Below are 57671 nucleotides of genomic sequence, written 5' to 3'. Positions count from 1 at the left end.
GGGGATCGCGATCCCCCTGTTGGCCAGCTCGTCAGTCTGGACCACTCCGCCACCCCAAGCGGCGGTAGCTGATCCGCTTGAAAGCCCGGGCAGGGTATCCAACAGCAGGGGGCAGGATGAGGGAGACATCAGCAACGGCGGCCAGAAACCTTCCAACGGCGGCAGGGGTGCCGCTGGATGACGACCGGCTCCGACTGCAGTACATCCCCTGGGGGGATCCAACCGAAGCAACGGCGTTGGAATCGCTGAGCGAAGCGCAGCATTTCTTCTACGACAGCCCGGAGCACTCCGAACGGATCCCGGTACCGGCGGCACGACAGCACCCCGTGCCGCAAGCACTTGGCGGCGACATCCGGAGCAGGCTGCCCCGCGGCATCTACCTCTTTGAGTCGCGAGCCGGCCGGGTTCTCGTCGGATTCGCATTGGGCAACGGTGGAGATGCCGTTGCTCCCCAGCGGAAGCGTCTCCGTGACATAGACGACGGTCACATGCTTCACCGGGCCCTTCTACAGTACCGGGAATGGTGCGCCGCTGTCGCCGACGAGGCCACACCCGCTTTCGCCCGCGGCGACCTCGTCCGTCTTGCGGGGAGGCGAGAGACCTTCACCGTGCTCAAGGCGACACCGACGCGGGACGGAAGCGTCCAGTACAGGTTGCAGGACGCGACCGGCGCTCGGCGTATGGCGTTCGAAGAGGATCTCAAGGCGCTGCCGCCCAGCGCGGATGAGCCCGAGGACTGGATTTTCCGTCCGCCCGCTCCCGCTGACCGCACCGCACTGGCTCTCACTCTCGCCAAATTGAGCACGCCACTCACGGACGTCGTGTATTCGTACCAGTCGAGCCGCACGGTGTTCCGGCCCTATCAGTTCCGGCCCGTGCTCAAGCTGATGAGTTCGGACCGCCAGCGTTTGCTGATCGCGGACGAAGTCGGTCTCGGCAAGACCATCGAAGCCGGCTTGATCTGGAACGAATTGGAGCAGCGTACCCACCTGCGGCGGACCTCAGGACGACGTGGTGGCACGCACTTCCGGGGGCTCGTCGTGTGTCCCGCCGCACTCGTCACCAAGTGGCAGAACGAGATGCGCGACCGCTTCGACCGGCACCTGCGCGTCCTCGACAAGGAGGGCATGGTGGAGTTGGTGGAGCTGTTCCGCAGCGGGGACACCAGTGAGCCGTTCGCCGGAGTGGTGTCCCTGGAGCGGCTCCGGCGGGCCGGGCAGCTCGATGAACTCGCCGACCTCCAGCCCCGATTCGACCTCGTGATCGTGGACGAGGCGCACTACCTGCGCAACGCGAGCAGCCGGAGCCACGCCGCGGCAGCCCTGCTCGCCGACTGGGCGGATGCCCTGATCTTCCTCTCCGCGACTCCGCTCAATCTCGGCAACCAGGACCTCTACAACCTCGTTCACCTTCTCGACGAGGCCTCCTTCCCGGATCCCAAGGTCTTCGAGAACCAGCTCGAGCCCAACCGCCATCTGAACGCGGTGGCCGTCGGTCTCGCCGAGGGCGGCGCGGACACTCCAGATGGCGCTCGGGCCCTGCACTCCCGGCTCATGCGGGTACAGACCTCCGCGTACGGCAGGATCACCGCTCGACGACCGGAGTTCCGGCGTCTGCGGGAGCTCTTGAGCACCGGCGCGCCGCTTTCCCCTCAACAACGCGCCGAGGCACGGCGGTGCGTCGCTGAACTCAACGCCCTGGCGGGTGTAATCAACCGTACGCGCAAGGCGGACACACCCGACCGCAAGGCCCTGCGTGAAGCCGAGGACGTAGCGGTCACCTGGACGTCGCAGGAGCGCGCCTTCTACGACACCCTGCACAGATGGTGCCTGGAGCGCGCCGCCCCCAGCGGCACGGCCGCCGGCTTTGCCGCGCAGATGTGGCTCCGGCAGGCGGCCAGTTGCATCCCGGCCATGCAGCAGCGACTGAGGGAGCGTTTCTCACCCCGACCAGCCGAAGAAGAGGCCGTCGAGGAACTCCTCTATGAGTCGGGGGTCGTCGACGACGCTGAGGACGCCCCGAACGGCAACGCCGGTAAATCGGCCGCCTCCCCCGAGAAGCTCGTCCGTGAACTTGCGGAGCAGGCCGACGATCTCTCGGCGCTGAGCTCCCTGCTGCGGAAGCTCCCCGTGGACAGCAAGTTCGAGCGGTTCACGGAGATGCTGCGGAGCGCCCGTGCGAAGGGCATTCGGCAGGCGATGGTCTTCTCCTTCTTCACCCGCACCCTGGAGTACCTGGAAGAAAGGCTGACGCCTGAGTTCAAGGTGCGGGTGATGCACGGGAAGACCCCGCCGGTCGAGCGGGAACGCATCATGAAGGACTTCCGTGCCGGCGCGTTTGATCTGCTTCTGGTGAGCGAGGTGGGCAGTGAGGGCCTGGACTTCGAGTTCTGCAACGTCCTGGTCAACTACGACCTGCCCTGGAACCCCATGCGGGTCGAACAGCGCATCGGACGCCTCGACCGGTTCGGCCAGCAGCACGAGAAGATCTTCATCTTCAACATGCAGGTGCCCGGCACCATCGAGACCGACATCTTCCAGCGCCTCTACATGCGCATCGGGGTCTTCCAGGACTCCATCGGGGAACTCGAACCGATCCTGCGCGGGCGCCTCAAGGAGTTGCACCGCATCGTCTTGGACCCTCAACTCACGCCGGAGCAGCGGCGCCGCCAGGTCGACCGTATCGCGGTCGCGCGGGTGGACCGGGAGAAGGACCTGGAGACACTGAACGACGCGCAGGCACTGCTCACCGGCCTGGACGGCCTGCTCATCGAGGGGTTCGACGAGACCAGCCCGGGCAAGGGTCGCTACCTAGGCCCCAAGGAGATCCGCGGACTCGTCGAGTCCTTCCTCATGGACAGCGGGTACGGCCTCATGCGCGAGGTCTCCTACGAGGACGACCTGGTGGACATCACCGGCAGCAGTGACCTGCTCAAGGCGATGTACGAAGCGATGGACGCGGGCGCTTTTCCCCACCCCCGTGGGGATCTGCTGGCTAGACTCAAGAGCGGCTTACCGATGCGCGCCTGCTTCACCGCGAGCACCTCGTCGGCGAGCGGGGTTCCGTTGCTCAGCGTTCGCCATCCGCTGGTGCGCACCGCCCAGTGGTGGTACGACCAGCGCCCCGAGCATCTGCTGCGCTACGGACGTGTACGGCTGCCGGGCATGCCACCCGGCTCCCGCTATCTGGTGGAGGTCCGGCTGGCGCGTACGGACGGCACACGTTCACGCCGCGAGTTGTGGACCACCGCGGTCGACATCCTGACGATGCAGGAGGTACCCGAGGTGGGCACCGCGTTGCTGACCTCTCTCGCCCGCGGTGAACTCACCCGTGCCGACGAGCCGCTGCCCGCGGGTATCGACGAGTTGCTCGCCGAGACTCTGGAAGAGGTACAGGCCCTCGCGGCCGTGCAGGAGCGCACGACCAAGCGGCTCTACGAGGCCGAAAACACTCGTCTCGCCGAAGGTCGGCGCGCCACAGTGCGGGACACCTTCCACCTGAAGATCGCGCGGGCCCGTCGTCTCGCCCACGAGGTGGACCACCCCTCGATCCGTCGCCTCCATGAAAGCCGGGTGACTCACCTGGAGACACGGCGGGACGCCCTCCTGGCACAGATGGAGCGGGACGCTCGCTTCAGTCTGTCTACCGAGACGGTCGCCCTCGTTCTGGTCGAAGGGGACTGACCGGACGCCGAACGCCGGCAGTGGCCAGGGGCAAACCTCGGGCCACCGCCGGGTGCCTCACTGCCACGGATGGGAATACAGGTCGGTGAAGGACGGCCGCTGGTGTTCCTGGGCGCCCCTTCGCAGACGCGTCAGACGGATGGCACCCTGCTCTCCCGCCCGGAGCACGGGCCACCTCTCCACCCTGAACGTCATGGGCCAGGCAGTGGAATCATGCACGACCATCTCGCCGTTGAGCCGCAATGCGAGGGAGAACGCCGTCCTCGGGTGGAGTACGACGGGCAGATATGGATGTGTGCTGCCCTCCACCGAGAAGTCCATCGGCTCCCCGTCCACCACCATCGCCCGGATCCTGGCCTTGGTGACCCGTCCGACGTCCGGTGTCCCCCTCCAGTGATGGGCCAGTTCCTCGCGGCGCATCACCTGGTGCGGGGTGTAGAGGGGCTCAAAGGCGGGATAAAGCAGTTCGCTGCGTCGGCCTCCGTCGGAGTCGTCCCACTCCAGCACCAAATCGAAGCCGGGCCGGGGGAGGTTGAGCCGGTGGTAGTTGTGCACCACCAGCCCGGTCACGACCGACTGCTCCGGTGATTCCAACGCTCTGTCGAACCCCACCTCGGCATGGGGGAACTTCTCCTCGAAGACCTGACGCACCAGAGGCACCTGGGACATGCCTCCGGCGAGTAGCACGTGCTGCACGTCGGTCGCCAGTTCCGACAGCGGCATACGGGCCAGACGCGCGATGTCGGGCGTCGTTCGCCTGCGCAGCCGCGCCTCGCATAGGGCGGCCCTGACGTGTTCCAGGGCTTCGTCCATCTGAGGGCGGAAGGCCTCCTCCAGCCGTCGGCGCGTGTAGGTCAGCAGCGGCAGGTCGGTGTATCCGCCGCCGACCGGAACCGCCTGTTCGTCGTACCGCGTGTCGGACAACAGCACCTTGAGCCGTCGGGCCGCCGCCACGAGCAGGGCTCTGAGGGGGGAGGGATCAGGCATCCCGTCCACTGATATGCCCGTGGCCTCCAGGTCCTGTTCCAGATCCCGGGCGATCCGGAGGTCCAGCGCGTCACCGGCCCTGGCCACACCGCGTGCCGAGAGCACGGTAAGCTCGGGGGCGCTGTCCTGGAGTGATTCGGTGACCTCGACCACGGCGATGTCCAGGGTGCCTCCGCCGAAGTCGAAAACCAGCGTGGTTCCGTCGGGCCGGTCCTCGCCGAGTTCCCAGTAAAGCCCCTCCGACCAGGCAAGTCCGGCAGCCACGGGCTCGTCGACGATGTCCCCGACAGCCACCGGAATACCCGCGGCCCTGGCGAGAGTGGCGAGACGCCTCCGCTGCGGTCCGTCCCAGATGGCGGGGCAGGCAAGGCGGAAGTGGGCGTCCTCCGTGTCCGCTCCGGCGGCCCTGGCGCGCAGCAGCACATGCTCCAGCAGTTGCTTGATCAGGGTGTCCGCCGACTTGCGGACCGTGCCGCCCCTCTCCTGGCCAGGCAGCGCATCAGGCGTCAGGCCGAGGGTGATGCACTGCTTCACCGACCGCAGCGCCGAGGCCCCGGCCGCCGCCTCGGCACCTTCGCCGAACAGGAGCTCACCAGAGCGGGAAACGGAGATCACGCTCGGCATCCAGGCCGTGCCGTGACCGATCGGCACGTTCTCCGGTGCACCACCGGGGAGCCGCTGGCTCACCAAGGTGGTCGCGGTACCGAAGTCGATACCGATCAAGGGCTTGTCATGCTGCACCGATGTCCTCCATGGACCCTGGCTGCCGAGGTTCGGTCCCGGCAGCGGAAATCAACTGTCCTGCCTACTGGTCGGTCCTGCGGACGATCGCCTGTTCCAGCACGACGAGTTCAGGTTCACGCGAGCTCTGCCACACGAAGCCGGGCCGCTCCACCACCACCCGCGCCCCCGGTCCACCGGGAGCCCGGTGAACCACCGGGTCGTAGTCCGTCTCCTCGCCGAGTACGCCCATGTCCAACACCCCGGCCGCGGCCGCGCGTGCCAGTACCCTCCGGTACAGAGCGTTCGCCGGCCCTGTCTCCTCTGCCTCGTGGACCGCCTGGTCAGCGACTTCGGCAAGCACCGCGGCGAGCACGCGCAGCGTGTCGATCCTGGCCTGCCGCAACTGCGCCTGGGACGCCCCGCGCGCTGTCTGCCGGGACTGCCGCAACTCGTCGTCCCGACGCCGAAGTTGACGTGTCATCGCCTCGGCGCGCTGAGCAGCCTCTTCAAGGTCCCTCCGGGCCGATTCCCACTTGGCCTCAGCAGCGTGGGCACGTGACTGGGCCTCGGCGCGCTGCTTCTCCTCCTCCTCGAGACGAAGCCGCAACCGGTTCCCCGCTGCTTCCGCTTCGGCCAGCGCGGCCGAAGCGGCCCGGCGCTCCCGCTCGTGCTCGGCCCGAACCGTGTCGGCGTTGCTTCGTTCCTTCTCCAGCAGGCGGGTCAGGGCCGCGATCTCGGCCTGCGGATCCCGCTCGGGATCCTGCGCCGCCTCCGGTGTCTCGCCCGAGACGTCGTGGGGAGGACCGCCGACCTCGGTCGCGGCGTCCGAAGGTTCGACGGTGTCGGCTTCTTCACCCACCTCGATGTCGGCATCGCTTCCCTCTTCGAAGCCCGTGGACCCGGCCTTCCCCGCGAGCACCGTGGTCGTTTCTGGTGCGGTCCCGGCATCCCAGCCGTCCTTCGTCTTCTCGCCGCCGCCGGTGCTATCTGCCTTGCCCGCATCGGCGGCTTCGGCCGCCGCGGTGGACTGGGTGGTTCTGGCTGCCTCTCGAAGTTCGGCGGGAATGGCCGGATGCTCGGCCACGTGCTGGGCCCATTCCCGCACGAGGCCGTTCGGCTGCTCCCAGGTCCGGGGATCCGCCAGCAACGCGTAGGCCCGGGCGGTCATTTCCTCGGCGAAGTCTCGCGACGGAGTGGCATCTTCCTTGACCTGCTTGGCCAAGGTCCTCCTCAACAGTGCCTTGGCCCTGACCAAGAAGGAGGTCAGCCATGCCTTTTGATCTGGTGCATCCTCCGACTCGGTGTCTGCGGACAGCGCTTGTTCGAAGCAGTCCATGACGGCACGCACGCCGTTCCGCGCGTGCTCGCCACTCATCAGGCTGACTGCCTTGTCCGCCGCAGGACTCGGAACGGGCATCGCAACCAAGGGAACCAACAACGACAGGAGATTGAGGGACGGCGGAATCTCCGCTGCCTTTCTCGAGGCCCGGCTGGGTTCGGTGCCGGGGAACGTGATCCGGCCCCTCGCACGCGACACATCGCCGATGTGCGCAACAGCGACCAGACGCACGCCTTCGGGCACACGCTCGGGATGAGGGGCCACCCACTGCTGCGGCCACTCGGCCACGGGCACATCGAGGGCATGCGCCGCCAGCCGCTCGTACGGCGACAGCTCATGGAGTCTGGCGGACACAACATCGAACAGTGACTGACGGGTTGTCTCCCGCATCCTGCGCGACTTGTCCGCCAACTCCTGAAGCGCCGCGGACGCTGACAGCTCGCGACGGGGCCTGCCAGGATTGCCCCCGCCCCCACCCCACCGCAGGCCTTGCTTCGCGTCCTGTCGGATATGAGGGCTGGAAACGAGCGACTGACGCAGGTCGCTCCACTTGTCGGCGAACCTCTGCGTGTTGATCCCCAGGCCCTCGACCTGTTTCCGGAGTGCGGTGATGGTGGTCCGCTTCCCCGTTTCACGGACCAGTTCCGCCAGCACCTTCACAGGGTCGCTCTCGAACTCACCCTGGAGTGCGATGAGATTGGTGGCGGCCTTGTATCGGATCGTTCCCGGCACGAGAGTCCTCACCGACTCCGGTACGGGAACGGGCAAATGCTCACTCTCACCCCCCTCCCACTCGACGACGACTTCCGTCTCGCCCAGCGCGCGAACGGTACCTACACGACGTACGGCACTGCCGTCACATTGCTCAACCAAAGATCCGATTTCCACAGCGCGAAACCCTATCGGCCGTCTCCGCAGTTGCGGCGGGCCAAAGCCCGTTTGCTACCGATCCTTACGCGTGCTCGCCGTCGTACGACGCCACCGTCACCTCAGCCTGTGAACGCTGTGTGCCCCTCTGCTGAGGGACGTTCAGGTCCGTCGCCGGCACGGCGAACTCCGTGATGAGCGTCTCGACGGCCGTCTGCCAGGCGCGTACCTGGGCGTGGCTCGGTCCGATCTCGTCGTGGTGGTACTTGCAGCCCGTGCTGAGCCCGCTCCACAGGGCGTTGGCGCGACGGGCCAGGTCGGCGCCGGCGTAGTGGCGCAGGCAGAGCAGCTTCGCGCGCATGGTGACCCGGCGGAGTCCGGCTTCCTCGGCCGTGAGGACCGCGTCGACGGCCGCTTCCACGGCGATCCGCAGGGCGTAGGCCGCGCCACGGGCCCGGCCGGCCGGGGTCAGCGGGCCGCCCAGGCCTGCGGTGAGGAGGCTGTCGGCGGTCGCGAGGAGTCCGGCGACGGTGCCGGCGCTCGTGCGTGTGGCGGGCATCAGGCGTTCACCTCCGGCTTGCGGATCCGGTTGGCGAGGGCCTCGACCTTCCTGATGAAGGCGACCGGGTCGGGAGGGAGGAAACCGTCGGGGTGGGCGCCGCGCTGGCACTGGCTGATCAGGATCGTGCTCTCCCCTCCGTACAGGGCGCGCAGACGACTCCTGACGGCGTCGTCGGGGTGGATGAGACCGTCGTCGAAGAGGGCGAAGGAGGCGAGCGGGATGAGCCGTTCGGTCTCGTCGATGGCGGCCTGCAGATGGTCGGCGGGCTGTCCGGTGCGGCTCCGGCGGATCCAGGCCGCTTCGATGATCGCCTTGGTCAGGGCCTCGCGGCACAGGGACGGCAGAACGTTGCGCAGTGCCGTGTCGGGGCAGTCGGCGGTCTTGGCGAGAGCCATGGCGTCGTCGATGGCCTCCTTGACCGGGTCGGTCTCGGAGGTGACGTTCACCTTGGACTTCTCGCCGCGCTCCACCCTCAGCACGGTCACGGGCAGGCCCTGGCTGCGGAAGGCGTGCGGGAGTCGGGTGTCGTGGGTGAAGACGACGACCTGCCGGTCGCGGCCGAGTTCGTCGAGCACCTGGGCCAGACCGTCGACCTTTGCCGGGTCCATGGACTGCACGGGGTCGTCGATGACGACGAAGCCGAAGGGGCTGTCGGCCGTGGTCGCGCGGGGCAGGAACAGGGAGAGGGCGAGCGAGTGCAGTTCGCCCTGGCTCATGACGCTGAGAGCCGGGGCCTCGGTGTCGTCGACGGTGACGTCCATGATCAGCTTGCGCACGTTGGCCCGCTCGCTGCCGTGCAGGCTGACGTTCTTCAGGTCGACGCTGCTCTGGCGGCGGAGCTGCTCCCAGATCCGCTGCGTGTGGTCGGCGAAGACGTCGACACGGAGGTCGCGGATCTCGGTCGTCACCTTCTTGATCCAGGTGAGGGCGGCGCCGATCTCCGTTCTGCGCGGCTTGGCGGCCTCGGCCTGCCGGGAGAGCTTCGTCCACTCCGCCAGCAGTTCGACGACCGCACGCCAGCGTTCGTCCTTGGCCGCCAGTTCCTCACGCGCCTTCCCGGCCACGGCCTCGCACGCGTCCGCCAGGGTCACCGCGGTCTTGAGCGCGCGCTCGGCGAGCTCGGCGGGATCGGTGATCCGCCGGCAGTCGTTCCAGGTCTTCCACGGGTCGGTGAGCACGGCCGGGGTCTCCCGCGGCGGGAGGATCAGGTCGTGCAGGGTTCGCGTCGCGGCCCGCAGACCGGCCTCGGCCTCGCGCACCGCTTCTGCCTCGCGCAGGAGTGCGGCGATCTGCGCCTCGGCGCGCGAGGCCCACTCGCGGTCCAGGACCTGTTCCGTGCCGCAGACCGGGCAGGCCGTGTCGTCGGCGTGGCGGTCGCTGTGCGCCAGGGCCGCCTGGAGGAGCTGGGCCCTGCTGTGGGCGTCGGCGGCCGCGGTCCCCTTCAGGTCGTCGACGTCGGCGAGGGCGTGCCGCAGTGCGTCGACGGCGGCGCCGACCCGGTCGAGGTCGGGGCCCTCCGCGGCGGCCTCCATCCGTGCCTCCCGCAGCCGGCCCTCGTCGGCCGTGGGCACACCGGCGATCAGGGCGTCGAGCACGGCGTGGTCGGGACCGCCCTTCTCCTCCATCGCCAGGAGGGCCTTGAGCGCCCGGTCGTCGTGCCCCACGTTCTCCAGGGCCGCGTGGAGAAGCGGCTTCCTCTCCTTCTCGGCGTTCACGACGGCGTCGAGTTCCTTCTTCGCGGCCACCAGCCGTCGCGCGGCGGCATTGAGGTGGTCGAGTCCGAGGATCGCCGCGATGTTGTCGTACATCTCGGACGGCTTGCCGTTGATCAGGTTGCCGAGGTCGACGTACGACAGGAACGGCCGGTAGGCACGCGTCGCCTGCTCCCAGCCGACCTGCTCCAGCGGGACGGTGCCGTGTCCCGGTCGCCTGAGCACGGCCTGGGAGTCGGTGAAGGCCTCGCCGGCCCACGTGCGGGTGAGGATGCTCGGCGACGGGTCGCCCTCGATAGTCAGCTTGGCCTCGACGGCGGTCTGTTCGCCCTGGTGCAGGTTGCGCCAGCGGACGGTGCGGTTCGGGTGCTGCCCGGCGCAGTGGGCGTTGGTGCCGGTGAACAGGGTCTCGATGGCCTCGGCGATGCTCGACTTGCCGGAGCCGTTGCGTCCGACAACGAGAGTGACTCCCGGCTTCGGCCGCAGATTCAGCCGCGTCTCCGAACCGACGCCGCGGAAGCCCCTGACCGTGACCTTCCCCAGGTAGACGGGGCCGGCGAGGGTGTGGGACTCGCGTACGCCCTCGGAGTCGCCGAGCGCCTCGCGGATGCGGCTCTTCACCCCGTCGGTGAGCTTCGGATCCCCGGCCAACCGGGCCTCGACGAGCTGGTGCAACGGCAGCGCGTTGCTGTGGTGCGTCGCGTCCATGTGGTGTCTCCCGTGCTTCCCGCACTGATGTGGATAGGGCGAGCACCGACAGGCGAGGGCGGCGGGGCCGCTGGGCGCCTGTCGACGGAACGGAACCGTAGGAGCGGGGCGCGCTGAAGTAGGCACATCGATCCGATAACCCTGGTTATCAAGGTAGTCGGCCGACAGGGAACGTCACTGGGGAGTCGCGTACTCCGCCCAGGCAGTCTTGCCCGGGCCGTCCGGGCGCGGGTGCCAGTCCCAGCGGTCGCGAGGTGCGAGGCGAGGACCAGTCCGCGGCCGGCCTCCTCCTCACCGGCAGCACTGGCCGGGACGGCGGGGCCGTGGAGTGGTGGGGACGGCGGACGGCAGGAGTGGCGTTCTGTGCGGGTGTCGGTGACCTCGACGCGCACGGTGTGGCCGCCCGGTTCGCCGTGGAGGCGGAGGTGGAAGTCCCGACCGGGGACGTGACCGTGCTGCACGGCGTTCGTGGTGAGCTCGGCGACGATCAGCACGAGCGCGTCGTGGGAGTCGGTGCCGTACGGGATGCCCCACGCGTCTAGGCGGACGGCCGCGAGGCGGCGGGCGAGGCGGGCTCCGCGGGGTGTGGAGGTGAAACGCATCTCGAAGGCGCGGTCCGGAGCTGCGGCCACCTTCAAGGGAGCGCCGGGGACGGTGGGTTGGGCGGTGCCGGTGGGGTTTGTGGGTTTGGTCCGGCGACGGTGGCGGCCCTGTCGAAGACCGAGCAGGGAAACATGGGGATACCGACGACCAGCCGCGGCTGCCACGCGCTCACCCGCATCTTTCCTGTCGCCGTGGTCGGCGCTCCACACGGCTCGGAGCAGTCAGTCCAGTTGGCCCGGGAGATCGCCGCTTTCACCCACGGCGATCCGGCCGCGCAGTCCGCCGCAGCCCATGCGGCGGTGCTGGCCGGCCATTGCCTGACCAGCACCCCCGAGACGCAGGACTCTCTGTTCGCCCACCAGTCGCAGGTGCAGCAAGCCCTGATGGACTGCATTCATGCTCTTCGCGCGGTCGACTCCGACCTGACCGCAGCCGAGCACAAGCGGCTCATCGGGGCGCTACGGCAGGCCGACGACCACCCTCGCAGACGCGGGACGCCTCGCAGAGCTCGCACCGGACGCCACCGCGCCCTCGGCACTGCTCGGCGGCCTGTATGTCGCCACCTCCTTCCCCAACCGGGACCAAGTGAACGCCGCGCTGCGCTTCGCCGCCGGGGCGCCGGACAGCGACTCGGTCGCCTGCGTGACCGGTGCGCTACTCGGAGCGGCACACGGCGCCGAGGCACTGCCCATCGATCTGATCAGCCGCCACGAACTGGCCTGGGTCCTCGACACCCTGGCCCGCGACCTCGTCACCGAACTCATCGACTCCGCCAGCAGCGACGGGTTCGACGGCTAGGACGACCATTGGTGGGACGGCTACCCCGGCTGGTGACCCGCCGGCATCCTCCCGGCTCTGGCCCCGGGCTCAGGCAGCGGCCGAGAGCGGGCGATGCCTGGAGCCTAGTGCGCGCAGAATCCGCGCTTCCTCCTTGCGGGCCGCGGAGGGAGAGATACGGCCAGCGGCGCGGCGGAAGGCGAGGCCGGCGAGGGCGTCGGCGGTTTCGTTGAGGTCATGTCCGATGTGCCCCTTGAGCCAGCGGACCTGGACGCGGTGGCGGTGGCGCAGCAGGCGGTCCATGAGGTGCCTGCCCTCCGGGAAGAGGAGGGTGCGATGGGCCACCGCCGGGTCTGCGCTGTCCAGGGCTGCATTCGCTGCCTCGACTGCCTCGGTACTGTCGCACAGGAGGACTATGGGCGCTTCCTCGTGGCGGTCGAGGAGGCTGAGAGCGGCCGCGCAGATGCCGATCACTTCGGCTTCTCCGCTGCTTGAGGCCATGGAGTCGCCGCAGCCGGTCGTCCCGTCTTCGGCAGCCCAGCCGTAGCCGCACAGCGTGGACTCGTCGCCGACCGCGGCGTCGGCGACGGCCACGACGGCGGTGCCGGGAAGATCGGCGAGCACGGCGTAACGGTCTATGTCAGCCAGGGCCGTTGCCGTCGAACGCTCACTGCCGTTGTCCTCGCCCGTGTCGGCGGGGGAGTCGTCAGTGAGGACGGTGGCGAGAGTGCGGTGGCACTGCGGGCAGCCGTCGATCCGTTCGGCGCAGTCTGCCCGGTGCCTGGCGGTCAGCTCACGCACTCTGTGCCACGACTGGGGCTCGTCGGCGGGGAAACGTTCGAGAGCTGCGGCGCGACACCGTGCGATGAGCTCCGCGAAAGGCCCCGTGGCCACGCATGCCTGCATCCGGTCACGTAGACCCGCGACCCGGAGTTTGGCCTCGCGGGCACGGGCAGCGAGAACAGCGGCGTCCTGGTAGGCGTCCTCCAGGGCGTCGAGCCGCGGGCCCCGGGCGAAGAGAGGGCAGGCGAGTACGTCCCGTTCGGCCTGGCCGATGGCGTAGCGGCCCCAGGCCAGCGCGGAACGGACATGTCGGCCCCACCGTTCGACCAGCGCGTCGTGCAGGAGGTACGGGTTCTCCTCCTCCCGCGCGTCGCGAAGGAGGGCCTGGACGAAGGCGTCGTCGTGGCAGTCCTCCAGTTCGCGCACCGGTGCCGGCAGTTCGCCGCCTACCGATCTCTGGTCCCACGCCCACCGGGCGAGATCGCTCTCCGGCGCCTGCGGCGTGCCCTCCGGCAGCCCCCTGTCGCGGAGTTCCTCGCGCAGGGCCGAGGCGTAGGCATCGGGGTACGCGGAACGCGCCACCCGCAGCTCCAACATGTCCACCGGCCGGGAGAGACCAGCGAGGCGGCGAGCGCGCTGCTCCTTGCACACGGCGTCCGCGCGCGAGCGGGCCCGGCGCACCTTGCGCGCGTGCTCTCGCAGCCGTCGCAGCTGCTCGGGCGGCTGGGCTGAGAGCTCCGCGCGCCGGACGTCCCCCAGAGCGAGGACGTCAGCGTGCGCTAGAGCGATGGCGATGGGGCCGGCGAGTGAAGCGTGTTCCAAGGCTGCGGCCGTCTCAGCAGCGCAGATCCCGTTCATGTGCGCGAGGACGGCTTCCTGTAGGGCGGTGAAGTCCTCGGAGAAGCGACGGACCAACTCCGTGTGCCCGGTGATCGTCACAATGGCCTTCCAGGTCGCGAGTGGTGTCGAGTGGGACCGTGCACGTTGTGTGACCGGCGTGTGCGGGCAACCCGTGGGCGCAGGCTCGGGTGCACCCGATGCGGCGAAGGCGTGAGGCCCCAAACCGCGTGCGGATGCTGAGGGCGCCCAGAAGGGCCCCACCGGCGGCCTGGGCTACTGCACCTGGCCGGTGAAGACGGCCGTGCGGTACCAGCCCGAGCCGGAGGTGTCGGCCGGCGTGATCTCGATCTGGGCGCTCTTGGCGGTCTTGGCGAACACGCACGCCTCTTTCCAGGTCTGCGACTTGCCCGGCAGCAGGTGGGTGTCCGGCGTGCCGTTGAGGCCCGCCTCCGTGTCGGAGATCTCGTCGGCGCCGTTGGGGCAGGACACGCTGACCATGCTCAGGTCGATAGGGGACTTGGAGCCGTTCTGCATGGTGACGGAGAAAGCCAGGTACGCCTTGCCGGACGGGAAGGCGTACTCGCCGGAGGTGCCCCGGCTGAAGTCGCTCAGGTGCGCCTGGACGCCGTTGGTCCACGTGGCGGTCTTGTCCAGCGCGACGGTGATGGTGTCGCTGTCGGAGTCGTCCTGGGTGTCCTGGGCGCTCTGGGTGTCCTGCGAGGCGCTGACGGTGGCCGTCGGCGTCGCGGTGTCGGTCTGGGTGCCACCGATGGTGGAGCAGGCGCTCAGGGAGCAGCCCACGGCCACCGCGGCCACGGCGAGGACGGCTTTGCGCGTGTGGGTCGTGGGCTCTGCGATCAGCGAGACGAGCGCCGAAGCTCCGTGGGTGAGCCGCGCTCCGCGTCGCGACGGTTTCTTCCCGGCCTGCGGCTGAGCGTAGGCAGGAGGCGTCTGCGGCGGCACGGCACCCCAGCCGGATCCGTCGGGCTGCTGGGGAGTGGACGGCGTCGAAGGCGTACTGGTCATGGCAAGGAACCTCCAGGTCTTCGTGCACCGGGCACGCCGGTGTGTGGCAACGCCGGCAAAGGTGCCCTGCATCGCCCGCGGAGGTCGCGACGGAGTCTGATAACCGGGGTTATCAGGACACCGGCACACTGGTTCGCTCAATGGTTGTAAAGTGCTGGAACCTGCCGTCGAGCCGGGCGTTCCGCCGCGGACTCAGCGGGACAACAGGTTGAGGTAAGGGGGGCGGGGCTCGATGACCACTGCGCATGAAGCCGTATCGCCCATCGTGCCCGAGATGCCGGCCTGGCGGATCACTTACGCCGAAATCGCCTCCCTCGCTCAGGTGCAGCGGCCTGTGCCCACCACGTGGAGCCGCAGGCACCCGGACTTTCCGGCGCCCGTCGCCCACGAGGACGGGCGGCCCTTGTTCGACGCACGCGCGGTCGTGGACTGGCTGACGACTACGGGCCGCGGCAACGCGGACCCCCGCCATCTGCGGGCCGAACTGGCACTGCACACCTTGGCCGCCTTGCGGACGCCCGCTCTGCCCGCCGCCGTCCTCGTGGGGGCGCTGACGGCGTTGATCTGCCTGCGCCACCAGCTCGACGCCAATGTCTCGGGCCGGAGCTGGGACGCGGTCCTCGCCCAGGCAGCCGATCTGGATCCCGAGGACGCGTTCTTGTCGACTGAGCTGCGTGCAGTGCCGGACCCGGACCGCACGGGACCGGGGCTCGCCGTCCTCGCCGACGAGCTGACGGAGGCTGCCTACACACCTGCCGAGGCTTTCGACTGGGTCCTCGAGGGCCGCCGCCGCCTCGGCTTCCACGACCTTGCTGCCGACGAGCCCACTCCGGCGGTGGTACGCGCCCTCGCCGCCGTGTCCGGCGTCGACACCCTCGACGAGGGCTCCGTCATCGCCACCCCGCACGCCCGCTCCGGCGATCTCCTCGCTGCCCTGCACGCCCAGGCCGCCGAGGACTCTGGCCACACCTACCTCGCCTGCGACCCCGACCCGGCGCGGGTCCGCCTGGTACGCCGGCGGATGCTCGTCCGTGGAGTGAACGAGTTCGACCTCGGCATCACCGAGGGAGAGGACCTGCCCGTCGACGACTGGGGCTACCCCCATCTGCTGGTCTGCGTCCTCCCTTATGAAGCGGCGGAGACCCGCAGCCCGCAGGCCGTGCTTGAGCGGGTGCAGGCGCTCACCGACTACCTCGGTGACGGCTCGACGGCCGTGATCCTCGGCCCCGCCGACGTGCTGGTCCGCCCGCTGCCCCGGCACGGCGAGGCCGACCGCCTGCGCCGCTCCTTCCTCCGGGACGGCCTGCTCAAGGCAGCCGTCAGCCTCCCCGACGGTGCTTTCCCCTACCGCCCGGGCTACCGCACCGCCGTGTGGGTGCTGGCTCGCACACCGGCGGAAAATCGTACGGGCCTGGTGTTCCTCTCCGACTACTCCGCGCAGCCGCTCACCGACCCGGTCCTCGACGCGCTCGCCGAGGACATCACCATCTGGCGCGGCTCCGGCTGGCGCGGCGACCGTCGGCACGAATCCCGCAATGCGGTGATCGTCCCAGCCAAGGACCTCGACGACCGGCCGGGTGCCGCCTTCACGACCCAGCACCGCCCGACCACGGCGCGCTACACCCGCGGTGTCATCGAGCGTCCGGCCCGCATCAGCGACCTGGAACAGCGCCTGGCGGAGCTCTACGAGCAGGCCCGGCAGCGCGCCGACCTGCGTGAGACGCTGGGCGCTCGGGCCGTGCTGCGTTCCGAGGACCAGCCGGTACGGCGCACCACCGTGCGTCGGCTCCTCGCAGAGCGCCGCCTGCGCCGGCGCCCCGGCCACCGCATCGCCGACGAACACCTCTCGGCCGAGGGCCACTACACGGTGCTCACCCCCGACGAGGTCCTCGGTACCGCCCGCCCGGGCAGCCGCTGCATCGACCGCGGAGTGTTCCTCACCGGCTACGAACACGCCCAGTTCACCGAGCCGGGCGACATCGTCGTCACCACGAGCCCCCGCTTCGGCGCGTACGTCGACGAAGCCGGCCTGTCACTCGTGGCCGCCCCAGCCCGTATCCTGCGGGTCCGTCCCGACGCCGACCCGCCGGTCCTGCCTCGGGTCCTCGCGGCGCTGCTGCGGGCGGCGGCCACCGAGTACGGGCGCACCAGCGGCGCGGTGCGGGCCTCGCGGGGTATCGAGGACCTCCTCATTCCGGACCTGAGTCGGGACGAGGCCGAACGCTTTGACGCCGTGCTCGCCGAGCTCGAGAGCCGAGCGACCCTCCTGCGGGAACAGTCCGCCGCCCTCGACGACCTGGCCCGTACCACTGCCGCCGGCATCGCTGACGGCACGCTCACCCTCCAGAACTTCCCCGGCACCGACGACTGAAGGAGACGCTTCACCCCATGATTCCCGGCCAGAAGAAGCCCACTGATCAGGCGGAGCTGTTCAGCGCCTCCACCGCCAAGGAGATCCAGGACATCCTGTGGAAGGCCGCGGACAAGCTCCGCGGTTCCATCGATGCCGCGCAGTACAAGGAGTTCGTGCTAGGCCTGATCTTCCTCAAGTACGTCTCCGACGCCTTCGAGGAGCGCCGCACCGAGCTGGCCAAGGAGCTGACCGAGGACGGCATCGACGAGGAGCGCCTGGAGGAGTTCCTGGAGGACCGCGACGAGTACACCGGTGCGCACGTCTTCTGGGTGCCGGAGGCCGCCCGCTGGTCGTGGATCGCCGCCCACGCCAAGAGCCAGGGCGTCGGCAAGCTCCTGGACGACGCGATGGACGCCATCATGCGGGAGAACGCGGCGCTGACCGGCGTCCTCCCGAAGATCTTCAACCGGGACAACGTCGACCAGAAGCGGCTGGGCGAGCTCGTCGACCTCATCAGCGACGCCCGCTTCGGCGGCAACGAGGACAAGCCCGCGCAGGACGTACTTGGTGAGGTGTACGAGTACTTCCTCGGCAACTTTGCGCGTGCGGAGGGCAAGCGGGGCGGCGAGTTCTACACGCCCCGGTCCGTCGTCCAGCTGATCGTGGAGATCCTGGAACCTTACGAGGGGCGGGTGTACGACCCGGCGTGCGGCTCGGGCGGCATGTTCGTCCAGGCAGCCAAGTTCATCGAGGCCCACCGGGGCCGCGGCCACAAGGCCGACATCTCCGTCTACGGCCAGGAACTCAACGAGCGCACCTGGCGCCTGGGCAAGATGAACCTCGCCATCCATGGCATCGACGGCAACCTCGCCCCCCGCTGGGGCGACACCTTCGCCGACGACAAGCACCCCGATCTCAAGGCCGACTTCGTCATGGCCAACCCCCCGTTCAACATCAAGGACTGGGCGCGGGACGAGAGCGACCCCAGGTGGAAGTACGGCGTCCCGCCGAAGAACAATGCCAACTACGCGTGGCTTCAGCACATGATCTCCAAGCTGGGAGAGAAGGGTATGGCCGGCATCGTCCTGGCCAACGGGTCGATGAGCTCACAGTCGAGCGGTGAGGGCGAGATCCGCCGGGCGCTTGTCGAGGCGGACTTGGTGGCCTGCATGGTCGCCCTGCCGCCCCAGCTTTTCCGGACAACGACTATTTCCGCGTGTCTATGGTTTCTGGCGAAGGATAAGACCCCTCAAGGGGCACAGAGGTTGGACGACAGGCGAGGTGAGATCCTCTTCATCGATGCGCAGGAGATGGGTGAGCTCAAGGGTACGGAGCGGCGTCTAACAGAAGCCGACGTAGAGAAGATTTCCAGTACATATCACGCGTGGCGAGGCACAGCGTCGGCGCGTGAGGGCGGACGTACATACGCGGATGAACCTGGATTCTGCTGTTCGGCGGCTCTAGAAACTGTGCGAGGGCACGGGTATGTGCTGACGCCAGGGCGATACGTAGGTGCCGCTTATTCCGGTATGGATGACGACGAGGTGGTCGCGCAAAGAATTGAAGAGGGCACCACTGAACTCCTTCAGCTATTCCAGGAGTCAGATCGCCAGCAGAGGATCGTGATGGAACTCCTTAAGGGGCTTGAAGTTGCCGACTCGTGAAATTGCGTTCTCTGAGCTGCTGAGTGCGGTAGTGGACAATAGAGGGCGAACCTGCCCTACTGAGGATAGCGGCATCAAGCTGATTGCTACTAACTGTATCAGTAATGAATCGCTCTATCCGCGCTACGAGAGACTGCGTTATGTATCGCAGGAAACTTACGAAAATTGGTTTCGCGGGCATCCTGAGCCCGGCGATCTAATTTTCGTATGCAAGGGGACTCCCGGGCGGGTAGCGATGACGCCCAATCGTGTCGATTTCTGTATCGCTCAAGATATGGTGGCGGTGCGCGCCGACCGTTCCAAGGTTCACCCCCTGTATCTATTCGCCGCCTTGAGGTCGCAGCAAGTGCAGGATAGGATCCGGAATCTCCATGTGGGGACGATGATTCCGCACTTCAAGAAAGGGGACTTCGGCAAGCTCTACATCCCTGTGCCCGATCCCGAAACGCAAGCGGGGATCGGAACCCTGTACTTCGAAATGTCGCGGAAGATCGAAATAAATGAACGCATCGCGGCAAGTGTCGATAAGCTCGCGTCGGCCCTGTACAGATCGTTGAAGAGGAAGGGGGCGGGGTTTGAAGAAGTCACACTCGGTGACGTGGCTTCAGTAAACTCGGGTTCGGTCAAGCCTCTTGAGAACGGCTGCCTGCGTTACATTGATATTTCTAGCGTTGGCGTCGGGTCTTACGAGTGGCCTGATGAAATCGGTTGGAGCGAAGCTCCGGGGCGAGCTCGCAGGAAGGCTGCTCCCGGCTCCACGATCTGGTCTACCGTAAGACCGAACCGGCGGTCTCATGCTCTACTGCTGGACGACGACCCTCATCTCGTTTTCTCCACCGGATTGGCTATCCTCACACCCAAGTCCGTTGGTCCAGCCCTTCTGTATGAAGCTACCCGTACGCCAGAATTTCAGGCCTACTTGGAGAGTGTTGCTGAAGGTAGTACTTACCCGGCAGTGCGAGCCGAGCGCTTCAAAGAAGCTCCAATCCTGCTACCGAAATCCGAAGAGAGGGAAGAATTCGAGAGCACTGTCATGCCTATGCGGCGTCGCTCTCATCAAGCGGTGCGAGAATCACGGGCACTCGCCAACCTCCGTGACACTCTCCTTCCCCAGCTCATGTCCGGCCGACTCCATGTCAGGGACGCCGAGAAGATTGTCGAGGACGCAACGTGACGCACGATGATGAGGGTAGAAGCGACGAGCGCCACCGCCCCCTGGAGGCCGACTGGGAACAGTTCGCGCTCAAGGAGCTGCGTGGCCTGGCCTGGCTGCACACCTCCGGCAACGAGTTCGCCCCCGGATCCGGTCACCGTAAGTCATGGGATGACCTGATTCTCTATCCTGACCTCCGCGAAGCGATCGAGCGGCTCAACCCCGAGCTGCCCCCGGACGCCATCCGTGACGCCATCGCAGTAGCAGCGAGCCCGACTTCGCAGGACACGTACGAGGAAAACCGCACCGCGCACACGTATCTGACAGCCGGCATCCGCTCCGTCACGTACACCGACTCCTTCGGCGCCGAGCACAACCCGACCATCCGACTTGTCGACCTGGCCGATCCGGACGCGAATACCTACCGCGCTCTGAACCAGGTCACCGTCATCGATGGCGAAAAGAACCGCCGCTTCGACATCGTCCTGTACGTCAACGGCCTCCCACTCGCCGTACTGGAGCTGAAGCGCGCGGGCGACGAGGACGCCACGCTTCAGACCGCGCACTCCCAGATAACCCGATACGTGCAGGAGTTCCCCACCGCTTTCCGCTACAACGCGGTGGTCCTGCTCTCCGACGGCATTACGGCGAAGTACGGCACGCCCTTCACCCCGTGCGAGCATTTCGCGCCGTGGAACACGGACGAGTCCGGTGCCCGTGTCGACCCGTTCGACGCGGAAGGGTTGGCCGACTCGGGCCAGAACCTGGCACTGCACGGCCTGTTCACGCAGCCGCGCTTCCTCTCCCTCCTCCAGTCCTTCATCAACTTCGTCCCGTCGAAGCGGATGAAGCGCATCGCGAAGCCGCACCAGTTCCACGCGGTGACCCGCGCCGCGGAGGCCGTCCGGGAGGCCGCCGCCACCGATGGGAAGGCCGGCGTCGTCTGGCACACGCAGGGCTCGGGCAAGTCCGAGGAGATGGTGCTCACCACGACGATGGTGATGCGCGACCCGGCGCTGCTGAACCCGACCGTCGTAGTCATCACCGACCGCAACGACCTCGATGACCAGCTGTACTCCACCTTTCTGGAGAGCGAGATCCTCCCGGAGACTCCGAAGCAGATCCTCACCCGGGCTGAGCTGCGGGAGGAGCTGGCCGCCAAGCGGACAGGCGGCGTTCTCTTCACCACCCTCCAGAAGTTCGGCAGGACCAAGGAAGAGAAGGAGTCGGGGGCCGATCACCCTCTCCTCTCCGACCGCCGCAACATCGTGGTCGTCGTCGACGAAGCCCACCGCAGCCACTACGACAACCTCGACGGCTACGCCCGCCACCTGCGCGACGCCCTCCCGCACGCCACGCTCCTGGCCTTCACCGGCACCCCAATCTCCGAGGCCGACCGAAACACCCGCGAGGTCTTCGGCGACTACATCGATGTCTACGACCTCAAGCGGGCCGCCGACGACGGCGCGACCGTCAAGGTCTTCCACGAGGGACGCGTCATCCAACTTATCCTGGACGAGGACGCCGACCCGACGAAGATCGACGAGGAGGCCGACCGCATCACCGACGGTCTCGACGACACCGAGCGCCGCCGGGTCGAGCAGGCCGTCGCCACGATGAACGCCATGTACGGCGCGCCCGCTCGCATCAGGGACCTCGCCCAGGACCTGGTGACGCACTGGGAGGCGCGGCGCGAGCGGATGCAGCCCTTCGTCGGTGTCTCCGAGGAGGGTGGGGCGACCGGCAAGGCGATGGTCGTTTGCGCGACCCGCGAGATCTGCGTCCGGGTCTACGACGCCCTGCGTGAGCTGCGGCCGGAGTGGCACAGCGACGAGGTCGACAAGGGTGCCATGAAGATCGTCTTCTCCTCGGACTCCCGGAAGGACCCCGACCACCTGCGCGCCCACACCCTGCGCGACAGCCAGCGCAAGGCGGTCATCAACCGGGCCAAGGACCCCGACGACGAGCTGGAGCTGCTCATCGTCAACAACATGCTCCTGACCGGCTTCGACGCACCGCCGGTCCACACGATGTACCTGGACCGACCGCTCAAGGGCGCCAACCTGATGCAGGCCCTGGCCCGGGTCAACCGCCGCTTCCGCGGCAAGGAGGACGGCCTCCTCGTCGGCTACGCGCCGCTCACCGAGAACCTGCAGAAGGCGATCGCCGAATACACTGACGCCGACCGGCAGGACCGCACCCTGGGCCAGGACCTCGACCGCGCCCTGGACGAGCTGCGCAACGAGTACGACATCCTCACCGACATCCTGCGTGGCTTCGACTGGCGGTCGCGCCTGACCCAGCCGACCAAGACGGCCTTCATAGACGCCGCCCTGAAGACGGCCAACTACCTGCGGGACCCGCGAACCCCGGGCAACGACCCGGAAAAGCTCGACGACCCCCGCCAGACCCTCGGCCGGCGCTTCCGTGAGCACGCCCACCGCCTGGAACGTTTCTACGCGTTGTCCGGCAGCGCCACGAACATCGGCGAGCGCTTCCCGGACCACCCGTCCTGGCGCCGGGACATCCAGTTCTTCGTCGAGGTGCGCGCCTACATGGCCAAGCTCGACGCGATGGACCGCGAGGCTCGCGGCCTGCCCGTCGCCCGCGACGTCGAGCTGTACCTCCAGCAGCTGACCTCGTCGGTCGTCGAGACCGGCGGGATAACGGACCTGTTCGCCGAGGCCGGCCTGGAGATCGCCGACCTGACGCACCTCAACGACGCCCTTGTCGCCAAGCTGCAGAACAGCGAGACCCCGCATCTGGCGGCGGAGGCGCTGCGGCGGCTCGTCGAGAAGAAGATGCGCGAGGTGACGCGACACAACATCGTCCGCCGCACGACGTTCTCCGAGCAGCTCCAGGACCTCATGCTCCGGTACATGCGTCAGCAGTACACGAGCGCTGAGCTCATCGCCAAGCTGGTCGAGATGGCCAAGGAGGTCGTCGAAGACGCCAGGCGTGGCGAGAAGTTCGACCCGCCCCTGAACTGGCGCGAGCTCGCCTTCTACGACGCGGTGGCCGACCACGGCACGGCGCGGGAGCTCATGGGCGACGAGGTCCTGGCCGGCATCGCCCGCGAGCTCGTCGCGGAGGTCCGGAAGAAGCTCAAGCCGGACTGGATCGCTCGCGACGCGGTTCGCGCCGGTCTCCGCAGTGCCATCAAGCGCCTGCTGGCCCGCCACAACTACCCGCCGGACCGGCGTCCGGAGGCCGTCAACCTGGTACTGAAGCAGATGGAGTACTTCGCCAACGAGTGGTCCACAAACGGCGTCCCGGACAGCTGAGCTGTACTCCATAGATGCAATTTCCAGGATCGCGCAGAGGTGAGCTCGCCAGGGTCCGCGATCTTCCGCAGCAGCACGACGCCGCGTGCCCGACGAGGTTCTCCTCGTCGGCCCGCGTCACGAGCTGCCGGTCCCAACCGCTAGCCCTCACCTTCTGGGGCCCCTCGCCGCGCGACGTTCCTGATCTGAACGATCCAGATCACCACAGGCGAGGGGCACCCCCTGCACCGTTGCCGGATCGTCAGTTCACCGGCGGACAGTGCCCGTAGTTGAATGCACAAGGGTTCACGCTGTTCTTGTCGAACGTCAGCCACAGGCTGTCGCTGGAAAACGAGGGGGAGACGATGACCGACGACCGCCAGGCGATCGTTCCGGTGTGGACGCTGGCGACCGGTGACGTCCGGGTGCCCGCATTGGCCGGAGACGGGCCGATGACGGCTGATCGCTTGGCCGAACTGCGCGGTGTGCTGGCCGCCCTCGCCGACGAGCCGATCGCCACACTCGAGGTACACCCGCTGTCCGCCAAGCTCGACCGCGGCCGAGGCATCCCGCTCGACGCCGCAAGTCCCCTGGCGCAGCACCTGTCGCAGCTCATCACGCAATCGGCGAAGAATTCCTCTGTGGCGGCCAAGGCGACCGCCACCGGCGAAAACCTGTATCGCATGGTGGTTCCCGCGAAGACCGCCGCCCAGCTCGGGCAGGGGCTCGTCCGCCCGATGGCGGCGAAAGGGGTGGCCAATGGCATCCGCGGCGCATTCGTGAACTCGAAGGGCACGATCGTCGACGCGGCGTCGTTCGTGCCCGTCGGTAAAGCGGCAGCGGCGGGCGCAGCCGGTGGAGCCAGTGCGACAGCCGGCGTCGCGGTCGCCGGCAGCGCGGCGCTGACCGTGGCCGCGCCGCTCGTGCTCATGGCCGTAGCGGTGGGGGTGAGCGCGCATGCCGACCACCAGCGCCAGCAGGCCATCGCACGCATCACGGAACTGCTGGAGCAACTGCACGACCAGAAGCTCGATGACGAGCGCAGCGAACTCGACGGCTGCCGCGATGCCATCGACAAGGCCACCGCCATCCTCCTCGACCAGGGCAAACTCGGTGTCTCGCTGGGACTGGACTCGGCCGTGCATGCCATCGGCAAGGCGCTGGCCGCCGCTGACCGGCGCCTCACCAAGTGGAAGAACGCACTTGACGAGCTGCCCGAAGGCAAGGCTGTCGAGATCGACACGCTGACCAAGTCGTTCCCCGGCATCGACGACGACGGCGGCACATTCCGCACCCACCTGGAACTCGCCGCCCTGGCCATTGCGCTGAAGCGTCGGGTCATCGTTCTGCAGGCCGTCGATCACGCCCAGAGCGACCCCGGCAACCCGTTCGAGAATTTCGCCCGCGCACTCAAGGCCGACCAGCAGCGCCTCGAGGACCTGGAGTCGAGCATCGCCGGTGTGCTGGAACGCCTGTCGGCGCTGGAGTTGACACGCACGAGCGGATTCCTACCCGTACTCACGACCGGTGAAGTAGATCATCTGATGCGCGCGGCAAGCCGGATTCGCAAGCTGGGCGACGGCATCATGGTCAACAGCCGCGCGACCGACGTGGCGATCGAGATCTCCCGCAACAAGGACGGCTCGGTGGTCGTGTTCCCCGCACAGCCCGCGTAGACGCAGGCGCGATCGCCTCGCCCTGGTCCGACCACAGCCGGATCAGGGCGAGACTCGTCGGCGTCCTCTGCCTTTCCGCGGGTGGCATGTGCGGTGCTCGCCGCCCGCGACGTCAGGGCATCGGGCGCCCTGATCGGTTCGGACAGGTCATGAGGTCGGTTCCAACATGAGGCTCACGCCGGACAGGCTGCCGACGTCAGGCACGGCGTCCTCATCGAAGTAGGGAACCAGGCGGCCGGTCTCCCAGGCAGCCAGCGTTTCAGGCGAGATCAGTATGAGCCTTGGTCCTCGACGAATCCGTCCAAGGGTTCCGGCAGGGTCACACTCGTGACCAGAACCCGCAGCATGGAAAGGGAGACCTCGCCCTTCATGGTCTCCACGAGCGCGAGCGCCTGCAGCAGCCGATGTGTCAACGTCGCCTGGTCGCCCGGTCGGATCTCATCGGTGTCCAGGCAGGCGAAGGACATGACCTTGGGCCCGCGGTCCGGGAGTTGCAGATCGGGATGGAGTGCCATGCGCATGGTCAATCCGTCTTCAGTCTGCAGGCTCTGCAGGATCTCGTATCCGTCCTTCGCCAGCAGCCTCAGGCACCGGGCGTCGACCGCCTCCTGCGATTCAGCGCGCACAGTGAGGGGCTCCGCGGCTTCCGCGGCCTCGGCCGACGCTGGTCGACTTACGGGATCGCCAACTACCGTGAGGCCGTTCACGGTCGGGGCAAGTCGTGCTGAGTCGAGCAGCTTGTCGACGTCAGCTTCGAGAGTGGTGCGGATGTCGGCACCGAGTCGACCCCATCCGAAGAAGCGAGCGGTCTCACGGAGCAGTTCTTCCCGGCTGATACCGGGTGACTCCGTCACCAGGCCGATCAGTGCTACCTGCCGTTCCGAGGGCGGGACGTGTTCCGCCTTACGAGGCTTGCTGCTCCCGGGAAAGCGAGCGAGAAGCGTCCTGGGCGGCGCGAGGTCGACAACATCGTTGTCGTGGGTGACATGCTTCCGCCGCGCGAGGGTGCGTACGGCATCCCGGATGCTCTCCTGCCGTGGCCCGCTTGAGGACCTCCACGTCCTCCCGCAGCCGGCGGTTCTCCCGCCGTAGCGCGGCCAGTTCCTCGCGTTCGCTGCTGGTCAGGCCGTCGCGCTCGCCGGCATCGACCTCGGCCTGCTTGACCCAGTCGCGCACCGCGGTCTCGGTCAGGTCGAAGCCCTTGGCGACCTGGCCGACCGAGCGGTCGCCGCGTCGGCAGAGCTCGACGATCTCGGCCTTGAACTCCGGCGTGAACGAGCGGCGAGGACGCGGCTTCTCCTTCCCCAGGCTCTCCATGATGGACATCATCCTTCCGAGGCCGAAGGCCCTGATCTCCGATGTCCGTCAAAGCGGATCAAGCCCAGTCCTGGCCTGCACGATCCAAACGAACGCAGCAGGGCCTGGGGCCGTCCTTCGGCCAGGCCACCGAACCGGCCTCCACCCGGTTCCCCGACCGGCACAAGACGACAAATTTGCTCTGCAACATCCCTATAGGGGTTGTGTCAGCACCGACGCTCCTCTGGCCCCGGCGCCCAACGACGCATGTCTCAGCTCCCATCCCAGCCGCACTCGAGTCCGGACAACTCACAGAAGATCCAGGTGGTTCTTCCTGACGAGCCTCTCGACGTGACCGAGTCCGTCGCTGCCGCTCTCCTGCACCTTCTCCAAACCCTGATTACCGAGCCAAGGCAGCCAAGTACCGAGTCCCGCGACGCCTAATCGGGAGCCCCGCTGGCTCTTCTCGCCCATTCGAGGTAAGACAGAACGCCACATAACACCCGCAACACGCTCCATCCCTACACGCTGGGAGTCCCACCGCCCGTGATCCGTTTCGCCTTCGCCGGACGCTGTTCCACCGAGGATCTCCAGGACCCGGAGGCCTCCAGGAACTGGCAGCTCACCCGCGCACGCCGGCGCGTCGTCCGGGTCTTCGAACTCGTCGTAGTCGTCGTACGGCTCGGCGTGGTTCACGGTCGCGCTCCTATCGGTATCGGTGGTCAACGGCCCCAGCAGTTCGTCAGGACCGCGGCGAGCAAGAACAGGAAGAACAGGAACGATCCCGACGGCAGGCAGCCGTCGCCGCGCGCTTCCGCGTGCACGGCCCGGATCCCGTCCCCGGCGGCCGGCACCAACCCACCGTGCACGGTGGCCCGGTGCCCGTCGCGCTCGTCCTCGGCATCGGCATCGGCATCGGCATCGGCGCGGTTGTCGTGCCGCTGGGGGGATCTGGCGCCGCACTGGCGGCGCTCGTAGGGCGGCGTGCTGGTATTCACGTTGATCGTTGCGGCTGTGCATGCCGTGATCCTGGACACCGACTGGAAGGCGGGTCGGTAGTGCTGGGGCTTGCGATCTCTCTCGTGCGGCTGACACTGCGACTCAGCTTCGGAATGATCGACATGATGTTCCGGGCGTACACCTTGGGCAAAGTGGATCCGAGGACGCGCCGGTTCGTGTAGGCGCGGTATCTCTCGCGAGGCGCGGGCCGGCTGTACGGTCGCTGTACCCGTAAAGAGGTGCCCTTCGAGGCGGCGGCCCCTCGTATTCCACCAACGACGGGCCGCTCCGTGTCCGCAACGCACGAGCGCGAGCCCCGGTAGTGGGGTGGGCGCGCGAGGAATGCCAGCCGTCTCGACGGCAAGACGCCCGTTAGGGGATACTCGCCAAGCTGGCTTGCGCGCCGCCGCAACCACCACACCCTACGACCACGGAGGCAGCCGTGCCCAACACCACGGAACGAGACCTCAGTAAACGAGCCAGCGCGATGCTCGACCAAGCGATGAGGCTCCCCGGGGTCGCCGCGACGCTCAAGATCTACGAGGCTGCGGCCCACCGAGCACACACCCCGCCGCCGACCCCGCCAATGGTCCGCTTCTCGGCCGGAGGGAACGCGTAATCACCTGTGCCCGGATGGTCTGAAATCCTCCTCGAAGTCCAGCAAACCCTCCTCCCCAACGGAGCCCCGGACTTCGACCAGCTCCGCCGGAAGTACCTTGCCGAGCTCGCCGCGTACACCGAGCGGCCTACGGTGCTCTACTCGTCCAGCTGGCTGACCGCCGGCGGTGTGGACACTTCAATAACCCTTCAAGATGTGCAGGGGTTCATGGAAGTCTTCCACGGACTGCGAGGCGCACACCTCGATCTCATCCTGCACAGCCCTGGCGGCAGCCCGGAAGCAGCGGATCGCATCGTCCGCTACATCCGGTCCCGGTTCAACGAGGTGCGCGTCATCGTGCCCTTCGCTGCCATGTCGGCTGCGACCATGATGTCGCTTGCCGCCGACGAGATCGTCATGGGCGACCACTCCCAGTTGGGGCCCATTGATCCGCAGATCCCCATGGGCAACACCATGGTGCCTGCCCACGCTCTGCTGCGGCAGTTCAGGCGGGCATCCGACGAGTGCGCGGAGGACCCCCGAAAGCTCAGCGCATGGATGCCCACTCTGCAGCAGTACCAGCCTGGGCTTCTGGAGATTTGCTCCGACTACGAGGAGCTCGGCCGTGAACTCGTCGAGCAGTGGCTCAGCCGCTACATGTTGAAGGATCGCGTGGACCGTGATGCTCTGGCGAAGGCATCAGCGGGGTTCTTTGCCAATGGGGTTGAGCATCACACTCACAGTCGAGCAATCGACCGTGAGCAAGTCCGCCGGCTGGGCTTGACGGTTGTCGATCTTGAGGCTGACGATCAACTGCAGGATCTCGTGCTGAGTGTGCACCACGCCACCACACTGATGTTCCAGGCAACCTCCTGCGTGAAGATCATCGAGAACAACGTGGGCCGCGCATTCGTCACGCAGCGCCAAGTCATCGCCATGCCGCCCCAGATGTCTGTACAACTGGGCTGAGACGCTCCCTCGGCGACCAGTCGTGACGCCGCAGCGCCAAGCGACAGCGAGCGCCCGCCCCGGGACGGTGGTGCGGGCGTTCGGACGGGGGCGGTCGCGCCTCAACGGCCATCCCCGCTGGGCGCCATGATGAAGGCGCGCCAGGAGCCGTCTTCAGGTCGGCTAGTGGGACCAGCCGCAGTTGAAGCGGCGTGGGCGGAGTGATCGGCTCGAGCTAGGCAACCTGCGGTCCCGCCGGTGGCCGGCACCGCTAGGTGTGGCTCATGTCAGCGACGCGTCATCCGACTGGGCCTCGCGAGTGGCCTGCCACTCACGCCGCTTTGCGCGGGTGCCGTTGCCGGGCTTGTCCTGTGCCTCCCAGTCCGGTTCAGGCCCGGAGTCCTTCGCGGGGACCTTCGTCACTTCCAGGCCGGCTGCTCGGCCTCGAGTGTGTTGCCCGGTGTCGCACGTCAACAGCCGCACCTTACGGGCGGCGAGAGACTGGATGGCAACCGCCCGGTCGATGATCTCGTCGTCAGCGATGGGCAGGCGCACGTGGCTGGGCGGGTCCAGGACGATCTCCAGGTTCACCTCGCCGCGGACCGCGCCTTCCTGTGAGATGAGCTCCTGGCGGTGGAGGATCCCGAAGGTGGAGCCGCCGAGGGCTTTGTCCAGGAGGCCGAGCGTGTGGGACGCGCGCCAGCGGGCTCGGTGCTTGCTGGCCTCCTTGAGGTTGTCGAGTTCGTCGATGACGGCCATCGGGAAGAGCAGCCGGATGTGTTCGCCCAGCGGCAGCCTGAGGACTTCGTGCAGGTTGGTTTCGGCGAGTGGGGCGGGGTTGTGGATGTAGAAGCTGGAGTCGGCGACCACAAACCACTCCAGGCCGTTCCATCGACCTATCTGCGCCTCAAGAGCCGCTTCGGCTTCCTCGAAGGCCTGGACGCGCTCTGAGACCTCCAGGTCCACCAGGCCAATGACGAAGTCTCGTTGATGCCTCCCGGCGAGCGTGCCGCAGCTGGCAAGGAGTGCCTGGTAGCGGCGGGTGAATACCAGGTGGTCGACGTCCTTGTCGCTGATCTGTGGGCGCAGAACGCCTGCCGCTTCGGTGGCCCATTCCAGATATGCCAGAAGGTACTCGATGGCGCTTCCGAACGGCCTGCGGAGGTTCTCGGCTTCGCGGCGAACCTCCTGGAGGACGTGGCGGATGTTTCTCCGGTCGGCTCCCGGGCGGGGTGTGATGAGCATGCGCTGATCCTGCCAGGAGCGGCAACCTGCCCAGGCAGGCTATGGCCGAAGCGACGGGGCGATCGGCCGGACGTGTGGGAGCACCGACCAGGCCGTGACGGTTCCTCCTGGTGCCCGTTGGTGCGTTCGTGACATCGATTCAGGAAGCGCTCGAGGAGGCGCGCCACATGACGTCCTGAATCGACACCTTGGCGAACACGGCCTGGGTCGGCAGGAAGTCGGCGGGGGTGGGGATGTAGCGGGCGAACGTGGTCAGGTCCACCGTGGTGCCGTCCTTGATCAGGTCCTGAACAGTCATCGACAGGCCTCCCTTACACGAACCGGATCTGGCAGATGGAGGACGGGGCGACCGGCGGGACTGCGATCGGCAGCTTCGCCGTCTTCACCGAGCCGTGCCACAGCAGCGCGGCCGGGACCTTCGTCTGCGCGGGCGCGAACAGCACCTCCGCGAAGACGAATCCGGCCAGGGTCTGCCGGCCGTCGGCGGCGCCCGTGGAGTAAAGCCCGTACAGGCCAGATGCGGTGATCTTGCCGACGGGGATGCCGGACAGGAACCGCGAGTAGGGGATGTTCGTGTCGGTGGACGGGACGTAGTGGGTGCCCGACGTGAAGGTGGACATGTCGAGCGTGATGGTGTCGACCGAGTTGGTGCCGTGCAGGCTGGCAAGCCAGGACCGGTCGGCCGTCAGGTTCTGGGTGGTGGTGACCGGCTGAACGGTCATGAGTCCTCCCGTGGACGCGACGAAACGGGTGATCGTCCGCTCACCGGGCGGTGGCGTCGTCCACGAGAGGGGGCGTGGTCCCCACGATTCCGGCCTTAACCCGCCGGTGGGAGGTTCAGGCGCCCGTCAGGAAGCCGCGCTGGCGGGCCATGTCGGCGCCGTGCGAGCCGGGCTTGGGCACGTTCGAGCCGCGCGGCGGAGGCCCGCCCGCGGGGGAGCCGCCGGGCGCAGCCGGGGGTACTGCGGCGGCGGCCTGCGCGAACAGCTCGGGCCTGCGCGCCTTCAGGGCCTCAGCGGCCTCGGTGACGGCCTGCTCGTCGGCGTCGTCCTCGACGACCAGGAGCCGTTCGGCGTCCCTCAGGTCCTCACCCCTAGCACCGAGCGCCACCAGAGCGGCACGGCGTACGGCGGCACGCTCGCGGGCGATGGCCTGCGCTTCACGCGCTTGTGCGGCGGCGGTCGCCTCGGCTGCGGCCTGCTCGCGGCGCTCGATCTCGGAGAGCTGCGCGGCCTGCGCCTCACGCTGCTGCTGCACGAACGTCGTCAGGTCGTCGGTCTTGGTGAAGCCCAGCTGCTCGACGAGCTTGCGGATCGCGGCGCGTTCGCCTTGCTGCTTCTCGCGGGCCAGTAGCCGGTTCAGCGCCTCTTGGTCGGGCAGCTGCGCCAGCGTTGCGGCCGGGTCCGTGCCCGGGGCGGGCGGCAGCTGCTGGTTGGACGGGTCGGTGGGGTCGGCGCCCAGGATGGGGAAGATGGGGCGGCCGTCACGCCGGTAGCCGACCGGCGTACGGGGGTCGGGCAGCAACCTGTCCATGGGGATCCAGTTCTCCAGCAGCAGCGCCCCCGCGCCGTCGATCAGTCTAGCCACACCCCTCTGCGTGGTCGTGCCGCGCGGACGACACGGAGCAATGACTCACGCTCCAGCTCGAATCTCTCAACATTCGCTCTGGTGATCCCACGCCACCCTTCTTCGACCGTAGTTGCGACCAGTAGGCGTTGTGCCGCGTCCACCACGTCCGGGTTGGCGTGAGAAAGCAGCGGAAGTGCGGCGTTTTCGACTTGTGCACGGAGAGCATCCCTCTCGGCGCGCGCGCGCCTCCACTCGGCCAGATCAGCGGTGATGAATCGGGAAGACTCTGCACCTACGGCCACTGCTCACCGCCGCCATCCTGGGTAATCACGGTACTTCTCCTTGGCTTGCAACCACGCCGCTGCGGTCGAGACCCAGTCCATCCATGAGGCGAATCGACCCGAATACAGCTCGTATACGCTTTCGGCCTTCGCGCGGTACGTGTTGGCCGCGCGCACCAGCTCGTATGCATTCATAAGCAAGGCGCCAAAGGCCTCACGCTCCTCGGTCTGAGCGATGGTCCTCTTGGTCATCCACGAGGTAAGAGGCACAGCAATCAGGGTGGTGGCGCCGCCCCGCAGATTGGTCCAGTTAAAGGCCATAAGTCATAGATTGCCCGACCATGACCCCGGGTTTGAGGATTGACCTAGGCGTCCAGATGGAGCTCCGGTGCGGTGTTCGCGGCTGCCGAGCTGTTTCTGCACGAGCCGTCAGTGGGCCGGGACCGGCCTCGCCGATGATGCCGTCTGGCCGGGCGGCTGCAGCGGTGTCGGCGGCAGCGGCTTGGCTTCGGGCGGGCTGGTGGGCGGGCCGGACTGCGGCACCTGGCCCTGGCCCGGGTCGACGAGCGGCACGCGCGGCGTCGGGTCCGCTGGGGGCAGTCCCAGGTACTCGCGCACCGCGCCGTTGTCGCCGGTTGTGTCGGCGAGGCGGGCGGCCTGGTCGAAGGCCCGCTTCTGGATGCGTTCGATCTCCTCGGCGATGTCCTCGACGGGGTATCCGGCTTCCTGCAGCATGCGGACCGCGGTCTCCAGGGAGAACACCCTCGTACCCCTGCACGACGTCGTTGAGGACGGTGGTGCGGTCGGTGGGGGTGTGCGCGCCCCACACCAGGCGTGCGGACAGCGACTCGCCGGCGGGCCACTCCTGGCCGGCCTGGTGCAGGCGCTGCACCATGCACAGCAGCAGCTGGTACTTGTGGTCGCGGGCCAGGCGCATCCCGCCGACGAGGGAGTCGAGCGGGCCGAGGGCAATCTGCAGCGAGTACCCGTTCGGCAGCTTGGCCGGGTCGAGGCTGCCGAGCCCGGCCGCGGTCAGCCGCGTGTTGGCGGCGAGCCGGTCGAGTAGGTGGTCGATGCGCTGACGTAGTTCGGCGAGCTGCGCGGAGGTGTCGAGGGTGTCCATGCGGCCGTTGTCGTTCAGCTGCCACACGCTGCCGGCCTCCACCCGTGCGGGCAGCGGCTGGCCAGTGGTTCGGTCGATGGGCAGCCGCGCCCCGGCGAGGGCCACGATGGGTGTGCCGGTGGTCGACGAGGCGGAGGCGCTGTCGGTGTCGGTGGCGGCCAGCTCGTCCAGCAGCTGCAGCACGGTCGCCAGTGTGGACTTGCCCCAGTGCTCGCCGACGTCGGGGATCGTGTTCGGGACGTGCACGACCGGAATGAAGTCCACCATGAGGTCGAGCCGGTCGAGGACCTGGCCGTCGGAGCGCACCCGGTAGGCGGCCTTGTCGGCGGGCAGCGAGTACACGTCGTGGGCGCGGCCCAGGTCCTCCAGCAGCCATTCGGCGTCGGTCAGGTAGCAGGTGGTCGACGAGGGCTTGCCCGGCGCCCACGGGTAGGTGCGGGTGACCGTGCCGGTGACCGGGTCGAAGGTGTCGCCGACGGTGAGCACCGGGTCGCCCTCGGCGCCGACGACCACCTCGCGGATGGCGCGTCCGTCGTCGGTGCGGCCGGGCTGGGTCGCCACACCGATCGGGCCGAGTTCGTAGGTGATGCGGCGCACGCGGGCTTTCAGGCCGCGTACCGGGTCGGCGGGCAGCTCCCACGCGAAGTGCACACGCGAGGGGTACTCGGCGGAGTCCTGCTCGCCCTCGTCCCACTCGGGGAAGTAGAACCCGGGGTCGTAGGTGCGCAGCAGCGCCCGCTTCTTCGACGGCTCCCACGCCAGGGTGTAGACGCCGTCACCGCAGCGTACCGCGCACCGTTCCGCCTGCTGGATGCGCAGCGGCAGCAGCTCCTTGTCGGCCCAGTCCCGGAGCTTCTCCTGCAGTTCGGCCGCCGCCGCATTCTCGGGGGTCGCCTTTTCCTGGTCGGCGTGTTCGGCGCCGGGCACCACGATGGTCTGCTCCGGGCCCAGCAGGTAGCTCAACGTGGTGTCGATCAGCTTGGACGGGTCGCCCAGCTCGCGCCGCTCCACGCCGTGGTGGTCGTCGCCGGTGATCGAGGCGAGCTGCCCGGCCTGGTTGGAGTCGTACGCGGCGAGGAACTTGTACGCGGCCAGGCGGCGCAGATCCTCGGCGGGTACCCAGGAGGTGTTCAGCTCGGGGAACGCGTGGTGGCCTGGCCGGTTGGGGTGGGCCATAGCCTGCTTGTAGTTGAGCCACGACCAGGCGTCGATCAGCAGTTCACGCAGGTGCCTCACGGCTGCCCCTCCAGGCATGCAGGGCCCCGCGCCCGAAGCCAGCTTAGAGGCAGCGCGTGATCACTGCGCCGACTCGGCCTCAGCATCGGCGGCCTTCTCTCGTTCCGCCTCCTCGATGTCGAGGCGCCGCATGAGGAAGCTGGCGAACGCCAACATCTCGTCGGCCTCGTCGCGGTCGTCCGCCTCGTCCGGACCATGAGCCCGAGGGTTGCGCAGCGCGCCCACCGCGCCCATGAACAGGAAGTGCATGCCCTTCCGCTCGCTGTCCAGCGAGCCTGGGCTTGTAGACCGGGTCACCTTGATCTTCGGTGAATCGCCCGCCAGGGCATCGCTCATCAGCCTCTCGCCGACCGCACGGCTGCCGAGCAACGTCTGTACGCGGTACTCCACTGCCCTGTATGCACTCATCACTGCGTCGTTGTACGAGCCTTGGGCGTACCGCTCGGCAGCGACCTTCGCGATCAGGGGGTGCAGGACGCACTCGACCGTCAGCGTCTTCGGTGACTCCTCGGCGGGGGCCGGGATTGCTGGCGTTCCTGGCGGCCAAGCCGCCAGGTTGTGCGGCGCGGGCTGAATCGAGAAGGGCCGATTGTCGGCCTCGGACCGCTCAGGTCCCAGCACCCGCTCGCCGATGCGCCAGTAATCCTCTAGCGTCTGCACGTCAGCGAACGGGCGAATGCCACGGTCGAAGTTGAGGGACCAGTCCAGCGTGTCCGGCTCGATGCTTCCTCCTCGGAAGCAGATTTCATGTTGCCCGAGCGCGGCGGCTTCGAACGTGTTCTGCCTGAGGATCTTCGCGGCCTTCGAGCGCGCCGGTAGGTTGCGTGCCATGTCTCCGGGCTGCATCCACGGCAGCTCACCGCGGTCCGAGGGCAGCCAGGCAGGTTCCATGCCGGCCGCTTTCCTCACCAGGCTGATGAATTCGTCGATGACCGGTCCGGTGTAGCTGCAGTTTGCTGCGCCAGCGAGGGTCAGGATCAGAATCTGCGATCCATGCGGCAACTGTGAGAGGTCGGGGGCAAGTCCGAGCAGGAGTGCGGGGCACAGCTGCTGTACGACGTCCTCGAACTGCAGCTTCTGTGCGTACAGCTTCCGATCGATGTCGTCGAATGTCGGCCAGTAGTGGTGCTCGGTGAAGTGTTCCCATATGGCCTCAAGAAGGACGTAGCCCTCTTGTCCCGTTGGGCGCGGCATCCCCTCCGGCACATTGGTCCGACCGTTCACGTGCTGCCCCCCAGCATCCGAGCCTGAACAGTGCCCGCAGATTACAACCGCGCAACCGGTTGACGGGGGTGGGGGCGTACACGCAGCCGGCCATCCATGACCCGTACAGCAGGCCGTGCTTGTCGGAGTCCAGCAGGTTGTCCCTCGCGGCCCTGCACGAATCCTCGTCGGGCGTCTTGCCGATGGCCTGGATGTTGTCCCGGGCCTCACGCCCTGCCTTCTGCGAGGAGTTCGTGCGCTCCTGCCCAGTGGGCGCTGCGGGCTTCGAGCTGCAGCCGGACAACAGCAGGATCACGCCAGCGGTGACGGCTGCGGCCGCCACTTTCCCCCTGATCGACACGGCCCGGAAGGCTATCAGCCGGGGCCGGATTCGGCGCCCGGCTGAGCCGTTGGACTATATGGGGCCGTTTCCGGGGGGTTATCGGCGTCCGTCAAGGCGGTCGTCGTGGATGTGTCCGGCCACGGCGGCGAGCTGGTCGGGGTCGGCGAGTTCGGTCAGTCCGTGGACCGCGGCGTCCATGCGGTCGGGGCTGTCCATGCCGACGACCCAGGTGACCATCTGGTCCTCCAGGGCGACGTGGGCGCCGACGTGGTGGACCAGGCCCTGCTCGTACAGCTGCGCGATGGGTTCGGCCCGCAGACGCTTGCCAACCTTGGCGGTGACTTCGAGGACGCGGGGCATGAGGGCACCGTTGGTGGAGCTTTCGCGGCGCAGCTGCTCCCACGCCTGGGAGAGGACCTGCCTGGCCATGTCGCCGCCGTAGTTCGACTCGACCACGATCGCGTCGGCCTTCAGGGCGAGGGCGAGGAGGCAGGCGGTGCGGCCCCAGTCGTTCGCGCCCATGCTTCCGGAGCGGTCCTCGATCACGTACAGGTGGCCGTCGAAGCCGCGGGCGGCGCCGATGATGCCGGTTTCGTCGCCGATGGCGGACTCTCCGCCGGCGGGGTCGACGGCGACGATGACGCGGGCCATGTTGAGGCCGCCGAACTGGATGGTGGTGAGCCGGTGGTTGTTGATCCAGGCCCGCTGCCAAACGCCGCCCTCGGGCGGACGCGGCTTTTGCTGGTAGAGGGCGGCCCAGACGCGCTCGCCGACGCGGCGGCGGGTGGTGGCGTGGTGCTCGGCGTTGAAGCGTTCGGGCCACAGCGGCTCGCCGAGCTTGCGGCCGAGCGGGTCGGTGTCGCTGTCGGCGAGCGCAGGCAGGTCGATGATCTTCCATTCGTTGGCTTGGGCGTCGGCGAGGATGCGTCCGGCGAGGTCGTCTTCGTTCCAGCGGGTCTGGATGACGCAGATCGCGCCGTCGGGTTCGAGGCGGGTCTGCAGGACGGACTGCCACCATTCCCAGGTCTTGCGGCGCATGCTCGGGGAGTCGGCGGAGGCCATGTCCTGCACGGGGTCGTCGACGAGGGCGATGGTGGCGCCCTTGCCGGTGAGGCTGCCGCCGATACCGGCTGCGACGAGGCCGCCCTGGTGCCCGGCTATGTCGAAGCGCATCGCGGCCCGGCTGGAAGGGTTGAGGTGGATGCCGAGTTCGTCGCCCCATGTCTCGATGGCGTCGCGGATCCACCGGGAGTGCTCCTCGGCGAGGTCTCCGGAGTAGGAGGCGATCATGATGCGGCGGTCGGGGTGCTGGCGCAGGTACCACAGGGGCGCCCAGCGGGAGGCCCGGCGGGACTTGCCGTGCCGGGGCGGCATCGTGATCATCACGGGGTCGGCGCGGCCCTCGGCCATGTCGATCCACGCCTGGTCGATCAGGTGCAGGTGCCGGGCCTGCATCTCGCGGCGCTCGGTGAGAACCGCGGCGAGCGCGCCGGGCGAGGCGTCCATGGCGATGGTGCGTTCGATGCGGGCGAGCTGGACGCGCAGCTCGGGTGATGCCTTGGCGGCCGTGGCGCGGCGCTGCGGCGGCGGCTTGGAGCGGTAGGCGGCCAGCAGCTTGGCCTCGCGCTCGCTGCCAGTGCTCTGACCGGATAGGTTCGCGGGGTTGGGGCCGGGGCTGGTCTGGCACCCGTGAGGCTGCCATCTTGTGATCATGAGAAGGCAAGTTTTGGAGGCCGGCCAGATTGATCGTCCGGCGCTGGTCTTGGTGCACGGTGCTGGCCAAGGCGCGCGGATGTGGCGACGTCAGATGGGAACGTTGTCCGACTGCTTTCACGTCGTTGCCCTTGATCTGCCGGGGTTTGGCGGTAGGCCGGGCCCGTTCAGCCTGGCGGCGGCAGTCGAATCCGTCACCGAGGTCGCCCGGCAGTTACGGCCGGTTCACCTGTGCGGCCACTCTCTTGGGGCGATCGTGGCGGCACGGGTTGCAGCTGAGACCCCGGACCTGGTTGCCCGGTTGGTTCTGTCCGGTGGGCCTGAGATCGCACCAGGCAGGACGTCGGCACAGCGGCTTCGGGTCGAACGGCATCGCCCCGGCTGGCTGGTCCGCGCGATCTCCGACCTTCCCGATCGGGCCGGGTGGATCGACATACTGGACGCTCTGATAACGAGCGACCTCGCCGATGTGCTTCCGCAGATTGCCGCGCCCACGCTCGTGCTGTGTGGGAAGCGGGATCGCGCCAGCCTGCCGGATGCTCGACGGACCGCGGCGGCTATCCCGGGAGCCCGTCTGTTCGTGGTTCCGCACGCCGGGCATCTCTTGCCCATGACGGCGCCGCATGCATTCAATGCCATCGTCCGGGGGTTCTTTGCCCCCGAACGGCAACAGACGCATTGAGGGCGTCATGGACAGGCTGCATCACGCGGCTTTGAGTGATCTCCCACCCCAGCGGACACCCTTCTCGCTGCGGATGCGGGCGCGTTCCTTGCGTTGGGCGGCGAGTACGTCGGGGTGACGGGCGTGAGCGTTGCGCCAGCGCAGGTAGCGGTGCAGTGCCCGGGTCTGCGCGGGGTGGCTGCGGTGGTGGGAGTTGGCGAGGGTGAACTGCCGCAGCGGGCCGAAGCAGGCCTCGATCGGGTTGGCCCAGGAGGCGTAGGTCGGGGTGAAGCACAGCTCGACCTTGTTCTTCTTCGCCCAGCGGCGGATGTCCTGCCCGGTGTGGGCGGAGAGGTTGTCCAGGATGATGTAGATCGGGGCGCCATCCGGGCGGGCGGCGCAGATCGACTTCAGCGCGGCCAGGCTGTTGGCAGTGCCTTTGCAGTGACGGTCGACGCCCCAGAGGGTGTCGTCGCCGACGGAGTGGCAGCCATGGAAGTAGGTGACGCCGTGGGTGCGGCGGTAGGTCGCCGGCAGGCGGTTGGGCTTGCCCTTCCTGGCCCAGCACGAGCCTGCGGTGGGCCGGATCCCCAGCGGCCCGAACTCGTCGAAGGCGAAAACCCGGTCCGGGGAGCGGTCCAGCACCTCCCCGATCCGGTCGAGCTTGGCGTCGCGGTCGGGGTCGGGTGACTCCTTCCATGTCTTGGTGCGCTGGAAAGTAATGCCGCGGCGCAGGAGCAGACACCGTAAGGCTTCACGGCCGATCCGGATGACGCGTCCGTGCACGCGGCGCAGGTAGGCGGCGAGTTTGCGGATCGACCAGCGGGTGAAGGGCTGGCCGAGCTTGGCCGGGCGGGTGGTGGCCGTCTGGATGACGAAGTCCTCGTCCTCATCGCTCAGCAGGCGGGGACGGCCTCCCGCCCACTGAGGGTCCAAGCAGGCCAGGCCGATCTCGTTGAACCGGTGGATCACCTCCCGCACCGTGTCCTCGTCGGCCTGGACCAGCTGCGCGATCACCGGCACCCGGTTCCCGCCGGCCGAGGCCAGCAGCATCATCGCGCGCCGGTAGCGCACCGAGCTGGTACTCCCCCGGCGCACGATCTGCTGCAGCTTCTGTCCTTCCTGGTCGGTCAGTCGGCGTACACGGACAGGCTCGGCCACTCGCACCCCCAGCGATCGAAACGAACGTGACCGCCCATCCAACCGCCCCAGCCACCAACCCGGCGAACCTTCCCGGTCACAGCACTAGTCGTCGGAGCCACGGGCGGCCTCCTCCGATATGCCGATGAGGGCTTCCAGCTCGTCGAGGGCGATGGCGGTCAGCTCGCTGCCCTCGGCGGCCGGGGTGACGATCTCGGTCTTGTTGGGCCGGTCGAGGCCGTTCATGCGGGCGCGGCGCTCCATGATGCGAAGCGCGCGGTCGATGGCGGGCAGGTCGCGCGGGCTCGGCTTCTCGCCGGTCCGCTTCCGTCATGGTGTGGACGCTGCCGCAGACCGCCGACCGGCTCAAGAAGAAGACCGAGCTGAAGCGGACCACCGCCCACGAGTACGAGCGCGACATAGAGCATCCTCCGGCGGTCCCCGGCGCGTTGGAGACGTTGAAAGCCCAGCTGACCGGGCGCAGCCGCTTGGGCTGCACGATGTGCTGGTTGTAGACCGGCGCCATGGGCGCCAGGGCGGGCCAGCTCGCCGAGAACGTGTTCGCCGACGTAGTCCTCGAACGGCGTCCACCGCGTGGCGCGAGGCGCCGACCGGCAACCCGGAAGAGAAGAAGGACGGGCCCGCCGGCGGGCGGTGTGGACCGCGGCCCGCGACGAGTACCTGGCCGAGCGGAAGAAGCTGCAGCGCGTTGGGCAGGCTCGGTGGCTGAAAGCCACGTCAAGGGCAGGGCGCGGGGTGACCGATGCCCAATGCGCGAGCTGCGGTGTGCGGATCTCCCCGCCTGCGGCGGCCATGGCCTTCGCCCACTGAAGTGGTTCGCGGCGGCGACGACCGCGTACTCGGCGTTGAGGGCTATGCGGCCCTGGTCGTCGATGACGACGCTGCCAACATCTGCCGCCACCTGTGACACTTCAGCCGCTGCGCCCGCTGTGGGTCTTCGCCATGTTCGTTGTCGCGATCTCCCCCGCGCCAACCTGCCGCAGATGAAGACCCGGTTCGCGGCGTCGGCGGGCACGGGCACGCCGGCCGCCGTCCACTCCTCGCGCTCGGCGGCCTGCTTTTCACGCCAGGCCCGCAGCAGCATCACCGAGTCCCGGTTCAGCTTGATGTCGCGCACGCTGTCGGCCTTCGGGTCGTCCTCGTGCACCTCGTACGAGATGGACACCAGCTGCTTGCCTGAGAGGGTTTCCGCAGACGGCCCGCAGCGTCGCGTTGGACCGGCCGGCGTTGATGCGGTCGATGTTCGAGCGGGTCTTGGTCCGCTCGCGCTGCCGCACCACGCCGTCACAGAGACCCCGGTCGGCCCTCGGGCGTACCATCGAACGTGTGAGCGACACCAGCGACATCCCGGAGCCGGAAAGCGCCGACCCTAGTACGCTCCTGCAGTAACCACTGAGATCACCCGTTGGCGGCAGCAGGAGGCCCAGGCCCTCAACGTTGCGAGTGCCCGCGCACGCCGACGGCGGCCCGGATCACTTCCACGGCTGAAGAGCGCGCCACGCCCCCTGGGTGGCCCTGCCGTGGTGTACGCAAGTGGATGACTCCACACACGTGTTGTGTCTGCGCTACCCCCCGACGCAGGACGGCAAATCAGCCGTCCGGCATCTCTACAAGAGATGTGTCAGAAACAACGAGTTCGCCGAACCCCGCGCGCAACGGCGCATGCCCCCAGCTCGCATCCGAACGGCGCGCGAGTACGGATAACCCTCCGAAGTTCCAAGTGGACCTCCCCCCAGGAGCCACCCGAGATGACCGAGCGCGTCGCTGTCGCCGTTCTGCACCTCCTTCACATCCTGGCTGCCCATGCCAGCCGGCCATGCACCGAGGCCGCAGACAGCCGGTAGGGACGGGCGCCCGCTGGCCCTTCTCGGCCCTTCGAGGTATGACAGATCGCCACAATCACCCGCAACACGCTCCACGCCCTACGCACGGGGGTCTCACCACACGTGATCCGCTTCGCCTTCGCCGGACGCTGCTCCACCGAGGACCTTCAAGATCCCGAAGCCTCCCGAAACTGGCAGCTCACTCGCGCCCAAGCCCTGATCGAACCCGCAGGGGGCCAGATCGTCACCGAGTACTTCGACATTGGCCACAGCCGCTCCCTGCCCTGGCAACGCCGCCCCCGCGCCAACGAACTCCTCCAAGCCCTCCGCAACCCCAACCGCGGCTTCGACGCGGTCGTCATCGGGGAGCCGCAGCGCACCTTCTACGGCAACCAGTTCGGCAACACCTTCCCCGTCTTCGTCCACTTCCGCATCCCGCTCTGGGTACCGGAGGTCGGCGGACCCATCGACCCGGACAACGAGGCCCACGACCTGGTCATGTCCGTCTTCGGCGGCATGAGCAAGGGAGAACGCAACCGCATCAAGATCCGAGTGCGCACCGCCATGAGCTCCCAGGCCCAGCTCCAGGGCCGCTACCTCGGCGGGCGACCACCCTACGGCTACCGGATCGCCGACGCTGGACCCCACCCCAACCCCTCGAAGGCCGCCGCCGGACAGCTCATCCACAAACTCGAACCCGACCCCGACGCCGCACCGATCGTGCAGCGGATCTTCACCATGTACCTCGACGGCATGAGCGACAAGGCCATCGCCGCCCAGCTCACCCGCGAAGGCATCCCCTGCCCCTCCGCCCACGACGCCGCCCGCAATCCACACCGCACAAAGACCGCATGGCAGCAAGGCGCCGTGCGCGCCATCCTCATCAATCCCCGCTACACCGGCTACGAGATCTGGAACAAGCAACGCAAGGAAGAACGCCTCCTCGACGTCGACGACGTCACCCTCGGCCACACCACCCGCATGACCCACAACCCCACCGAGGAGTGGATCCGCTCCAACGAACCCGCCCACGAAGCGATCATCAGCCCCAGCCGGTTCGACACCGTCCAAACCCTCCGCAGGCAGCGCGCCCGCAACCAGGGACGGCAAGAGCGTGCCAGCAAGCAAGGCGCACGCCCCTACGCCCTGCGAGGACGGGTCAGGTGCAGCCTCTGCGGGCGCAAGATGCAGCCCGCCACCATCCGCAACCACGTCTACTACCGCTGCGAATTCAAAGACCAGGAAGCCGCCCTCTACCCCGACCTCACCCACCCGCGCACCATTAACCTACGCGAAGACATCGTCTGCCACGTCCTGGACCCGTGGATCGCCCGGGCCTTCGCCCCCGACCGGCTCACCGCCACCATCGAAGCGCTCACCCTCGCAAGCGCGGCAGCAAGCACGGCGGAGACCCATACACCCGAGCAGGCGCAAGCCCGCCAGGCGATCAAGGACTGCGAGCGACGTCTCACCCGCTACCAAGCAGCCCTCGAAGCCGGAGCCGACCCAGCCGTCGTCACCCAGTGGATCAACGACGCACAGCGAGACAAGGAAGCAGCGCGACAGAAGCTCGACGCGCTCCCCACCGTCACCCGAAAGAACGAACCCCCACTCAACGCACAACAGATCCGGCAGATCACTGAGAGCCTTGGAGACATTGCACAGCGCATCCAAACGGCCAGCGCCGACAAGAAGGGCCCACTCTACGAAGCCCTAGGCATCACAATCAGCTACGAACACGCAACGAGGACCGCGACCGTTAGGTCGAGGCCCTCGTCACCGTATCGTCAGTGGTTGTGTCCGAGGGGGGACTTGAACCCCCACGCCCGATAAAGGGCACTAGCACCTCAAGCTAGCGCGTCTGCCATTCCGCCACCCGGACTAGGTGTCTGCCGCCTGGCCGGGGGTCCTCCCCGCGGCGACAGGGACAACAATACCAAGGTTTCGGAGCGCCCTTCACCTGCGTATTCCGGGTCACGGGCGGGGCCCGGCGCATTCTCACCCAACGTGATCGAGCGATTGCGTAATCATACAAGCCCAGGTCAGCGGGAGGCCGAAGGGGAGCCGGGCGCCGGCGTGGAAGGTGCGGCACCCGGCCGGGCCTCATGGCATCAGCTGGTACTCCGGGAAGTTCCCCGGCAGCCGCTCCCCCGCCGGTCCCTGGGTCACCGCGCGCACGAGCAGATCGCCGCCCACGAAGGCACCGCGCCAGGACGCGCCGAAACCGCCGAACAGTTCGTCGCGGTCGCCCCGGGAGCGGGGTTTGCCGTGGCCCACCTTGAAGGCGCGGATCTGCGGGGCCAGGCGGTCGTAGGTCTCGCGGTCGTCCGTCGACAGCGTCGCGACCAGGGCTCCGTTCGACGCGTTCATCGCCGCCAGCAGCTCCGCCTCCGTGTCGACCAGGACGATCGTGTCGACCGGGCCGAACGGTTCCGCGTGGTGCAGCGGGGAGGACGGGGGCGGGTTGAGAAGGGTCACGGGGTGGACGTAGGCGGAGATGTCCTGGCCCGGCAGGAAGCGCGCGTCCGCCGCCCGGCCCCGATGGAGGGGGATCGCGCCGCGGTCGATCGCCTCGGCCACCTGGTCCGCCAGCTCCTTCGCCTTGGCGGCGTTGATCAGCGGACCGAAGTCCAGCTCCGGACAGGGGTCGTCGCGCTTCTCCACCGCGAGGGGGTGCCCGATCCGGACCCGGCGGACCGCCGGGAGGTACGCGGCCAGGAACTCGTCGAACAGGGACCGCTGGACGACGAAGCGCGGGTAGGCCGTGCAGCGCTGTTTGCCGTAGTCGAAGAGCTTGGGGACGACCGCGGTGAGCGACTCCCAGTCCGAAAAGTCCCAGATGCCCCAGGTGTTCAGGCCCTCCTGTTCGAGGATGTGCCGTTTGCCCAGGTCGGCGACCGCGGTGGCGACCGCGGCGCCGGTGTCCCGGCCGCCGACGAAGGAGACACAGCCGATCTCGGGGGCCCGTACGAGCGCCTCCGAGAGTTCGCCTCCGCTGCCGCTGACGAGGGTGACGGGGATGCCCTCGCGCGCGGCGAGCGCACAGGCCAGGGTGAGGCAGGCGACGCCGCCGTCGGTCGGGGTCTTGGCGATGACCGCGTTGCCCGCCAGGGCCTGGACCAGCAGGGCGTGGACCAGCACGCTCATCGGGTAGTTCCAGCTCGCGATGTTCGACACCGGGCCGTCCAGCGGGGGCCGGTCACCGATCATCGGTTCGATTCCGTCGACGTACCAGCGCACGCCGTCGATGGCGCGGTCCACGTCGGCCTGTGCGAGCCGCCAGGGTTTGCCGATCTCCCAGACGAGGAGCAGGGCCAGCAGTTCGCGGTGTTCCGTGAGGGCGTCCAGGGTCGCGGCGACCCGGGCGCGGCGTTCGGGCAGGGGCAGCCGGCGCCAGGCGCGGTGCTGGTCCAGGGCGGCGCGCACGGCTCGGCGGGCGCTGTCGCGGTCCAGGCGCGGCGGGCCCGCGATGGGGCTGCCGTCGACCGGGCTGGTGGCGGGCAGGGCCCGGCCGTCCGCCTGCCAGGAGGAGTCCCAGAGGTTCAGGACACGGTCGTCCCGGAAGGCCTCGGGGGCGACGGCGAGGCAGCGCTGCCAGGCGTCGGACCAGGAGGTACCGGATTTGAGGGTGAGGGTGGGTGCCATTCGATTGCTCCGCTCTCGGTGCACAGTCGGGGGCGGGTCGTGCATGGCTCGTCTCGTGTCACACGTACACGATGAGGATGTCTGTCTGTCCCTTGTACGAGTCCGTGCGGACAAGGCTGTATGACCATGTCCGTACGGGTCGGCGAGTACGACGCTAGCGAGGCGCCGCGACGCCTGTAAGTGACCTCGCATCAACTATGAGTGACGTCACGCTCGGCTTCCAGCAGGGTGAGCACCAGGCGCGCCGTCTCGGTGGGGGTGTCGCCCACCTTCACCCCTACCCCTTCCAGTGCTTCCTTCTTCGCCTGTGCGGTGCCCGAGGAACCGGAGACGATGGCACCCGCGTGGCCCATCGTTCTGCCCTCGGGCGCGGTGAAGCCCGCGACATAGCCGACGACCGGCTTGGTGACGTGGTCGCGGATGTAGGCGGCGGCCCGCTCCTCGGCGTCGCCGCCGATCTCGCCGATCATCACGATCAGTTCCGTGTCGGGGTCGGCCTCGAAGGCGGCCAGGCAGTCGATGTGGGTGGTGCCGACGACGGGGTCTCCGCCGATGCCGACGCAGGTCGAGAAGCCGATGTCCCGCAGTTCGTGCATGAGCTGGTAGGTGAGCGTGCCGGATTTCGACACGAGGCCGATGCGGCCGGGCCCCGCGATGTCCGCGGGGATGATGCCGGCGTTGGACTGGCCGGGGCTGATCAGACCGGGGCAGTTGGGGCCGATGATCCGGGTGCCCTTGCCCCGGGCGTACGAGGTGAAGGCCACGGAGTCATGGACGGGGATGCCCTCCGTGATGACCACCGCGAGGCCGATGCCCGCGTCGGCGGCCTCCATGACCGCGGCTTTCGCGAAGGCGGGAGGCACGAGGACGACGCTCACATCGGCGCCGGTCGCTTCCCTGCCCTCGCGGACCGAGCCGAAGACCGGGGTCGCGCCCGGGGCACCTGCCAGGTCGCTCACGCGCCCGGGGATCTCGAAGTCGACCGTGCGGCCCGCCTTGCGCGGGTTGACGCCGCCGACGACGTTCGTGCCGGCCGCGAGCATACGGCGGGTGTGTTTCATGCCCTCGCCCCCGGTCATGCCCTGGACGAGGACCTTGCTCTCCTTGGTGAGATAGACGGCCATGTCGGGCTCCTTCAGCCGGCGGTGGCGAGTTCGGCGGCCCGGCGTGCGGCGCCGTCCATGGTGGCGGCCTGCCGGACCAGCGGGTGGGCGTACTCGGCGAGGATCGCCCGGCCGCGGGCGGCGTTGTTGCCGTCCAGTCGGACCACGAGCGGCCTGGTCAGGGGGACCTCGTCCAGGGCCCGCACGATGCCGTCGGCGACCGCGTCGCAGGCGGTGATCCCGCCGAAGACATTGACGAGAACGGATCTGACGGCCGGGTCGGACAGGACGACGGAGAGGCCGTCGGCCATGATCCGGGCGGAGGCACCACCGCCGATGTCGAGGAAGTTGGCGGGGCGGCCACCGCTGCGCGCGACCACGTCGAGGGTCGACATCACCAGTCCCGCGCCGTTGCCGATGACACCGACCTCGCCGTCCAGTCTGACGTAGTGCAGGCCCTTGGCGGCGGCCGCCGCCTCCAGCGGGTCGTCGTGCGAGGTGTCCTCGTCGCCCCAACGGCTGTGCCTGAAACGGGCGTTGTCGTCCAGGGTGACCTTGCCGTCGAGGGCGACGACGGCGCCCTGTGCCGTCCGTACCAGGGGATTGACCTCCACGAGTACGGCGTCCTCGCGGACGAGCACGTCCCAGAGCCGTACGAGCACATCGACGCTCCGGGCCGGCAGTCCCGCGGCCTCGGCGATCTCGGCGGCCTTCGAGGAGGTGACGCCCTGCGCCGGGTCGACGGGTACGCGCGCCACCGCCTCGGGCCGGCGGGCGGCGACCTCCTCGATGTCCATGCCGCCCTGCGCGGAGGCGATCGCGAGGAAGCGGCCGGCCGCGCGGTCGAGCACATAGGAGACGTACAACTCCTGCTCCACGTCGACCGGTTCGGCCAGCATCACCGTGCCCACGGTGTGTCCGTTGATGTCCATCCCGAGGATATGGCGGGCCGTCAGTTCGGCTGCGGCCGGATCGGCGGCGAGCTTCACGCCGCCCGCCTTGCCCCGGCCGCCCGTCCTGACCTGCGCCTTGACCACGACCCGCCCGCCGAGCCTGCGGGCGATCTCCCGGGCCTCCTTGGCGGAGTCCGTGACCTCGGCTCTCGGGACGACGATGCCGTGCTTCGCAAAGAGTTCCCTCGCCTGGTGTTCGTACAGGTCCATCTCGGCTCCTGTCTGGAAAGTGCCGCACGCCCCCTGGACACCACCCACCGGATGCGGGATAACAAGCTTCATACAGTATTCGTCGACTGTATGCAATCTACCGCGAGTTTGTTCCCACCCCCTACGAAGGGACAGGACTTCGCCATGCCCGACGACTCCCAGGACCTGATATCCGGTGGTCATCTCGTTGCCAAGGCGCTGAAGGCCGAGGGCGTCGACCGCATCTACACCCTGTGCGGCGGCCACATCATCGACATCTACGACGGCTGTGTGGACGAAGGCATCGAGGTCGTCGACGTACGTCACGAGCAGGTCGCCGCCCACGCCGCCGACGGCTACGCACGCATCACCGGCAGGCCCGGCTGCGCGGTCGTCACGGCGGGTCCCGGCACGACCGACGCCGTGACCGGGGTCGCCAACGCGTTCCGCGCGGAGTCACCGATGCTGCTGATCGGTGGTCAGGGGGCCCTCAGCCAGCACAAGATGGGGTCCCTGCAGGATCTGCCGCACGTCGACATGATGACGCCCATCACCAAGTTCGCGGCGACCGTGCCCGACACGGCACGCGCGGCGGACATGGTGTCCATGGCGTTCCGCGAGTGCTACCACGGCGCGCCCGGGCCCTCCTTCCTGGAGATCCCACGCGACGTCCTGGACGCCAAGGTGCCACGGGAGAAGACCCGTGTGCCCCGAGCCGGCCACTACCGTGCCTCCACCCGCTCGGCCGGTGATCCCGCAGCCGTCGAGAGGCTCGCGGATCTGCTCGTGCACGCCGAGAAGCCGGCGATCCTGCTGGGCAGCCAGGTGTGGACGACCCGGGGCACGGAGTCCGCCGTCGACCTCGTACGCACCCTGAACATCCCGGCGTACATGAACGGGGCCGGCCGTGGCACGCTGCCGCCCGGCGACCCGCACCACTTCCAGCTCTCGCGCCGCTACGCCTTCTCGCACGCCGACGCAATCGTCATCGTCGGCACGCCCTTCGACTTCCGCATGGGCTACGGCAAACGGCTCTCCCCCGACGCGACCGTCGTGCAGATCGACCTCGACTACCGGACCGTCGGCAAGAACCGCGACATCGACCTCGGCATCGTCGGCGACGCGGGACTCGTCCTGAGGTCGGTGACCGAGGCCGCCTCGGGACGCGTCAACGGCGGGGCGTCCCGGCGCAAGGAGTGGCTCGACGAGCTGCGGGCCGCCGAGCAGAGCGCGCTCGAGAAACGGCTGCCGCAGCTGCGGTCGGACGCCTCCCCCATCCATCCTTACCGACTCGTCAGCGAGATCAACGACTTCCTCACCGAGGACTCGATCTACATCGGCGACGGCGGCGACATCGTCACCTTCTCCGGTCAGGTCGTCCAGCCCAAGTCACCCGGCCACTGGATGGACCCGGGTCCGCTGGGCACGCTCGGTGTCGGCATCCCCTTCGTGCTCGCGGCCAAGCAGGCACGCCCCGACAAGGAGGTCGTGGCCCTGTTCGGCGACGGTGCGTTCTCCCTCACCGGCTGGGACTTCGAGACCCTCGTCCGCTACAACCTCCCCTTCGTCGGCATCGTCGGCAACAACTCCTCGATGAACCAGATCCGTTACGGCCAGGCCCAGAAGTACGGGCGGGAGCGCGAGCGGGTCGGCAACACGCTCGGCGACGTCCGCTACGACGAGTTCGCCCGGATGCTGGGCGGTCACGGCGAGGAGGTCCGCGACCCGGCCGGCATCGGCCCCGCGCTGCGCAGGGCCCGTGAGTCCGGGAAGCCCTCGCTGATCAACGTCTGGGTCGACCCGGACGCGTACGCCCCCGGAACCATGAACCAGACCATGTACAAGTGAGGAGCGCTTGTCATGACCAAGGCTCTCGACGGTATCCGCGTCCTGGACATGACCCATGTCCAGTCCGGACCCTCCGCGACCCAGCTCCTCGCCTGGCTCGGCGCGGACGTCGTCAAGCTGGAGGCGCCGACCGGTGACATCACGCGCAGGCAGCTGCGCGACCTCCCGGACGTCGACTCCCTCTACTTCACGATGCTCAACTGCAACAAGCGGAGCATCACCCTCAACACCAAGACCGAGCGCGGCAAGGAGATCCTCACCGAGCTGATCCGGCGCTCCGACGTCATGGTCGAGAACTTCGGCCCGGGCGCGGTCGACCGGATGGGCTTCACCTGGGACCGCATCAGGGAGATCAATCCACGGATCGTCTATACCTCCATCAAGGGGTTCGGCGAGGGGCCGTACACCGGATTCAAGGCGTACGAGGTCGTCGCGCAGGCCATGGGCGGGTCGATGTCGACCACCGGTTTCGAGGACGGGCCGCCGCTCGCGACGGGGGCCCAGATCGGGGACTCGGGGACGGGTGTGCACGCCGTGGCGGGGATTCTCGCGGCGCTGTACCAGCGGGAGAAGTCCGGGCGTGGGCAGCGGGTCAACGTGGCCATGCAGCACGCTGTACTCAACCTGTGCCGGGTGAAGCTGCGCGATCAGCAACGCCTGGCACACGGGCCGCTCGCTGAATATCCCAACGAGGACTTCGGCGAGGAGGTTCCCCGCTCGGGAAACGCGTCCGGCGGCGGCCAGCCCGGCTGGGCGGTCAAGTGCGCCCCGGGCGGGCCCAACGACTATGTGTACGTCATCGTGCAGCCCGTCGGCTGGAAGCCGCTCAGCGAGCTGATCGGCCGGCCGGAGCTGGCCGACGACCCCGAGTGGGCCACCCCTCAGGTCCGGCTGCCGAAGCTCGGCAAGATGTTCCAGCTGATCGAGGAATGGTCGTCGAGCCTGCCCAAGTGGGAGGTCCTGGAGCGGCTGAACGCCCATGACATCCCGTGCGGGCCGATCCTGTCGACCAAGGAGATCATCGAGGACGAGTCCCTGGCCGCGAACGAGATGGTGGTGCGCGTACCGCACCCGGAGCGCGGCGAGTTCGTCACGGTGGGCAGCCCGCTCAAGCTGTCCGACTCCCCCGTCGAGGTGACCGGTTCACCGCTGCTCGGCGAGCACAACGAAGAGGTCTACGTGGGCGAACTCGGCCTCAGCGACGAGGAGTTGCGCCTGCTCAAGTCGAACGGGGTGATCTGACGTGATGGCGGAGGACCGGACGCTCAGGGTGCGTGCCCTGCTCGACTCGGTGCGGGCCGAGGGACGTGCCGCGCTGACCGCGCCGGAGGGCAAGGTGATCGCCGACGCGTACGGCATCGCCGTACCGGGCGAGGAGCTGGCGCGGGACGTGGACGAGGCGGTGGCGCACGCGGCGCGGTTCGGCGGGCCCGTCGTGATGAAGATCGTCTCCCCCGACATCCTGCACAAGACCGAGGCCGGCGGAGTCGTCGTCGGTGTGGCCGGCGCGGCGGAGGTGAGGACCGCCTTCCACACGATCGTGCGCAACGCCCGCGCGTACGACCCCGGGGCGCGGATCGAAGGGGTCCAGATCCAGGAACTGCTCCCGCAGGGCCAGGAGGTCATCGTGGGCGCGGTGACCGACCCCACCTTCGGCAAGATCGTGGCCTTCGGTCTGGGCGGGGTGCTCGTCGAGGTGCTGAAGGACGTCACCTTCCGGCTCGCGCCCGTGGACGCCGACGAGGCGCTGTCCATGCTGGACTCGCTCCGCTCGGCCGAGATCCTGCGCGGGGTGCGCGGGCAGGCGGGCGTGGACCGGTGGGCGATCGCCGAGCAGATCCGCCGGGTCTCCCAACTCGTCTCCGACTTCCCCGAGATCGCCGAGGTCGACCTCAATCCGGTGATCGCCACTCCGGACGGCGCGGTCGCGGCGGACATCCGGGTGATCCTCTCCGAGGCGCCCGAGAAGGAACGCCGACGCTACACGCGCGAGGAGATCCTCACCTCCATGCGCCGGTTGATGCAGCCGTCCTCCGTCGCCGTGATCGGCGCCTCCGACGAGCCGGGAAAGATCGGCAACTCGGTGATGCGCAACCTCGTCGACGGCGGCTTCTCCGGGGAGATCCACCCGGTGAACCCCAGGGCCGATGACATTCTGGGCCGCAAGGCGTACAAGAGTGTCACGGACGTTCCCGGTGAGGTGGATGTGGCCGTCTTCGCCATCCCCGCCGCCCGTGTGGCCGGGGCGCTGGAGGAGGTGGGACGCAAGAGGATCCCCAACGCGGTCCTGATTCCCTCCGGGTTCGCGGAGACCGGGGAGCACCGACTCCAGGCGGAGATCGTGGAGATCGCCGAGCGGTACGGCATCCGGCTGCTGGGCCCCAACATCTACGGCTACTACTCGACGTGGCAGGACCTGTGCGCCACGTTCTGCACGCCCTACGACGTCAAGGGCGGGGTCGCGCTGACCTCGCAGTCCGGGGGCATCGGGATGGCCATCCTCGGCTTCGCCCGCACCACGAAGACGGGTGTGTCGGCGATCGTCGGCCTCGGCAACAAGTCGGACCTGGACGAGGACGACCTGCTGACCTGGTTCGGCGAGGACCCGCACACCGAGTGCATCGCGATGCACCTGGAGGACCTCAAGGACGGGCGTGCGTTCGTGCGGGCCGCCCGGGAGACCGTCCCCAGGAAGCCGGTGGTGGTCCTGAAGGCGGGGCGGACCGCGGCGGGCGCCCGGGCCGCGGGGTCGCACACCGGGGCGCTCGCGGGCGACGACGCCGTGTACGACGACATCCTGCGGCAGGCCGGCGTCATCCGGGCTCCCGGTCTGCACGACATGCTGGAGTACGCGCGCGCGTTGCCGGTGCTGCCCACCCCCAAGGGGGACAACGTCGTCATCATCACCGGGGCCGGCGGCAGCGGTGTCCTGCTGTCGGACGCGGTCTCCGACAACGGACTGACCCTGATGGAGATCCCCCCGGATCTGGACGCCGCCTTCCGGGAGTTCATCCCGCCCTTCGGGGCCGCGGGCAACCCGGTGGACATCACGGGCGGGGAGCCGCCGTCGACGTACGAGGCGACGATCCGGCTGGGCCTGACGGACCCGCGCATCCACGCACTGGTCCTCGGCTACTGGCACACCATCGTCACCCCGCCCATGGTGTTCGCCGAACTCACCGCGCGCGTGGTGGCCGAGTTCCGGGAGCGCGGCATCGAGAAGCCGGTGGTGGCGTCGCTGGCCGGGGACGTCGAGGTCGAGGAGGCCTGCCAGTACCTGTACGAACGGGGTGTCGTGGCGTACCCGTACACGACCGAGAGGCCGGTGGCCGTGCTCGGCGCGAAGTACCGCTGGGCGCGGGCGGCCGGGTTGCTGGGGGGCGGTTCATGAGGTGAGTGAGCACGGGGGCCGCCGACGGTGCGCGCCGACGGCCCCCCGGACCCGCACGCGCACGAAAGGCATGGGACAGGGGGCGCTGGCCAGAACTTTCGACGCAAGGGGTGCTGGGCATACATGACATCCACCGATCTACCGACGTCCGTCCCCTACCGCGAGGTGACGGACCGCAACGGCCGCGTGTACCGGATCGGCGAGAGCGACGTCGACATCATGGGCCGTTCCCGTATCTGGATGGTCGTCCTGCCCTGGGTGGGCATGACGGGCATCGGCGCCGCCGCGTTCGCGTTCGCGTCGGCACAGGACACGCTCCACACGGCGCAGCTGTGGCGCGACGGGCACATCTACCGGCTGCTGGGCGTCTGGGTGTTCTTCCAGGCGGCCACGGCCTTCCCCGCCGGCCGGTTGCGGGAGAGCGGCCGGCTGCCCGCCCGTACGGCCATGGCGGCCGGGGCGTGCGCCATGCTGCTGGGCTCCCTGGCGGCGGCGTTCGCTCCGCACAGCACCGTCGGCCTTCTCGGCTTCGGGGTGTGCGGCGGCATCGGTGCCGGCCTCGTCCACGCCACGTGCGTGACCATGGCCGGCAAGTGGTACCCGGAGCACAGGGGCGCCGGGACGGGCTTCGTGAGCGGCGGTTTCGCCCACGGGTCCGTGCCCTTCCTGCTGTTGCTCACCTCCGTACTCGACCCGGCCGGCCACACCGTGGTGCTCACCGCGCTCGGGGTCGGGCTGTGTCTGATGGTGGCGGCGGTCGGCAGCTTCTTCGAGGATCCGCCGCAGAACTGGTGGCCCGCGCACACGGCCCCCGTCCCGGGCTCCGTGCTCCGTCCAGGCCGCGGAAACCCCGTACCGGGCACGCGGGATGCGCGGATCCGCCGCGTTCTGGAGCGGAATCCCCCGGCGGTCAGGCAGTACACACCGAAGGAGGCCGCCCGCGCCCCCGTCCTGTGGCTGCTGTCGCTCTGTCTGCTGGGCACGACCCTGATCGACGTCTTCGGGATCGCCTTCCAGGTGCCGTTCGGTGCGGACATGGGGTTCGCGGGCGGTGTCGTCGCCACGGCGATGTCCCTGACGGCGATCGTCAGCGGCACCGGGGCAGGCGTGATCGGCTGGATCTCCGACCGCCGCGGCCGGCGCACCACCCTGGTGGTGGTCTGTGCCGTACTGGGCGCGGCCCAGTTCGGCGTACCGGTGTCGGGCCAGGCGGGCAGCGTGCCGTTCTTCCTCGTCTGCTCGATGGTCTCCGGGTTCGCCGGCGGCGCGGTGCTCCCGCTGATCGCGGCCATGACGGCGGACTTCTTCGGTGAGAACCACAGCGCCACCCACTACGGGATGGTCTACAGCTCGAACCTGATCTCGGGGCTCGTCGCCTCCGGTCTGGGCGCGGTCGTCGTCGGTGAGTGGAACTACCACGACGCGTTCGTCCTGGCGGGCTCCGTCGGCCTGGCCTCCGCGGTCCTGGCCCTCTTCCTGAAGGCACCGGGCAGGCCCGACGCCCGGCGCATCGTCCCCAACCCGCATCCGCTCGGCGAGGAGATGGCGTGACATGACGGCAGACCCCATAGCCACGAACAGCTCGTCGGCCGGCCCCGGGGCCGCGGGCCGGTCCTATCGCGAGGTGACCGACGCCCACGGCCGTGTCTACCGCATCGGTGAGACCGACCGGGACATCCTCGGCCACTCCCGCAAGCTCATGGTGTATCTCCCGTGGATCGCCATGATGGCCATCAGTGTCTTCGAGTACGCGTACGGCTCCGCGGAGGACACCTTGTCCCACGCGCACGGCTGGACGCAGAGCAACACCTTCTGGATCCTCAGCGTCTGGGTGTTCTTCCAGGCCGGCATCGCCTTCCCGTGCGGCTGGCTGCGGGAGCGCGGGGTGCTGACCGCGCGCAGGGCGATGTTCCTCGGGTCCGGGATGTGTCTGGTCGGCTTCCTGGCCCTGTCGCACCTGAGCGACGTATGGGCGGCGATCCTGGGCTTCGGTGTGGTCGGCGGGATCGGTGCCGGTCTCGTCTACGCGACCTGTATCAACATGGTCGGCAAGTGGTTCCCGGAACGGCGCGGCGCGCGGACCGGGTTCGTCAACGGCGGCTTCGCGTACGGATCGCTGCCGTTCATCTTCATCTTCAACTACGCGTTCGACACCGCGAACTACAACGAGGTGCTGGACCTGATCGGCTGCTACATCCTGATCGTGGTGGTGTGCTGCGCCTTCTTCTTCAAGGACCCGCCGAAGAACTGGTGGCCCGCCGACATCGACCCGCTCGCCGTCTCCGGCAACCGGAAGAACGCGGCCGCTCTCGTCAAGAACCCGCCCGCGGTACGGCAGTACACCCCCGGGGAGGCCATCAGGACCGGCATGCTGCCCCTGATGTGGATCTCCATCGTGATGACGGCCGGGGTGTCGATCTTCGGGATCTCGTTCCAGGTCGACTTCGCCAAGCAGGTGGGCTTCGGACCGCTGGTGGCGGCGTCGTCCATGGGCGTGATGGCGGTCATCAACGGCATCGGCCGGGGTGTCGTGGGCTGGCTGTCCGACATCTGGGGCCGTAAGCCGACCCTGGTGTTCGTCATCGTCGTCCTCGGCCTCGCGCAGTTCGGGGTGATCTGGGCCGGGGACATCAAGAGCGAATGGCTGTTCCTGTTCTTCGCGTTCCTCTCCGGGTTCGGCGGCGGCGCGTTCTACCCGATGTTCGCGGCGCTGACCCCGGACTACTTCGGGGAGAACTACAACGCCACCAACTACGGCCTGGTGTACAGCGGCAAGCTGGTCAGCGGTCTGTTCGGCGGCGGTCTCGGCTCGATGGTGGTCGCGGCCTGGGGCTACGACGGCGCGTACGCCCTGGCCGGGGGTGTCTCGATGGTGGCGGCGGCGATCGCCCTGCTGCTGCGGCAGCCGGGCCGGAGCCGGCAGGCGACACCGGCTCCGGAACCGCGCACGACCGGCTGACCGGCTGACCGGCGTACCGCCGGGCCCGCTCACCGGCCTACCGGCCGGCCCTCGTAGGTCCTGTGGTGGCCTTCCCGCGTCCGGGAGGGCCACCGCCGTATCGGCCGGTGCCGGGCCGGCTCAGGACTCCGCCCGGGCGTGGTACGACCGCCGGGTGTGCTCGGTGTGTTCGCGCATCAGCCGGGTGGCCCGCTGCTCGTCGCGGTCGGCGATCGCGGAGATCAGCTCCCGGTGCTCGGTCCAGGACTGCTGTCCCCGCTGCCGGGCGACCGGGGTGTAGTACCAGCGCACCCGCCGGTCGACCTGCCCGGCCAGCTCCGCGAGGACCGCGTTGCCCGCGAGCTCCATCACCTTCGCGTGGAAGCGGGCGTTCAGCGTGACCGCCCCGTCCACGTCGTCCTCGGCGACGGCATGCTCTCCCTGGGCGCACAGCTCCTCCAGGGCCGCGATGCCCGCGCTGCCCGCGTGTGCGGCGGCGAGCCGGGCGGCCTCGGCCTCCAGCAGCGTACGCACCGTGAGGAGCTGGTCGGCCTCCTCCTCCGTCGGTTCGTGCACGAACGCGCCCTGGGCGGGGCGCAGATCGACCCAGCCCTCGGTGTTCAGCCGCTGCAGTGCCTCGCGCACCGGCTGCCGGGAGACTCCGAGATGCCCGGCGAGTTCGCTCTCGACGAGATGCTGACCGGGCTGCAGGGCGCGGGTGGTGATGAGTTCGAGCAGCGCCTCGTAGACACGGTCGCGCAGCGGGCCGGGGCGCTCCAGCCTGGGCACCGCTCCCTGCGGCAGTCCTGTCGACAACATCGCGGTCCCCCTCCAGGGCAACGACGGCGCGGTAGCCGGGAAAGCCAGTATGGATTGTCTTTCGTCTACAGTCTACGGCGCGCAGGGAGCGTGGCAGGGGGCGAATCGGTCGTTGTCGTACGACGGCCGCGGCGCGACCCGTCGCCCCGCGGGACGGGCATGGACACGCGGCAACGGTCACCGAGCCCCGGGACCGCTCACGGACATCGGACGACCTGGCCCGCGTACGACAGGTTGCCGCCGAAGCCGAAGAGGAGCACCCGGTCCCCCGAGGAGATCTCCCCGCGTTCCACGAGCTTGGACAGGGCGAGCGGGATGCTCGCCGCCGAGGTGTTGCCGGACTCGGCGACATCGCGGGCGACGACCGCGTTGACCGCGCCGAGCTTCTCGGCGAGCGGCTCGATGATGCGCAGGTTCGCCTGGTGCAGCACGACCGCGGCGAGGTCCTCGGGCGCGGTGCCGGCCCGTTCGCAGACCTGCCGGGCGATGGGCGGCAGCTGGGTGGTGGCCCAGCGGTACACGCTCTGCCCCTCCTGCGCGAACCGCGGCGGCGTGCCCTCGATGCGCACCGCGTGCCCCATGCCGGGCACCGAACCCCACAGCACCGGCCCGATCCCGGTCTCGGCGCCCGGTGGGCACGCCTCGACCACGGCGGCCCCGGCGCCGTCCCCGACCAGGACACAGGTCGTACGGTCGGTCCAGTCCGTCACGGCGGACATCTTGTCGGCGCCGATGACGAGCGCCCGGGTGGCCGCGCCCGCGCGCACGGTGTGGTCGGCGGTGGCGAGGGCGTGGGTGAAGCCCGCGCAGACGACGTTGATGTCCATCGCGGCCGGCTGCGGGATGCCGAGGCGTGCGGCGACACGGGCGGCCATGTTCGGCGAACGGTCGACGGCGGTGGAGGTGGCGACCAGCACCAGGTCGATCTCGCCGGGGGCCAGGCCCGCCGCCGCGAGCGCCTTGGCGGCGGCGTGCGCGGCCAGCTCGTCGACGGGCTCGTCGGGGCCGGCGATGTGGCGTGTGCGGATGCCCACCCGTGATCTGATCCACTCGTCGCTGGTGTCGACCATGCCCGCCAGGTCCTCGTTGGTGAGCACCTTGGCGGGCTGGTAGTGGCCGACGGCGGCGATGCGTGAGCCGTGCATGGGTGGGTCCCCTCCGTTGCCGTGGGTAGCGGGATCCACCAGTCTGATCAGTGACTCACGGGTACGACGGCAGGTGAAGCGACAGGAATGGCGCGTCCGCGTTGTCGGCTTCCCGCAGCCCTCGGACGGCCGGGCATCCGCGGCCCGGCCGCCCGGGGCTCCTCCGCCGGCTCATCCGGTGAACAGTTGCTTCGCCTTCAGGACCAGCTCGTACAGGCCGTAGCACAGGGGTGCCCCCACCCACAGCCAGGCGAGGACGGTCAGGGTCCGCCGCTCAGGCGGGCTGCTCTCGCCGGCCATCGGCGGCCTCCTTCGGTACGGAGAGGTGGTGGCGGGGGTGGACGGGCCGGACCAGTTCGTTGGCGATGAACCCGATCACGAGCAGACCGATCATGATCATGAAGGACAGGCCGTAGAGATCCGGGCCGTGCTTCCCGGCCGCCTTCTGGTGGTCCGCGATCCAGTTCACGATCAGCGGCCCGAGGACTCCCGCGGTCGACCAGGCGGTGAGCAGCCGGCCGTGGATCGCCCCCACCTGGTAGGCCCCGAAGAGGTCCTTCAGATAGGCGGGGACGGTTGCGAAGCCGCCGCCGTAGAAGGAGAGGATCACCAGCGCGCAGAGGACGATCAGGGGCTTGGACGAGTCGCCGAAGGACGCGATGAGCAGATACATCAGCGCGCCGACGCCCAGGTAGACGCGGTAGATGTTCTTGCGGCCGATC

General features: G+C 68.6%; 42 protein-coding genes, 1 tRNA gene and 3 pseudogenes (1 of these 46 running past the window's edge). 17 read left to right on the top strand and 29 right to left on the bottom strand.

Annotation, left to right across the window (positions count from 1 at the left end; all coding sequences use genetic code 11):
* Positions 1-797: 797 nt before the first annotated feature.
* On the top strand, positions 798-3683 hold the full coding sequence (locus ACFY2Z_RS24650; RefSeq protein WP_390746266.1) for a helicase-related protein: 2886 nt from the start codon (positions 798-800) through the stop codon (positions 3681-3683).
* A 57-nt stretch (positions 3684-3740) separates the two neighbouring features.
* Here ACFY2Z_RS24650 and ACFY2Z_RS24645 read toward each other — a convergent pair whose 3' ends face one another.
* The 5 genes and pseudogenes from ACFY2Z_RS24645 to ACFY2Z_RS24625 form a co-directional block, all read right to left on the bottom strand.
* Positions 3741-5411: an Hsp70 family protein gene (locus tag ACFY2Z_RS24645; RefSeq protein WP_390746265.1), complete on the bottom strand. Its 1671-nt coding sequence runs from the start codon at positions 5409-5411 to the stop codon at positions 3741-3743.
* 64 nt (positions 5412-5475) lie between these two features.
* Entirely contained in the window at positions 5476-7464 is a 1989-nt protein-coding gene (locus ACFY2Z_RS24640) for a hypothetical protein (RefSeq protein ID WP_390746264.1), read from the bottom strand.
* A 220-nt stretch (positions 7465-7684) separates the two neighbouring features.
* Positions 7685-8158 carry a hypothetical protein gene (locus tag ACFY2Z_RS24635; protein ID WP_390746263.1) on the bottom strand — a complete coding sequence of 158 codons (474 nt, stop codon included), beginning with the start codon at positions 8156-8158 and terminating at the stop codon, positions 7685-7687.
* Positions 8158-10581 carry an AAA family ATPase gene (locus ACFY2Z_RS24630; protein ID WP_390746262.1) on the bottom strand — a complete coding sequence of 808 codons (2424 nt, stop codon included), beginning with the start codon at positions 10579-10581 and terminating at the stop codon, positions 8158-8160. The genes ACFY2Z_RS24635 and ACFY2Z_RS24630 overlap by 1 nt, the downstream gene beginning before the upstream one ends.
* A 174-nt stretch (positions 10582-10755) precedes the next feature.
* Positions 10756-11183: pseudogene (locus tag ACFY2Z_RS24625) on the bottom strand (ATP-binding protein).
* Between the two features lie 132 nt (positions 11184-11315).
* On the opposite strand from ACFY2Z_RS24625, the pseudogene ACFY2Z_RS24620 reads away from it, so the two are divergent.
* Positions 11316-11537: pseudogene (locus tag ACFY2Z_RS24620) on the top strand (ADP-ribosylglycohydrolase family protein); the annotation flags it as partial.
* 184 nt (positions 11538-11721) lie between these two features.
* A complete protein-coding gene (locus tag ACFY2Z_RS24615) occupies positions 11722-11982 on the top strand; it encodes an ADP-ribosylglycohydrolase family protein (RefSeq protein ID WP_390746299.1) in 261 nt (86 codons plus the stop codon).
* Between the two features lie 69 nt (positions 11983-12051).
* On the opposite strand, the gene ACFY2Z_RS24610 is transcribed toward ACFY2Z_RS24615, so the two are convergent.
* Complete coding sequence (locus ACFY2Z_RS24610) at positions 12052-13683, bottom strand: RNase H family protein (protein ID WP_390746261.1); 1632 nt, start codon at positions 13681-13683, stop codon at positions 12052-12054.
* 174 nt (positions 13684-13857) lie between these two features.
* Positions 13858-14610 carry a hypothetical protein gene (locus ACFY2Z_RS24605; RefSeq protein WP_390746260.1) on the bottom strand — a complete coding sequence of 251 codons (753 nt, stop codon included), beginning with the start codon at positions 14608-14610 and terminating at the stop codon, positions 13858-13860.
* Between the two features lie 232 nt (positions 14611-14842).
* On the opposite strand from ACFY2Z_RS24605, the gene ACFY2Z_RS24600 reads away from it, so the two are divergent.
* From ACFY2Z_RS24600 to ACFY2Z_RS24580, 5 genes are all read left to right on the top strand, one after another.
* The gene (locus ACFY2Z_RS24600; RefSeq protein WP_390746259.1) at positions 14843-16981 is read left to right on the top strand and encodes a hypothetical protein; all 2139 of its coding nucleotides are present in this window, start codon (positions 14843-14845) and stop codon (positions 16979-16981) included.
* Positions 16982-16998: 17 nt separating this feature from the next.
* Positions 16999-18627 (top strand): type I restriction-modification system subunit M, encoded by a 1629-nt coding sequence (locus ACFY2Z_RS24595; RefSeq protein ID WP_390746258.1) that lies wholly within the window; start codon positions 16999-17001, stop codon positions 18625-18627.
* Complete coding sequence (locus ACFY2Z_RS24590) at positions 18614-19801, top strand: restriction endonuclease subunit S (protein WP_390746257.1); 1188 nt, start codon at positions 18614-18616, stop codon at positions 19799-19801. The genes ACFY2Z_RS24595 and ACFY2Z_RS24590 overlap by 14 nt, the downstream gene beginning before the upstream one ends.
* Positions 19798-23064: a type I restriction endonuclease subunit R gene (locus tag ACFY2Z_RS24585; protein WP_390746256.1), complete on the top strand. Its 3267-nt coding sequence runs from the start codon at positions 19798-19800 to the stop codon at positions 23062-23064. The genes ACFY2Z_RS24590 and ACFY2Z_RS24585 overlap by 4 nt, the downstream gene beginning before the upstream one ends.
* A 344-nt stretch (positions 23065-23408) precedes the next feature.
* On the top strand, positions 23409-24719 hold the full coding sequence (locus ACFY2Z_RS24580) for a hypothetical protein (protein ID WP_390746298.1): 1311 nt from the start codon (positions 23409-23411) through the stop codon (positions 24717-24719).
* A gap of 269 nt (positions 24720-24988) precedes the next feature.
* Here ACFY2Z_RS24580 and ACFY2Z_RS24575 read toward each other — a convergent pair whose 3' ends face one another.
* The 4 genes and pseudogenes from ACFY2Z_RS24575 to ACFY2Z_RS24560 all read right to left on the bottom strand — a co-directional run bounded on the left by ACFY2Z_RS24575 (position 24989) and on the right by ACFY2Z_RS24560 (position 27013).
* Positions 24989-25573, bottom strand: a complete 585-nt coding sequence (locus tag ACFY2Z_RS24575; RefSeq protein ID WP_390746255.1) for a hypothetical protein — start codon at positions 25571-25573, stop codon at positions 24989-24991.
* A gap of 178 nt (positions 25574-25751) precedes the next feature.
* A pseudogene (locus ACFY2Z_RS24570) lies at positions 25752-26036 on the bottom strand (transposase); the annotation flags it as partial.
* Between the two features lie 288 nt (positions 26037-26324).
* Positions 26325-26711, bottom strand: a complete 387-nt coding sequence (locus tag ACFY2Z_RS24565) for a hypothetical protein (protein ID WP_390746254.1) — start codon at positions 26709-26711, stop codon at positions 26325-26327.
* Between the two features lie 26 nt (positions 26712-26737).
* On the bottom strand, positions 26738-27013 hold the full coding sequence (locus tag ACFY2Z_RS24560) for a hypothetical protein (protein ID WP_390746253.1): 276 nt from the start codon (positions 27011-27013) through the stop codon (positions 26738-26740).
* Positions 27014-27639: 626 nt separating this feature from the next.
* On the opposite strand from ACFY2Z_RS24560, the gene ACFY2Z_RS24555 reads away from it, so the two are divergent.
* Positions 27640-28581: a hypothetical protein gene (locus ACFY2Z_RS24555; protein ID WP_390746252.1), complete on the top strand. Its 942-nt coding sequence runs from the start codon at positions 27640-27642 to the stop codon at positions 28579-28581.
* A 261-nt stretch (positions 28582-28842) separates the two neighbouring features.
* On the opposite strand, the gene ACFY2Z_RS24550 is transcribed toward ACFY2Z_RS24555, so the two are convergent.
* The 8 genes from ACFY2Z_RS24550 to ACFY2Z_RS24515 all read right to left on the bottom strand — a co-directional run bounded on the left by ACFY2Z_RS24550 (position 28843) and on the right by ACFY2Z_RS24515 (position 37273).
* Positions 28843-29805, bottom strand: a complete 963-nt coding sequence (locus tag ACFY2Z_RS24550) for a PIN domain-containing protein (RefSeq protein ID WP_390746251.1) — start codon at positions 29803-29805, stop codon at positions 28843-28845.
* Between the two features lie 139 nt (positions 29806-29944).
* Positions 29945-30103 (bottom strand): hypothetical protein, encoded by a 159-nt coding sequence (locus tag ACFY2Z_RS24545; RefSeq protein ID WP_390746250.1) that lies wholly within the window; start codon positions 30101-30103, stop codon positions 29945-29947.
* 13 nt (positions 30104-30116) lie between these two features.
* Positions 30117-30527 (bottom strand): head decoration protein, encoded by a 411-nt coding sequence (locus tag ACFY2Z_RS24540; RefSeq protein ID WP_390746249.1) that lies wholly within the window; start codon positions 30525-30527, stop codon positions 30117-30119.
* A 115-nt stretch (positions 30528-30642) separates the two neighbouring features.
* On the bottom strand, positions 30643-31392 hold the full coding sequence (locus ACFY2Z_RS24535) for a hypothetical protein (protein WP_390746248.1): 750 nt from the start codon (positions 31390-31392) through the stop codon (positions 30643-30645).
* Positions 31393-31679: 287 nt separating this feature from the next.
* Positions 31680-31976 (bottom strand): hypothetical protein, encoded by a 297-nt coding sequence (locus tag ACFY2Z_RS24530; RefSeq protein ID WP_390746247.1) that lies wholly within the window; start codon positions 31974-31976, stop codon positions 31680-31682.
* Positions 31966-34014 carry a hypothetical protein gene (locus tag ACFY2Z_RS24525; protein WP_390746246.1) on the bottom strand — a complete coding sequence of 683 codons (2049 nt, stop codon included), beginning with the start codon at positions 34012-34014 and terminating at the stop codon, positions 31966-31968. The genes ACFY2Z_RS24530 and ACFY2Z_RS24525 overlap by 11 nt, the downstream gene beginning before the upstream one ends.
* A gap of 60 nt (positions 34015-34074) precedes the next feature.
* A complete protein-coding gene (locus ACFY2Z_RS24520) occupies positions 34075-35238 on the bottom strand; it encodes a TIGR02391 family protein (protein ID WP_390746245.1) in 1164 nt (387 codons plus the stop codon).
* Between the two features lie 418 nt (positions 35239-35656).
* Complete coding sequence (locus ACFY2Z_RS24515) at positions 35657-37273, bottom strand: terminase large subunit domain-containing protein (protein ID WP_390746244.1); 1617 nt, start codon at positions 37271-37273, stop codon at positions 35657-35659.
* Here ACFY2Z_RS24515 and ACFY2Z_RS24510 point away from each other — a divergent pair.
* On the top strand, positions 37272-37955 hold the full coding sequence (locus ACFY2Z_RS24510; RefSeq protein WP_390746243.1) for an alpha/beta fold hydrolase: 684 nt from the start codon (positions 37272-37274) through the stop codon (positions 37953-37955). The two genes, ACFY2Z_RS24515 and ACFY2Z_RS24510, sit on opposite strands and share 2 nt — an antisense overlap.
* Before the next feature lie 21 nt (positions 37956-37976).
* Here the strand turns inward: ACFY2Z_RS24510 and ACFY2Z_RS24505 are convergent, their stop codons facing one another.
* The gene (locus ACFY2Z_RS24505; protein WP_390746242.1) at positions 37977-39095 is read right to left on the bottom strand and encodes an IS630 family transposase; all 1119 of its coding nucleotides are present in this window, start codon (positions 39093-39095) and stop codon (positions 37977-37979) included.
* Positions 39096-39179: 84 nt separating this feature from the next.
* Positions 39180-39320, bottom strand: coding sequence for a hypothetical protein (locus tag ACFY2Z_RS24500; RefSeq protein WP_390746241.1), 141 nt, complete (start codon positions 39318-39320; stop codon positions 39180-39182).
* Between the two features lie 86 nt (positions 39321-39406).
* Between ACFY2Z_RS24500 and ACFY2Z_RS24495 the strand changes: the two genes are divergently transcribed.
* Both ACFY2Z_RS24495 and ACFY2Z_RS24490 read left to right on the top strand, forming a co-directional pair.
* A complete protein-coding gene (locus ACFY2Z_RS24495) occupies positions 39407-39589 on the top strand; it encodes a hypothetical protein (RefSeq protein WP_390746240.1) in 183 nt (60 codons plus the stop codon).
* A gap of 1452 nt (positions 39590-41041) precedes the next feature.
* Entirely contained in the window at positions 41042-42751 is a 1710-nt protein-coding gene (locus ACFY2Z_RS24490; protein WP_390746239.1) for a recombinase family protein, read from the top strand.
* Here the strand turns inward: ACFY2Z_RS24490 and ACFY2Z_RS24485 are convergent.
* From ACFY2Z_RS24485 to sucC, 4 genes are all read right to left on the bottom strand, one after another.
* Positions 42716-42800 (bottom strand) — tRNA-Leu (locus ACFY2Z_RS24485). The two genes, ACFY2Z_RS24490 and ACFY2Z_RS24485, sit on opposite strands and share 36 nt — an antisense overlap.
* A gap of 221 nt (positions 42801-43021) precedes the next feature.
* Complete coding sequence (locus ACFY2Z_RS24480; protein ID WP_390746238.1) at positions 43022-44563, bottom strand: aldehyde dehydrogenase family protein; 1542 nt, start codon at positions 44561-44563, stop codon at positions 43022-43024.
* 191 nt (positions 44564-44754) lie between these two features.
* Positions 44755-45687, bottom strand: coding sequence for a succinate--CoA ligase subunit alpha (gene sucD / locus ACFY2Z_RS24475; protein WP_390746237.1), 933 nt, complete (start codon positions 45685-45687; stop codon positions 44755-44757).
* Between the two features lie 11 nt (positions 45688-45698).
* On the bottom strand, positions 45699-46829 hold the full coding sequence (sucC, locus tag ACFY2Z_RS24470; RefSeq protein WP_390746236.1) for an ADP-forming succinate--CoA ligase subunit beta: 1131 nt from the start codon (positions 46827-46829) through the stop codon (positions 45699-45701).
* A gap of 144 nt (positions 46830-46973) precedes the next feature.
* Between sucC and ACFY2Z_RS24465 the strand changes: the two genes are divergently transcribed.
* The 5 genes from ACFY2Z_RS24465 to ACFY2Z_RS24445 all read left to right on the top strand — a co-directional run bounded on the left by ACFY2Z_RS24465 (position 46974) and on the right by ACFY2Z_RS24445 (position 55006).
* Complete coding sequence (locus tag ACFY2Z_RS24465; RefSeq protein WP_390746235.1) at positions 46974-48656, top strand: thiamine pyrophosphate-binding protein; 1683 nt, start codon at positions 46974-46976, stop codon at positions 48654-48656.
* Positions 48657-48668: 12 nt separating this feature from the next.
* Positions 48669-49898, top strand: coding sequence for a formyl-CoA transferase (frc, locus tag ACFY2Z_RS24460; protein ID WP_390746234.1), 1230 nt, complete (start codon positions 48669-48671; stop codon positions 49896-49898).
* 4 nt (positions 49899-49902) lie between these two features.
* The gene (locus ACFY2Z_RS24455) at positions 49903-52047 is read left to right on the top strand and encodes an acetate--CoA ligase family protein (RefSeq protein WP_390746233.1); all 2145 of its coding nucleotides are present in this window, start codon (positions 49903-49905) and stop codon (positions 52045-52047) included.
* A gap of 123 nt (positions 52048-52170) precedes the next feature.
* Complete coding sequence (locus ACFY2Z_RS24450; protein ID WP_390746232.1) at positions 52171-53598, top strand: OFA family MFS transporter; 1428 nt, start codon at positions 52171-52173, stop codon at positions 53596-53598.
* A 1-nt stretch (position 53599) separates the two neighbouring features.
* On the top strand, positions 53600-55006 hold the full coding sequence (locus ACFY2Z_RS24445; RefSeq protein WP_390746231.1) for an OFA family MFS transporter: 1407 nt from the start codon (positions 53600-53602) through the stop codon (positions 55004-55006).
* A 120-nt stretch (positions 55007-55126) separates the two neighbouring features.
* Here the strand turns inward: ACFY2Z_RS24445 and ACFY2Z_RS24440 are convergent, their stop codons facing one another.
* From ACFY2Z_RS24440 to ACFY2Z_RS24425, 4 genes are all read right to left on the bottom strand, one after another.
* Complete coding sequence (locus tag ACFY2Z_RS24440; RefSeq protein WP_390746230.1) at positions 55127-55804, bottom strand: GntR family transcriptional regulator; 678 nt, start codon at positions 55802-55804, stop codon at positions 55127-55129.
* A 197-nt stretch (positions 55805-56001) separates the two neighbouring features.
* On the bottom strand, positions 56002-56949 hold the full coding sequence (locus ACFY2Z_RS24435) for a beta-ketoacyl-ACP synthase III (RefSeq protein WP_390746229.1): 948 nt from the start codon (positions 56947-56949) through the stop codon (positions 56002-56004).
* Between the two features lie 171 nt (positions 56950-57120).
* Positions 57121-57249, bottom strand: a complete 129-nt coding sequence (locus ACFY2Z_RS24430) for a hypothetical protein (RefSeq protein ID WP_355911973.1) — start codon at positions 57247-57249, stop codon at positions 57121-57123.
* Positions 57224-57671 carry the 3' end of an OFA family MFS transporter gene (locus tag ACFY2Z_RS24425; protein WP_390746228.1) on the bottom strand. It continues 878 nt past the right edge of the window, so 448 of the gene's 1326 nt are visible here — the last part of the coding sequence; the start codon falls outside the window, past its right edge — the gene reads right to left on this strand; it ends in the stop codon at positions 57224-57226. Before ACFY2Z_RS24425 ends, ACFY2Z_RS24430 begins: the two co-directional genes overlap by 26 nt.

Origin of the sequence: Streptomyces sp. NPDC001222, from assembly GCF_042896945.1 — a bacterium.
Classification (GTDB): Bacteria; Actinomycetota; Actinomycetes; order Streptomycetales; family Streptomycetaceae; genus Streptomyces; species Streptomyces gibsoniae.
Note: the sequence above shows the minus strand (reverse complement) of the source record. Positions and strands in the feature narration are given on the sequence as shown.

Excerpts from the sequence above, each read along its gene's own strand:
- sucD (WP_390746237.1), bottom strand. The coding sequence starts at position 45,687 with ATGGCCGTCTATCTCACCAAGGAGAGCAAGGTCCTCGTCCAGGGCATG.
- ACFY2Z_RS24435 (WP_390746229.1), bottom strand. The coding sequence starts at position 56,949 with ATGCACGGCTCACGCATCGCCGCCGTCGGCCACTACCAGCCCGCCAAG.
- ACFY2Z_RS24550 (WP_390746251.1), bottom strand. The coding sequence starts at position 29,805 with ATGCTCATCACACCCCGCCCGGGAGCCGACCGGAGAAACATCCGCCAC.
- ACFY2Z_RS24630 (WP_390746262.1), bottom strand. The coding sequence starts at position 10,581 with ATGGACGCGACGCACCACAGCAACGCGCTGCCGTTGCACCAGCTCGTC.
- ACFY2Z_RS24450 (WP_390746232.1), top strand. The coding sequence starts at position 52,171 with ATGACATCCACCGATCTACCGACGTCCGTCCCCTACCGCGAGGTGACG.
- ACFY2Z_RS24515 (WP_390746244.1), bottom strand. The coding sequence starts at position 37,273 with ATGATCACAAGATGGCAGCCTCACGGGTGCCAGACCAGCCCCGGCCCC.
- ACFY2Z_RS24545 (WP_390746250.1), bottom strand. The coding sequence starts at position 30,103 with ATGACTGTTCAGGACCTGATCAAGGACGGCACCACGGTGGACCTGACC.
- frc (WP_390746234.1), top strand. The coding sequence starts at position 48,669 with ATGACCAAGGCTCTCGACGGTATCCGCGTCCTGGACATGACCCATGTC.
- ACFY2Z_RS24580 (WP_390746298.1), top strand. The coding sequence starts at position 23,409 with ATGACCGACGACCGCCAGGCGATCGTTCCGGTGTGGACGCTGGCGACC.
- ACFY2Z_RS24465 (WP_390746235.1), top strand. The coding sequence starts at position 46,974 with ATGCCCGACGACTCCCAGGACCTGATATCCGGTGGTCATCTCGTTGCC.
- ACFY2Z_RS24430 (WP_355911973.1), bottom strand. The coding sequence starts at position 57,249 with ATGGCCGGCGAGAGCAGCCCGCCTGAGCGGCGGACCCTGACCGTCCTC.
- ACFY2Z_RS24510 (WP_390746243.1), top strand. The coding sequence starts at position 37,272 with ATGAGAAGGCAAGTTTTGGAGGCCGGCCAGATTGATCGTCCGGCGCTG.
- ACFY2Z_RS24635 (WP_390746263.1), bottom strand. The coding sequence starts at position 8,158 with ATGCCCGCCACACGCACGAGCGCCGGCACCGTCGCCGGACTCCTCGCG.
- sucC (WP_390746236.1), bottom strand. The coding sequence starts at position 46,829 with ATGGACCTGTACGAACACCAGGCGAGGGAACTCTTTGCGAAGCACGGC.
- ACFY2Z_RS24480 (WP_390746238.1), bottom strand. The coding sequence starts at position 44,563 with ATGGCACCCACCCTCACCCTCAAATCCGGTACCTCCTGGTCCGACGCC.
- ACFY2Z_RS24495 (WP_390746240.1), top strand. The coding sequence starts at position 39,407 with ATGGTGTGGACGCTGCCGCAGACCGCCGACCGGCTCAAGAAGAAGACC.
- ACFY2Z_RS24600 (WP_390746259.1), top strand. The coding sequence starts at position 14,843 with ATGACCACTGCGCATGAAGCCGTATCGCCCATCGTGCCCGAGATGCCG.
- ACFY2Z_RS24500 (WP_390746241.1), bottom strand. The coding sequence starts at position 39,320 with ATGAACGGCCTCGACCGGCCCAACAAGACCGAGATCGTCACCCCGGCC.
- ACFY2Z_RS24595 (WP_390746258.1), top strand. The coding sequence starts at position 16,999 with ATGATTCCCGGCCAGAAGAAGCCCACTGATCAGGCGGAGCTGTTCAGC.
- ACFY2Z_RS24540 (WP_390746249.1), bottom strand. The coding sequence starts at position 30,527 with ATGACCGTTCAGCCGGTCACCACCACCCAGAACCTGACGGCCGACCGG.
- ACFY2Z_RS24455 (WP_390746233.1), top strand. The coding sequence starts at position 49,903 with ATGGCGGAGGACCGGACGCTCAGGGTGCGTGCCCTGCTCGACTCGGTG.
- ACFY2Z_RS24605 (WP_390746260.1), bottom strand. The coding sequence starts at position 14,610 with ATGACCAGTACGCCTTCGACGCCGTCCACTCCCCAGCAGCCCGACGGA.
- ACFY2Z_RS24445 (WP_390746231.1), top strand. The coding sequence starts at position 53,600 with ATGACGGCAGACCCCATAGCCACGAACAGCTCGTCGGCCGGCCCCGGG.
- ACFY2Z_RS24530 (WP_390746247.1), bottom strand. The coding sequence starts at position 31,976 with ATGGCCTTTAACTGGACCAATCTGCGGGGCGGCGCCACCACCCTGATT.
- ACFY2Z_RS24440 (WP_390746230.1), bottom strand. The coding sequence starts at position 55,804 with ATGTTGTCGACAGGACTGCCGCAGGGAGCGGTGCCCAGGCTGGAGCGC.